The organism is Streptomyces hokutonensis, assembly GCF_042751305.1.
Lineage (GTDB): Bacteria > Actinomycetota > Actinomycetes > Streptomycetales > Streptomycetaceae > Streptomyces > Streptomyces hokutonensis_A.
Window position 1 is genome coordinate 828,212 of sequence record NZ_JBHYWD010000001.1, and the last position, 46,463, is coordinate 874,674.

The window sequence follows — 46,463 nt, forward strand, 5'->3', positions numbered from 1 at the left end:
GGACCGTGTTTGATGGTGTGGTCGCGGGCCCGGAGCACCTCCATTTGGTGTTCGAGTAGTTGTTGGGGGGGGGCGGGCCGCCGGGTTGGGGGGGGGGGCGGCACGTCTGTGCCTAGGCGAGCGCGATGGCGACCAGACCCGTCGCCGCGAACAGGGCGCACGCCAACAGACAACAGGCGAGGGCGCGTTGCCGCAGTCGGCGGTACGCGCCCTCGTACTCGTCCCGCAGCTGACGGCTCCGTGCGGCGGTGCGCTGCCACGACTTCCGGGTGAGCGCCAGGTACTCCGCCTCGAACTGCCGCGCCACCTCCGCCCGTTGGCCGTCGGTGAGCCATTCGAGCCGGGCAGTGAAGCGTGCGGCGGCGGCTCGACCCTCCGTGTGGGTGGCCGCGATCAGCAGGTGTCCCTCGATCTCGTTGAGGAACGACCCCGGGTCCAGGGAGTGTTCATCCATGGCGGTCACCGCGACGTCAACTCCCGTTCCAGGGCCGGGACATCGGGGTGGTGGAGATCGAACGCCGGGGATTCGCTGCGGATGCGGGGGAGGGTGAGGAAGTTGTGCCGCGGCGGCGGGCAGGATGTCGCCCACTCCAGTGAACGGCCGTAGCCCCACGGGTCGTCGACCTCGACCTTCTTGCCGTACTTGGCCGTCTTCCACACGTTGTAGAGGAACGGCAGGATCGACACGCCGAGCAGGAACGAGAAGATCGTCGACACCGTGTTGAGAAACGTCAGGCCCTCCACCGCGAGGTAGTCGGGAATCCGGCGCTGCATCCCGTTCACACCCAGCCAGTGCTGGACCAGGAAGGTGCCGTGGAAGCCGATGAACAGCGTCCAGAAGGTGATCTTGCCGAGGCGCTCGTCGAGCATCTTGCCGGTCATCTTCGGCCACCAGAAGTGGAAGCCGGAGAACATCGCGAAGACCACGGTGCCGAAGACGACGTAGTGGAAGTGCGCGACCACGAAATATGAGTCCGAGGTCGAGAAGTCGAGTGGCGGGGACGCGAGCATCACGCCGGTCAGGCCGCCGAACACGAACGTGATCAGGAAGCCGGTGGCCCAGAGCATCGGGGTCTCGAAACTCAGGGACCCCTTCCACATCGTTCCGATCCAGTTGAAGAACTTCACGCCGGTGGGTACGGCGATGAGGAACGTCATGAAGGAGAAGAACGGGAGGAGGACTCCGCCGGTGACGTACATGTGGTGGGCCCACACGGTCACGGAGAGGCCGGCGATGGAGATCGTGGCCGCGACCAGTCCCATGTAGCCGAACATCGGCTTGCGGGAGAAGACCGGGATGACCTCGGAGATGATGCCGAAGAACGGCAGCGCGATGATGTACACCTCTGGATGCCCGAAGAACCAGAAGAGGTGCTGCCACAGCAGCGCACCGCCGTTTGCGGCGTCGAAGACATGTGCCCCGAATTTCCGATCCGCCTCCAGCGCGAACAGCGCGGCGGCGAGGACCGGGAAGGCCAGCAGAACGAGGACGGCGGTCAGCAGCACGTTCCACACGAAGATCGGCATGCGGAACATCGTCATGCCCGGTGCGCGCATGCAGATGATCGTGGTGATGAAGTTGACCGCACCGAGGATCGTGCCGAAGCCGGAGAAGGCCAGACCCATGATCCACATGTCGGCGCCGATGCCCGGCGAGCGGACCGCGTCCGACAGCGGGGAGTAGGCGAACCAGCCGAAGTCGGCCGCGCCCTGCGGGGTGAGGAAGCCGCCCACCGCGATCGTCGAGCCGAACAGGTAGAGCCAGTAGGCGAACATGTTGAGGCGGGGGAAGGCGACATCCGGGGCGCCGATCTGGAGCGGCATGATCCAGTTGGCGAAGCCGGCGAACAGCGGCGTCGCGAACATCAGCAGCATGATCGTGCCGTGCATCGTGAACGCCTGGTTGAACTGCTCGTTGGACATGATCTGTAGCCCGGGTCTGGCGAGTTCGGCGCGCATCAGCAGCGCCATGACGCCGCCGATCAGGAAGAACCCGAACGCCGTGACGAGGTACAGCGTGCCGATCGTCTTGTGATCCGTGGTCGTCAGCCACTTGATGCTCTTGAGGTCTCTCACGCCCCGCCTGTGTCCGCGCCCCGCCCGCCCGTCACACTCGACGGGCGCGACGAGAATCACGAAATCGGGTGTGACGATCGCCCGGGTGCCGGACACGAACGGAACATGAGCAACGACGAGATCTTCGCCGCTGCCTATCGCGAGCACTACTGGGCGGTCAGCCGCTACGTTGCCCGGCGACTGGACGGGCGGAGCGGTGAGGTGGAGGAAGTGGTGGCGGAGGTCTTTACCGTCGCCTGGCGCCGCCGTGCGGATCTGCCGCCGGCGCCGCTGCCCTGGCTGTACGGCGTTGCCCGCAACTGCCTGGCCAACGCGGTGCGGGGGTATGGGCGCCGGCGCCGGCTCGTCGAGCGGGTGGGCAATGACGAGAGCGCGCATCGGCGGCAGGTTGCGGCGGGGCCGGACGCGGAGGCGCCCGGTTCCTGGGTGCACGAGGCGCTCGCGCGGTTGTCTTCGGCCGATCAGGAGGTGCTGCGGCTGACTGCGTGGGAGGAGCTGGGGGTGGAGGAGGTTGCCGTCGTTCTGGGGTGCGGGACGCGGGCTGCGGCTATGCGGTTGCATCGGGCGCGGCGGAGGTTGAGAGCGGAGATAGAACGGCTGAGCGTGGTGGCCGGAGGAGTGGCGTGATGTGTTGTCGATCGGCTGCTGCGCCGTCGTGGCTGGTCGCGCAGTTCCCCGCGCCCCTATGGGGCGCCCCAGCTGAGGCGCATTTCATGAACCGACCCTCTAAGGACCGTCGCCATGGCTGATGACCTTGAACTCCTGCGTGGCGCCAACCCGTTCACGGCCGATGGCCCCGTCTACGGCGACGGGCCCCTTGACCACCACGCCTCGCGTCGGCTCAACCGGCTGCTGCACGAACGGCGTCGTCGGCTGCACTTGAGTCTCGTGGCCGGAGTCGCCGTAGTGGCGACCGTGTTCACGCTGCTGCTGGGTGGACCGAGCGGCACTCCCGCCGTGGCGGCGCCCCGTCCCCTGGTCGTGCAGGCGCACTCCACGCCCGTGTCCCTGAAACAGCTCGCCGCACTCGCCGCGGCGGTCGCGGTCGACGGAACTCCCGTGCTGCGCAAGGGAACCCACGTGCAGACGTGGAGTCTCGGCATGTCCGACAACAAGCCACCGGTCACCATCCCGGAGGAACGCATCGTGCGCTGGAACGCGGACGACAGTCACACGGAGCGTGTCGTCGAGGACGGGCATGTCGTCAAGGAGACTACATATCCGCCGAGTTGGAGCGATGTCCCGCCCGAGGCCCGGCCCCCGCACGACGTGGCGGGACTGCGGGAGTATCTCCAGGAGACCGCGTACAGCAAGACGGCGTTGACCACCCCCGAACTCCTCGCCGCCGTGGGGGAGTTGCTGGACCACTGGACGCTCGGGGCGCGTGAGTCGGCCGCTTTGGCGCGGCTGCTCGCGGGCGCGGACGGGCTGCGGCCGGCGGGGGAGGTGACCGACCGACTCGGGCGGCGCGGGGAGGCCTATGTGTACCGGCAGTCGGACAGCCGTCTGATGCTGATCATGGATCCGGCCACCGGCGCCGTCCTCGGGACGGAGAGCACCTTCACGAAGGACCAGCCCGAGTACGGCGTCAAGGCCGGGGACGTCATGGACTACAGCGCGTGGACGCGCTGATCACACCCCGAGCTGCCGGGCCGCGGCCGTCACGGTCTGTTCCAGGAGCGTGGCGATGGTCATCGGGCCGACGCCGCCCGGTACCGGAGTGATCAGCGAGGCGCGCCCGGCGGCGGAGTCGAAGTCGACGTCACCGACGTTGCCCGCGTTGTAGCCGGCGTCGAGCACGACCGCGCCCGGCTTGATGTCCTCGCCGCGGATCAGCCGGGGGCGGCCCACGGCCGCGACCACGATGTCCGCCTCGCGGACCGCCGCCGACAGGTCGCGGGTGCGGGAGTGGCAGTAGGTGACCGTCGCGTCGCGGGCCAGGAGCAGCATGCCGGCCGGCTTGCCGAGGATCGCGCTGCGGCCCACGACTACCGCCCGCTTGCCGGACGGGTCGACGTCGTACTCGTCGAGCAGCCGCATGATGCCGCCGGGCGTGCAGGACACGAAGCCCGGCAGGCCGAAACTCATCGCCGCGAAGGACGCGAAGGTGACGCCGTCGACGTCCTTCTCCGGCGCGATCGCCTCGAACGCGGCCCGCTCGTCGATGTGTTCGCCCATCGGGTGCTGGAGCAGGATGCCGTGGACGGTGGGGTCGGCGGAGAGCGCGGTGAGGGCGGCGACCAGTTCGGCGGTGGTCGTGGCGGCGGGGAGTTCGACATGCCGGGACTCGATGCCGGCCTTGCGGCTGCGGTTCTGCTTCATCCGGACGTAGGTGACGGAGGCCGGGTCCGCGCCGACCAGGACCGTCGCCAGACAGGGCGCCGTACCGGTGCGTTCCGTGAGGTCGGCGGCCTGCTTCGCGGTGTCCTCGACGATACGCCGCGCGAGCGCCGTACCGTCCATGAGCCGTGCCTGAGACATGATCCACTCCTGAGCTGGTTGACCGATCGCCCAGGCGCACGGCATTCACTCCGCGTGGGCCGCTCCACGGTGGTGCTCCACCTCAGCGCCAGTCACGGCCCACGAACAGCCTAACCGAGAGAGTTCTACGGCCGTCAGGACCCGTTCTCCGCAGGCGGTGCCGTCGGGTCGACGCCGGTCAGGAAGTCCCGGGCCTGCGCGGCGAGGCGTGGCGCCCCGATGGCCTCCGCCCAGCGGGCGACCTCCGTCGCGAGCGCCCTGGCCCCGGCCTCGTCGCCGGAGTCCCGGGCCAGCACGGCGAGCAGCAACTGCTGGGAGAGCGTGCCGGGGACCGTGCCCGCACCTGCGCCCAGCGTGGTCGCCCGGCGCCAGCGCTCCAGGGCCAGGTCGTGGTCACCGGCGTCGTGGTCGTGATCGCCCAGGTGGCGCAGGGCCTCGCGGGCCAGCAATGGGTCGTCGCCCGATTCGGCGGCGCGCAGCGCGGACTCGTAGTGCGGGGGTGCTCCCGCCAGGTCGGCGAAGTGGTTGTCCGTGATCAGGCCGAGGTACATCTCCGCCCAGCCCCGCCGCCCCTCGTCCGGGGCGCCGTCCCGCAGCGCCTCCGCCTCGCGGAGCAGGGATGCGAGGGCTTCCGGTTCCTTCCCGGCCGGGCCCAGCCGGAGCCGGCCGTCGACGACGAGCAGCCGTCGATAGGTGTTCCGCAGCCGCGCGAACTCCACGTCCCAGTCGCCGTCCGGGAACTCCTTCCCGGCCGCCTCGATACGTGCCGTCGCGGTGTCCGTACCCGCGAACCAGTCCTGTTCCAGGGCGACTTGGGCGGCGGCGCGGGCGATCCGCGCCCGGAGGCCCGGTTCGTCGGTGGCGCATGCGTCCAGCAGACGGGAGGCGCGCTCCCATCGTCCTGTAACGCTCAACTCGTGGGCGGCGGCGATGAGTTCTTCGACGGGGACGACCGCGTTCGCTGTGGATGTCATGACGCGGAAGGTAGTTATGCGAAAAACTATCCACAAGAAAACCACTGCGGGAGGCAGGCATGGAGGACTCGGTCGACCGGCACGTGGCGCTCTGGGCGAAGGAACTCTCCTGGATGGACCCGGTGAAGGAGCAGATCTTCTTCCGGCTGGCGATCCTGGCCCGCCATGCCGGTCAGGCGCGGCGGGACGTGCTCGACGCCGACGGGCTCAAGCAGTGGCAGTTCAAGGTGCTGCTCATGCTGCGCAGGCTCGGGCCGCCGTACGAGACGAGCCCGTCACGGCTGGCGGAACTGCTGGGACTGACCCGTGGGGCGCTCTCCGCGCGGCTGGCGGCCGTCGAGGAGGCGGGGCTGATCGTCCGCACTCATGAGACGAGGGACCGCCGGCGGGTGCGGGTGCGGCTCACCGACGCCGGATACGCGGTCCTCGATGAGCACGTGGCGGCGGAGGAAGCGGGCGAGCTCGCGCTGCTCGCAGCGCTGAACCCAGCAGAGCGGCGGACGCTCGCAGACCTGCTGCGGAAACTGGTCCTCGCCGTCGAGTCCTAGCGGGGCCCGCGGGTACCGTACTGGCCGAGAAGGTCCAGGTCAGCCGGGTGTTGACCCGGACCTTCGGCACCAGTCTCGCTAGCCGTCCCATGCCTGGATCATGGTCTGCCGGGCGATCTTGCCGTCGTTCAGCACGAGCATCGACTCGGCCAGGACCCGGGTCCCGTCGGCGTACTGACAGGACTCGCTGTAGGCGACTCGGTCCCCCTGTACGACGCACTCCTCCAGTTTGTGCGTCATGTCGCGGCTGTAGACATCGGCGAGCATGGCGCCGATCTCGTCCCGGCCGTGCAGGACCTTGGGGTTGCTGGGCTGGGTCTGGTGGTCGACGACGTGGATCTCCGCGTCGTCGGCGTAGAGCGACAGAAGTGTCGCCGCTGTGTGATCTTCTATGCCCCGGCGCAGGGCTTCGGTGTCGAAGCCGGGGCGTGCCGCGGTGCCCATAGTGACCTCCTCCGAGGGCCGCGGCCCGAACAAGAGCGAGCCGCGCGGGCCTCTACTACGAGACTCCTCCGCCTCGCCGGGGTCGGCAAACCGAGCGGCGCGCTCCGCCTCACGGGTGAGTGGTGACCGGTGCCCGTGACCGTGCGGCTACCGTCCGCGTTGCTGGAAGCATGATCTCAACACGACGTATCGCCGCCGCCGTTGGTCTCGCCGTCGGGGTCACCGGCCTCGTCGCGCCGATGGCGAACGCCGCCGACGCGCCCGCCCTCAAGGACGGCAAGGTCAGCCCCGTCGCCCTGCTGGACTCCCTCGCGGTGAGCGAGATCCCCGCCGAGCACCAGGCGCAGATCCCGAAGGTCGCCGACCAGATGAAGGCGCTGAACCACCTCAACGACCTTCAGCAGCTGCACCAGGTCACCGACATGGCCGCGCCGGTCACGGGACTCCTTCCCGCCGTCGGGTAGCGAGGCCGCGCAGACCTTGAGGGCCGTCCGGAAACGGGCGGCCCTCAGTCGTGCGGCGGGATCAGCCCGCCGCCGCCAGGAACTGCGTGGCCGCCAGCTCCGCGTAGAGCGGATCCGCGCTCACCAGCTCCCGGTGCGTGCCCACCGCGCGGACCCGGCCCGCGTCCATGACGACGATCCGGTCGGCCATCGTCACCGTGGACAGCCGGTGCGCGACGACCAGGACCGTCGTCGTACGGGCCACATCGGCGACGGTGTCGCGCAGGGCGGCCTCGTTGACCGCGTCCAGCTGCGAGGTCGCCTCGTCCAGGAGCAGCAGGCGGGGGTGGCGCAGCAGGGCGCGGGCGATCGCCACACGCTGGCGTTCGCCGCCGGAGAGGCGGGTACCGCGGTGGCCGACCAGGGTGTCGAGGCCCTTGGGGAGCCGGGCGACCAGGCCGTCGAGACGGGTCGTCTTCAGGACGCGGGTTACGTCGTCCGCGCTCGCGTCCGGGTTGCCGAGCAGCAGGTTGTCGCGAAGGGAGCCCGACAGGACCGGGGCGTCCTGTTCCACGTAGCCGATGGCGGAGCGGAGTCCGGACAGCTCCCAGTCCGCGAGGTTCCGGCCGTCGAGGGTGATGGCGCCGGACTCGGGGTCGTAGAACCGCTCGATGAGGGAGAACACGGTGGTCTTGCCCGCGCCGGACGGGCCGACGAACGCCGTCATGCCCTGGGCCGGCACGGAGAAGGTCACGCCGTGGTGGACGTAGGGCAGGTCGTCGGCGTAGCGGAAGCGGACGTCGTCGAAGGCGAGGGCCGCGGGCTCGGCGCCGGGGGAGGGCAACTGGGCGGGCAGGGACGGGGGTTCGGCGGGGAGCTGGAGCGCTTCCTGGATGCGGGCCAGGGCCGCGGCGCCCGTCTGGTACTGCGTGATCGCGCCGACGACCTGCTGGATCGGCATCATGAGGTAGAAGACGTAGAGGAGGAAGGCGACCAGCGTGCCGACGTTTATCGCGCCCGTCGCCACGCGCGCCCCGCCCACCGCGAGGACGGTGATGAACGCGATCTGCATCGACAGACCGGCCGTATTGCCCGCCGCCGCTGCCCACTTGGCCGCGCGGATGCTCTGCCGCCACGACTCCTCGGCCGCCGCGTGCAGGGTGCGCTCCTCGCGGTCCTCGGCGCCGGACGCCTTCACGGTGCGCAGCGCGCCGAGGATCCGCTCCAGCGAGGCACCCATCACACCGATCGCGTCCTGCGCCTGCCGGCTGGCCCGGTTGATGCGCGGCACGATCACACTCAGCACGGTGCCCGCGCCCACGATCACGCCGAGGGTGACGGCAAGCAGTACGGGGTCGACCAGCCCCATCATCACCACCGTCGCGACGAGGATGAGCCCCTCGGTGCCGAGCCCGACCAGGGAGTCGGTGGTGACCTCGCGCAGCAGCGTGGTGTCGGAGGTGATGCGGGCCATCAGGTCGCCGGGCTCGCTGCGGTCCACCGCGCTGATCCGCAGCCGCAGCAGATACGACGACAGGGCGCGTCGCGCACCGAGCACCACCGACTCGGCGGTGCGCCGCAGCACGTACGAACCCAGCGCGCCCACCGCCGCGTTGGCGACCACCAGCGCCGACATCGCGAGCAACGCCTTGGTGATCGTCCGGTCGTGCGAGAGGTCGTCGATGAGTCCCCGCGCCACAAGTGGCAGCAGCAGCCCGGTGCCGCCGGTGACCAGCGAGAGCAGCGCGCCCGCCAACAGGGCCCAGCGGTGCGGCCGTACGTAGTCGAGGAGCAGCCGCCAGGCCGGCGGGTCGCTCCGAGTCCCTGCGATGCTCACGGCGCTCCCCGGGATGCGGTCGGAGCATTCAGGCTACGTCGGCCGCCGCCCATGGTGTCGAGCCTCCGTCGTGCCCTTACCGATCAGTCACGCGTAGGGTCTCAGGCAGGGACAACGATCGACGAAAGGGTTCAGGACCATGGCACAGGAAGTGCGCGGCGTGATCGCGCCGGGAAAGAACGAACCGGTCCGGGTCGAGACGATCGTCGTGCCCGATCCCGGACCCGGTGAGGCCGTGGTGAAGGTCCAGGCCTGCGGGGTCTGTCACACCGACCTGCACTACAAGCAGGGCGGCATCAGCGACGACTTCCCCTTCCTGCTGGGGCACGAGGCGGCGGGGATCGTGGAGTCGGTCGGCGAGGGCGTCACCGATGTCGCCCCCGGTGACTTCGTGATCCTCAACTGGCGTGCGGTGTGCGGGAATTGCCGGGCCTGTCTGCGCGGCCGGCCGCAGTACTGCTTCAACACCCACAACGCCGAGCAGAAGATGACCCTCGCCTCGACAGGGCAGGAACTCTCCCCGGCCCTCGGCATCGGCGCCTTCGCCGACAAGACGCTGGTCGCGGCCGGGCAGTGCACCAAGGTCGACCCGACCGTCTCCCCGGCCGTCGCCGGTCTCCTCGGCTGTGGCGTGATGGCCGGTATCGGCGCGGCGATCAACACCGGGAACGTCGGGCGCGGCGACACCGTCGCCGTCATCGGCTGCGGAGGGGTCGGCGACGCGGCGATCGCCGGGGCACGCCTCGCGGGCGCGGCACGGATCATCGCCGTAGACATCGACGACCGCAAACTGGAGAAGGCCCTCTCGATGGGCGCCACCCACACCGTCAACTCCAAGACGTCCGACGCCGTCGAGGCGATCCGCGAACTGACCGGCGGCTTCGGCGCCGACGTCGTCATCGAGGCGGTCGGCCGTCCCGAGACGTACAAGCAGGCCTTCTACGGCCGTGATCTCGCCGGCACGGTCGTCCTCGTCGGCGTTCCGACGCCCGAGATGAAGCTCGAACTCCCGCTCCTGGACGTCTTCGGGCGCGGCGGCTCGCTCAAGTCGTCCTGGTACGGCGACTGTCTGCCCTCCCGCGACTTCCCGATGCTGATCGACCTGCACCAGCAAGGCCGCCTGGATCTGGGCGCGTTCGTCACCGAGACGGTCCAACTCGACGAGGTGGAGAAGGCGTTCGAGCGGATGCACGGCGGCGACGTGCTGCGTTCGGTGGTGGTGCTCTGATGGCCACCCGCATCGAACACCTCGTCACCTCAGGGCAGTTCACGCTCGACGGCGGCACCTGGGACGTCGACAACAACGTGTGGATCGTCGGCGACGACCACGAGGTCGTCGTCATCGACGCCGCCCATGACGCCGACGCCATCCTCGAGGCGATCGGCGACCGCAGACTGACCGCCATCATCTGCACCCACGCCCACAACGACCACATCGACGCCGCCCCCGCCCTCGCGGACCGCACCGGCGCCACGATCTGGCTGCACCCCGACGACCTGCCCCTGTGGAAGCAGACCCACCCCGACCGCGACCCCGACGCCCATCTCGCCGACGGCCAGGTCATCGAGGCGGCGGGCGCCGACCTCAAGGTCCTGCACACACCCGGGCACGCGCCCGGCGCGGTCTGCCTCTACGACCCCGGGCTCGGCACGGTCTTCACCGGAGACACCCTCTTCCACGGCGGCCCGGGCGCCACGGGACGGTCGTACTCCCACTTCCCGACCATCATCGACTCCATCCGCGACCGCCTCCTGACCCTCCCGCCCGAGACGAAGGTGCTCACCGGACACGGCGACTCGACCACGGTCGGCGCCGAGGCCGCACACCTGGAGGAGTGGATCGCGCGGGGCCACTGACGCCTCGGCCGCAATCCCGACAGAAGATGTCCGGCTTCCCGTGCACGATCGACACGAGACACGTCGAACGAACACGGGAGGTCGGACATGCCGGGCCCACTGGAAGGCAAGGTCGCGCTGGTCGCCGGGGCGACACGCGGGGCGGGACGCGGGATCGCCGTGGAGCTGGGCGCGGCCGGCGCCACCGTCTACGTCACCGGCCGTACCACCCGCGCCCGGCGTTCCGAGTACGACCGGCCCGAGACGATCGAGGACACCGCCGACCTCGTCACGGCGGCCGGCGGCCGGGGCATCGCCGTACCCACCGACCACCTCGACTCCTCGGCCGTACGAACCCTCGTCGACCGCATCGACGACGAACAGGGCCGCCTCGACATCCTCGTCAACGACATCTGGGGCGGCGAACACCTCTTCGCCTGGGACACCCCCGTCTGGGAACACGACCTCGACAAAGGGCTCCACCTCCTCAGGCTCGCGGTCGAGACCCACGCGATCACCAGCCACCACGCCCTGCCCCTGCTGCTGCGCCGCCCCGGCGGCCTGGTCGTCGAAGTCACCGACGGCACCGCCGAGTACAACCGCGACACCTACCGCGTCTCCTTCTTCTACGACCTCGCCAAGTCGTCCGTCCTGCGCATGGCCTTCGCCCTCGGCCACGAACTCGGCCCGCGCGGTGCCACCGCCGTGGCGCTCACTCCGGGCTGGCTGCGCTCGGAGATCATGCTCGACCAGTTCGGCGTCCGCGAGGAGAACTGGCGCGACGCCCTCGACCGCGTCCCCCACTTCGCCATCTCGGAGACCCCGCGCTACGTCGGCCGCGCCGTCACCGCCCTTGCCGCCGATCCCCAAGTCGCCCGCTGGAACGGGCAGTCGCTGTCGAGCGGGGGGCTCGCTCCGGAGTACGGCTTCACGGACCTCGACGGGAGTCGGCCGGACGCGTGGCGGTATCTGGTGGAGGTGCAGGACGTGGGGAAGGCGGCGGATGTGAGTGGGTACCGGTAGCTCAGGCGGGGTGCACGGGCGGCAGTACCCAGGCGGCCGAGTGACCTGGTGGCAGGGCCAGATCGTCACGTACGGCCGCGTAGTAACCCTGACGGCCTTCCCGCTGTCGTTCCAGCAGGTCCTGCCAGGTCTCCGGATCGTGCCTGCCCTCGCGCAGGAACCGCTCCATCGCCAGCACCGAGGTGACCCATACCCGGGCCTTCGCCACCACCTCCGGGCTGCCCAACATGAGCAGAGTCTCCCCGGCCGGGTCGCGGGCCAGCGCGGCGTCGGCGATCATCGGTGCCGCCTCCTCGGGCGTAAGCGGGTGGGGATGCGGGTCGTTGCGGAAGTGGGACGCGACCCGATAGGTGAGCGTGACCGTCTGCTTCAGGACTCGTGCGTAGTCGGTGTACACCGCGAGCCGCCGCTCCTCCCAACGGGCCTCCCGCTCACGGTGGAACCTCACCCGCTCACCCCGCACGATCGCCACGTACGAACCGAGCGCGCCGATCACCACACCGATCAGCGCAGGCAGTTGCTGTACAAACGCGTTCATGTCCGCACGCTATCTGCCGAGTTGATCGTTCCGGCAGTAGGTTCGCGTCCATGACTGACACAACGCGCTTCGAGGGGTACGGAGTTCTCGTCACCGGTGCGGCCCGCGGCATCGGTGCGGCCGTCTCCCGGCGGCTCGGCGAGGAGGGCGCGCGGGTCCTGCTGACCGACACCGATCTGCCAGAGGCGGAGAAGACGGCGGCGAACCTGCGTGAACTCGGCCTGGCGGCACAGGGGTTGGGCTGCGACGTGGGGGACCAGGGGGCGGTCGATCGGGCCGTCGCGCACGCCGTCGACAGCTTCGGGTCGCTCGACGTCCTGGTCAACTGCGCCGCGCACTGCACGCCCGACGTCCCGCGCTTCGAGGACGAGCCGGACGACGAGTGGGCGCGTGACCTCGACATCACGCTGACGGGAACGTTCCGCTGCTGCCGCGCCGCACTCCCGCACCTGGTCGCCTCCGGACGCGGGGCGATCGTCAGCATCGGTTCCGTCAACGGGGCCCAGGACTTCGGCAACCACGCCTACAGCGCGGCCAAGGCCGGACTCGTTTCGCTCACCCGCACCCTCGCCGGACACGCCGCCCGGCGGGGTGTGCGGGTCAACCTGGTGGTGCCCGGCACGGTCCGCACCTCCGCGTGGGAGGGCCGGGACGACGACCTCGACGCGGTGAGCGGGCTGTATCCGCTCGGCCGGGTCGGCGAGCCCGAGGACATCGCCGCGGCCGTCGCGTTTCTCGCCTCGCGCGACGCCTCCTGGATCACCGGCACCACCCTCACGGTCGACGGAGGGGTCACCGCGGTCAACACCGGCTTCCGGCAGGCCCTTTCAGAGGGTCGCTGAAGCCAGCGCCGCCAGCACCCGGTCCGTATCCGCCCCGGACGTACGCCAGTTGCTGAACGCGGCCCGAAGCGCGGGCGTCCCGTCGTACACGGTCGGAGTCAGGAACGTCTCGCCGGTCGCGGCGACGGCCTCCGCCAGCGCGGCCACCCGTTCCCGCGTCGGGTTCTCGGCGAGCGTGAAGCAGACGACGTTCAGTCGGACCGGCGCCGACAGCCGCAGGCCCGGAAGCGCGGCGATGCCCTCGCCGAGGCGGTGCGCGAGGGCGACGTTGCGCTCGACGATCTCGCGGTGCCCGGCGCGGCCGTAGGCCAGGAGGGAGAACCAGGCCGGGAGGGCGCGCAGCCGCCGGGAGTTCTCCGGGGTGAGGTGGAGGAAGTCCGGGTCGCCGGTCGGCAGGCCGAGGTAGGGGGAGGAGTTGTGGAACACCCTGGTCTGGAGGTCGGGGCGGCGGGTGAACTGGACGGCCGCGTCATAGGGCACGTTGAGCCACTTGTGCAGGTCGACGCAGACCGAGTCCGCCGCGTCGAGTCCGTCGACGAGGTGGGCGTGGGCGGGGGAGAGCGCGGCGAAACCGCCGAACGCGGCGTCCACGTGCAGCCAGAAGTCGTGGCGCTCCTTGAGGGCCGCGATGGCCCGGAGGTCGTCGAAGTCGACGGTGTTCACGGTGCCGGCGTTCGCCACCACGATCGCCGGACGGCCGCCCGACTCGGCGAGGGCGGCGTCGAGTTGGGACACGTCGACGGCCTCGCGGTTTCCGGCGAGCACGGGCACCTGCCGCAGCCGGTCCCGCCCGATGCCCAGCACGGACAGCGCCTTGGTGACGCTGGAGTGCGGGCTGCCGGAGAGCACGTCGACCGGGCCGAGCGCGGAGACACCCTCCCGGGACACGTCCACTCCCAGCCGCTCGCCGAGCCATTCGCGGGCGACGGCGAGCCCCACGGTGTTCGACACGGTCGCGCCGGTCACGAAGGCCCCGGAGTGTGCCTCGCCCAACCCGAACAGCTCGCGCAGCCAGCCGACCGTCTCCCGCTCGAGCGCCGCCGCCCAGGAACCGGCCGCGCCCGAGACGTTCTGGTCGTACGCACTGGTCAACCAGTCCCCGGCGACTGACGCGGGCGTCGCACCGCCCGTGACGAAACCGAGGTAGCGCGGACCCGCCGACCCCGAGAAACCGGGCGCCCACCGCTCGGCGAACCGCGTGAGAGCCCCCTCGGCACCGGTCCCGTCGGCCGGAAGCGGGTCGTGATCGGGCGCCTTCCCGGGGTGAACGACCGGCCGCTCGGCCACACCGGCCAGCTCACGGGCGGCGAAGTCACGGGCGGACTGCAGGAGTTCGGGGAGCCGGGCGAGATCGGCGGCGAGAGTGCGGTGCATGGGCGGCAGCGTAGGGCGAGGGGGCGGACCGGGTATCGGTCCACTTCGGAGAAACTGGACCGGTGGGGCGGGATTCACCACAGTGGTCGGCGCCTCGAAATTTGTTGGGCGGCGTCGGGGCCGTGCTGGAGGATAGGGAGGTGCAACTCCCCTACGTCTACCGCGTCACCAAGTACGACCCCGCCGATCGTGACGAACACGGGCACTACACCGGCACTGAGGACGTTGCCAGCGATCACGGTGAGGTAGAGGCCGCCTATCTTCGGGCGGTCGAGGCGTTCGCCGCGGAAGTCGGTATCGATCGTCTGTCCGTCCGCGAGCCGCAGGTCGCGTCCCTCGCACACTTCGGCGTCGAGCCGCCCCTGGAGTGCTTCGGGCTCGCCGGAATCTTTCCGACGGGCCTCACCGGCTTCCATGACGGGGCAGAGGTGCCGCTCGAAGCCGGGCTGGAGCTGGTGCGGCTCATGCTGCGCGACAGCGGCGCCTGGTGCCGGCTGGAGGCGGAGGGCACACTCGCAGTGCACGTCGGTTGGGACCAGTACCTCTACGTCGGCAGCACCCGGCCCTGCGAGGAGACGCTGGCACGAACCCGCGCGCTCGGGCTGTTCCCGGAACGGATCGACGCCTCTCCGTACGAGGTGGAAACCAACAGCGAAAACATCCAGCGGCCGGGCGACGACGATTTCTGGGCCGATCTGCACCGGGCTGTCGCCACGGGCCGCGCCGGACTCCTGGAGGAGAGGTACATCGAGGGCGCCTCAAGATGGCACCGCCTCAGCGCCGACATCATCGACACGGTTCGTGCCGGGATCACTCCCCGCGCCCGGCTGGCCGTATGGCCCGACCTGTCCTCCGACATCGAAGCGGTCCTGGGCAACCTCCCTGCCTACGGCCTCGTCGAATGCGTCTGGCAGGACAAGGACGGCCGGATCCACAGTGTTATCGCTGACGAGGACGACTTTCCGGAGCTGGCCGCCCGGATATCCGGTGCCGACGCCGCAACGCTCCTGTCCATGTACGCCGATGAACGCGCGCCTCTGCTCACCGCTGTCATGCCCGACGGCGACGGAGTGGTACGAGCTCGCTGGTAGCGGTACCGGCTCCGGGAATGTCACCGGGTGGCTCGGAAAGTCACCGTTTCGTCGCAGCGTGCCCAGGACTACAACCCGCACCCCCAGGTACCGGTCTAGCTGGCAGAAATCACAGGGACCGTAGGGATTACGGCATACGGCAAGGGGAAAGGGCAGGCCATGGGGGACATACGCAGACGAGGTGCCGTAGTGCTCGGGCTCACCGGGCTGGTCGCGCCGCTCACGCTCGCGCTGGGCAGCATGCCGGCGCAGGCGGCGGCGAGTTGTACGACGCAGGCGGGGCCGTACCAGAAGCAGGTGGAGAAGTTCCTCGGGCGGCCGGTGGACGGTAAGCAGTCGGCCGCCGACTGCAAGGCCATCCGGGCCTTCCAGACCAAGCACGGCATCACGCCGAACATCGGCTACGCGGGCTCCGTCACCTGGGGTGTGATGGACCTGATGAACAAGCAGAAGGCCGTGGGCAACAAGCCCAACGCGGCCGGCAAGTGCCCGACCAACAAGGGCCGGATCGCCTGCGTCAACCTCACGCTCCAGATCAGCTGGATCCAGGACGGCAGCCGGCTGGTCTACGGCCCGGTCCCGGTGCGCACCGGGCGCAACGGCTACGAGACCCGCACCGGACTGAAGAAGATCTACTGGCGGGACATCGACCACGTCTCGGACATCTACAACGTGCCCATGCCGTACAGCCAGTTCTTCGACGGCGGCCAGGCCTTCCACTCGGTCAACCTCAGCATGTGGAACCCGCCGGGCTCGCACGGCTGCGTCAACATGACCCCGGCCACCGCGAAGAAGTACTGGTCGCTCCTGAAGAACGGCGACGACGTCTTCGTCTACGGCCGCAAGCCGGGCACCTGACAGTCAGTCACCCGGCTTGCGCACCAAGCCCGTTACTCGGGCGCGTCCCCGAAGTCCGGGATCTCCAGCCTCACCCCGCCCTGCCGTGCCGAGTCGTGCGCGACGATGCCCGGCAGGGTGTAGCGGGCCGCGACCCACGCGTTCACGGACGGCAGGGTGCGGGAGTTGACCGCGGTCACGAAGTCGTCCGCCAGGAAGTGGTGGCTGCCCTCGTGGCCGTTGTGCAGGTTGTCGAACTCCCGCGGCAGCCGCGACCGGTCGTGCACCGGGGCCGAACCGGAGGTGAAGGCGGCCCGGAGGTCCGGCGCGATGTGCTGGAGTGACGGATCGTCAGGAGACATGGTGGGCTTGGGTTCGAGTAGCTCACTGATGTCCTTCACTCCCTTCTTGTCCTGCCAGAAGGCCACCGTCGCGAGCTGCTCCATGCTCGCGTCCGTGCCGAAGAACCGGAAACGCGACTCCCGGATCTGCGAGGGATAGCCCACCCGCCGGAACTCGTTCGTACGGAACGAACCGCCGCCCGCCACCTCGAACAGCGCGGTCGCGTTGGAGAAGTCGTTGCCGAACTGGCTGACCTCCCGGTCGAAGACCCCGTCCCCACGCTCGTCGACCACCCCGATCGCGGACACGCTCACCGCGTGCGTCTGCCAGGCGCCGAGCACCCCGCCCACCGAGTGCGTCGGGTAGAGCAGCGGCGGATAGCTGGCGGTGGCCTTCCAGTTGTCGCCGCCGCTGTACTGGTACGCCTCGTAGAACCCCAGATCCATGTCGTGGACGTAGTCGCCCTCGGCGTAGAAGATCCGCCCGAAGGCGCCCTCCGCGATCTGGTTGCGGGCGTGCACGGTCGCCGGGTTGTACTGGCTCGTCTCGCCCATCATGTACGTCAACCCGGTCGCCTTGACCGCGTCGATGATCGCCGCGATCTCCTCGGCGCTGATCGCCATCGGGACCGCCGAGTACACGTGCTTGCCCGCGCCGAGCCCCTGGAGGACCAGCGGGCCGTGTGTCCAGCGCTGGGTGAAGATCGCGACGGCGTCGACGGCCTTCGACTCCAGCATGGCCTCGTAGGAGGGGAAGGTGCCCGCCAGCCCTTGTTCGGCGGCCAGTTGCTCCGCCCGCTCCGGCAGGAGGTCGGTCACATGGACCTCGCTCACGCCCGGGTGGGCCTGGAACAGTCTGGCGAACTGGCCCGAGAACTGGCCTGCTCCGACGATGCCGAGGGAGAACGTCATAGGTGCGTGTCCTTCTCTGACGAGGATGTCGCTGACGCGCCGGTCGTCGACCGATGCGTCACTGACCGAGGATGAAGTTGATCTGCTTGTTCGTCCTGCCCAGGCCGCTGACGGGTGTGTCGTTGGCGTAGACGTCCTGCATGGCGGGGTGCATCAACGCGTACACGTCCGCCGCGTAGTTGGTGATCGGATAGGAGAAGGTGGTGAAGTCCTTCTTGTCGGCGACCGACCTGGTGAAGGCCGTGACATCGATGCCTTTCTTCTTGTACGCGGCGACGGCGGTGTCCGTGCCGTCGGGGGTCGCAGGGAACACGATTCCGTAACCGCCGACCGTTTTCTGGCATTCGTCGGAGGAGAGGTACTTGACCCACTTCTCCGCGCCAGGTTTGTTGTGCGCCTTCTTCGTGATCGAGTCGGCGAGACCGTTCATCATGGTCGCCCGCTCACCGGTCGGACCGGCCGGCGTGAACGCCGTGCCGACCTTGACGCCCTTGGCCGCGTAGTACGTGGAGATCATCCACGCGCCGTCGAAGGAGGTGGCCGCCTTGCCCGAGGCGATCTGCGCGTTGGCCGGGTTGGCGCCGTCGCTGTAGTCCGTGTACGGCGCGAGATAGCCCTTCTTCGCCAGCCCGAAGTACCACTTGATCACGGACTGGAAGGTCTTGCTGTCGTACTGGTACTCGGTGCCCCAGCGCTTCTTGTCGGTGTAGTTCCAGCCCGCCGAGCCGGTGAAGGGGCTCCAGGTCGTCTGGCCGTCGGCGTCGCCCGCGCCGCCGCTGGCGAGGCCGTACGTCTTGACGTGCTTCTTGTCGAAGCCCGGTTCGTCGCCTCGCCTGCCGTTCTTGTCGACGGTCAGGTGGGCGATGGCCTTCTCGAAGGTGCCGCCGTCCGTCGGGTTCCAGGACAGGCTGTTCAACTGGTCGGCGCTGAGACCGGCCGACTTGGCCATCTTCTGGTTGTAGAAGAGGGCGACCGTGTCCCAGTCCTTCGGGGCGCCGTAGCGATGACCGTCCTGGCCCACCCAGTTGGCGGCGAGTCCCGGCTGGTAAGCGGAGTCGTCGAGACCGAGGTCGTCGAGCGGGGCCAGCACCTTCAGGTCGGCGAACTGGCCGAACTTCTGGATGTGGTCGGTGAACACGTCCGGCTGCGTGCCAGCGATGAAGCTCGCGGTGAGCTTGGTCCAGTAGTCGCCCCAGCCCAACTGCGTGATCTTCACCTTGAGTCCGGGGTTCCGCTGCTCGAAGCCCTTCGCGCAGGCCTGGTAGGCGGGGAGCTGGTTGGAGTCCCACAGCCAGTACGTCACCGTGTTCGAGGCCGACCCCACGGAGTCGCCCTTCGCGCAGCCCGCCGTCAGTGACAGCGCGAGCGCCCCGGTCAGTGCCATGACCGTACGAAATCGCATGCCCTGCCCCTTACTTGATTCCGGTGAAGCTGATGGAGCTGACGATGCGGCGCGCGAACACCGAGAACAGCACCAGCATCGGGAGTGCGGCGATGAGGGTCGCCGCCATCAGGCCCGACCAGTCGTAGCCGGTCTGCGGGGTCTGCGAGCGGAAGATGGCCAGCGCCACCGACAGCACGCGGGAACTGTCGCTGTACGACACCATCAACGGCCAGAAGTAGTCGTTCCAGGACGTGATGTACGTCAGCACGCCCAGCGTCAGGATCGGCGTGGACGCCATCGGCAGCAGGACCCGGAAGAAGACGCGGACCTTGCCCGCGCCGTCGAGCAGGGCGGCCTCCTCGACCTCGCGCGGGATGTTCATGAAGAACTGCTTGAGGAAGAAGACCGCGAACGGCGTCATGAACATCGTCGGCAGCGCGATCCCCAACAGGGTGTCCACTAGGCCGAGTTGCTTGATGAGCACGAAGTTCGGCAGCAGGGTGAAGATGGCCGGCACCATCAGTCCGGCCAGGAACAGCCCGAACATCCGGTCCCGGCCCCGCCAGCGCAGCCGGGCGAAGGCGTAGGCGGCCATCGCGGAGAAGAACACCTGGCAGACGGTGACCAGGGTCGAGACGATCACCGAGTTGAGCAGATAGCGCCAGAAGGTGAGTCCGCCGCCCGAACCGCCTTGCGCGATCGCCTCCTTGGTCGACTGGAGGCCCAGTGCCCGCTCGAAGCCGCCGGTGGTGAAGTCGACCGGGAGTGGATCCGAGGGGTGGGCGGCGAGCCCGGTGTTGGTGGAGAGCGCGGTGCGCAGGATCCAGAAGAAGGGCAGCAGGGTGATCAGCACGATCGCGGTCATCGCGGCCCAGGCGGCGACCTTGCCGACGGAGATCCGGTGCCGGGGCGGCCGTGCGATCGCCTGCTCGGTCGGCGTGGGTGTGCGGGGCGTGGTGGTCAGGGTGGCCATGTCGTCTCCTCCGGTCAGCCGAGGTCGGTCTGGCCGGCGCGGGTGAGCCGGTACTGGAGGAACGTGATGGCGCTCAGCACGATCAGCAGGGCCACGGACATCGCGGACGCGTAGCCGAACTGGAAGCGCCCGAAGGCGGAGCCGTAGATGTAGTACTGGAGGACGTTCGTCGCGTTCGCCGGGCCGCCCGCGGTCGTCACCGCGACCGTGTCGAACACCTGGAACGAACCGATCACCGTCATGATCAGCACGACCGCGAGGACCGGCCGCAGCAGCGGCATCGTGATCCGCCAGAACATCCGCCACTCGCTCGCGCCGTCCACCTTCGCCGCCTCGTACATGTCGTTCGGGATGGCCTGCAGCCCGGCGAACAGCAGCAGCGCGGTGTAGCCGACGTGCCGCCACACGTTGATCAGGGCGATCGTCGGGATCGCCCAGGTCTTGTCGGCGAGGAAGGGGATGCGGTCGAAACCGAGTCCCCCGATGATCTCGTTGCCGATGCCGAGCTGGGTGTCGAGGATCCACAGCCAGACGATGCCGGCGACGACGTTCGACATCAGGTACGGCGTCAGCACGATCCCGCGCAACAGGGCGGACTGGGTGAGCCGTTGGAGCAGGACGGCGATGGCGAGGGCCGCCACCGTCTGGACGCCGATGTTGATGAACACGTACTCGACGGTGACCTTCAACGACGACCAGAAGATGGGGTCGTGGACCATCCGGTCGTAGTTGTCGAGGCCCACCCACTTCGCCGGTGTCAGCAGGTTGAAGCGGGTGAAGCTCAGGTAGATGCCCCGCAGGGTCGGCCAGAGCAGGAAGACCAGGTAGCCCAGCAGGGCCGGGGCGATGAAGACCGCCGCCAGCCGTCCGTCGCCCCCGCCTTCACGGGCCCGCGGTGGGCGCAACGGGGGGCTGCTTGAGGCGGTGGTCATCTGGAGACTCCTTCGTCTGCGACGGCTCGTCCTCGGGTGACTTACTTTTGACGCGAAACAATCGTGGCGTCAATAGCTGTGCGAGCATCTCTTCCGCGCGGGATTTCGGTCGTAGGATGACTTAGTTAGTTCTAGAGCAAAAAATATCTTGCTTGTGGGAGTCTGACGCCCATGACCACACGTGCCGCCAGCTGGCAGCCGCTGAGCCCCGGCGAACGCTCCGTGGCGATCGAGGTGCTCGTCCACGGTCCGCTGTCGCGCACCGACATCGCGCGGCGCCTCGACCTCTCGGCGGGCAGCCTCACCCGCCTCACCAAACCGCTGATCGAATCCGGCCTGCTGGTCGAGGTCCCCGACGGCGGCGGCCCGGCCGAGGTCCGCCAGGGCCGCCCCTCCCAACCCCTCGACGTGGTCGCCGAGTCCCGCACCTTCCTCGGGTTCAAGGTCACCGAGGACATGGTCTACGGCGTCGTCACCACCCTCAGGAGCGAGATCGTCGCCCGCCTCGACCGACCGCTCACCACCCACGACCCCGCTGAAGTCGCGGACCTGCTCGCCGGGATGACCGGCGAACTCACCGCCCGGTTCCCCACCCTCACGGGCATAGGTATCGGTGTCGGCGGTCTCGTCCGGAACCGTGCCGTGGTGGGGGAGTCGGCCTTCCTGCGGTGGAGCGACGTTCCGCTGGCCGAACTGGTCGAGGAGCGCACCGGGTTGCCGGTCGTCGTGGAGAACGACGTGGCCGCGTTCGTCGAGGCCGAGACCTGGTTCGGTGCCGGGCGCGGCCTCGAGCGCTTCGTCGTCCTCACCATCGGCGCGGGCGTCGGCTACGGCCTGGTCCTCGGCGGCAGGCGGGTGCCTCACGCCGAGGAGGACCGCGGCTTCGGACGCCACTGGATCCTGGACCCCAACGGCCCGCTCACGCCCACCGGTGAACGCGGCAGTGCCGTCTCGCTGTTGACCATCCCCAGCATCCGCTACCAGGTCCAGGCCGCCACCGGTCGGGACCTCACGTACGAGGAGATCCTCGCCGGTGCCGCGGCCGGTGAGCCCATGTCCGCCCGGGTGATCGGCGAAGCGGCCCGCGCGCTGGGTGTGTTGGTGGCCCAGATCGCCAACTTCGTGCTGCCGCAGAAGATCCTGCTCGCCGGTGAGGGGGTCGGCCTGATGGACGTGGCCGGGCAGGCGGTGGAGGACACACTGCGCGCCCACCGGCACCCGCTGGCGGCACCGCTCGACGTGGAGACCAAGGTCTCCGACTTCCACGACTGGGCGCGCGGGGCCGCGGTGCTGGCGATCCAGGTGCTGGTGCTGGGTGTGGCGGAGGTGTGAAATGCGTTACGGGGCTTGACAGATGGACGTGATCAGTAACGCGGTCCGATATGTCCGATTGGCTCGTGATTACTCACATCGCCTTCACCTACGGCGACGTATGCTTCACACCATGTCCACCCGTGTTGAATCAGCCACCGAGCGATCGGCAGCCGAGGTCAACGAGGAGATCAGAGCCCTGTGGCTCCGATCGGGCGGGACACTGAGCGTCGAACAGCGCGAGGAGTACCGGCGGCTGGTGATGGAGTGGGCCACCGCGCCTCCTCAGCCGGCCACGGCGGCCTGAGAGCAGCCGTCCGGCCCGGTGCGCAGCTGTCGTTCGGATCCCGTCGCCCGGCCTTCCTCGTGACCCTCGGTCCAGCCGGTCGAGCCCCCGTCGACCCGACCCGACCCGACCCGATAACCCACGATCACCCGCGACGAACTCCCCGCGTGATCAGCCCCACATCGCCGAATAGTGCCGCTGGAAGGCCTTACGGTCCTGCTCCGCGCGGATCCAGCGCGTCGCCACCAGCGCGATCAGGCTGCCCGCGATCACCAGCAGGCCCGGGCCCACGTTCTTGGGGTCCGTGAGCCGGGACGCCAGAGTCGTCGTGCCCGCCGTGGTGTTCGTCGCCGGCGCCGACGTCCCGGGCGTGACCGAGCCGGTGCCCGCCGCGCTGCCTGCCGCCGAGGCGGACGGCGCGGGCGAGGCAGCCGTCTTCGGCGCCACCAGCAGCTTGACGTTGAGCGCGGCCAGCGCCTTGGTCAGCGGCTGGAAGAACGTCGTACCACCCGCCTTGCAGTCACCGCTGCCACCCGAGGTCACCCCGAGCGCGATGCCGTTGGAGAACAACGGGCCGCCGCTGTCGCCCGGTTCGGCGCACACCGTGGTCTGGATGAGACCGGTCACCGTGCCCTCGGGATAGTTCACCGTCGCGTCGAGCGCGGTCACCTCGCCGTCGTGCAGCCCGCTGGTGCTGCCGCTGCGGAACACCTTCTCGCCCACGGCCGCGTCGGCCAGGCCGGTGATCGTCACCCCGCTGCCGTTGCCGATCGCGACGACGTCCGCGCCCTCGCCCGCCGAACCGCTCGCGTACTGCACCAGGGAGAAGTCGCTGCCGGGGAAGTTGTCGGAGACCGTCTTGCCCAGCTGCTGGTCGCCCTGGTTGTCGGCGAACCAGATCGAGCCGACCGGGCCGCAGTGCCCGGCCGTGAGGATGAATTCGGTCTGGCCGTTGGTCACGTTGTAGCCCGCCGAGCAACGGCCGCCGGTCGACAGGATGGGCTGCGCCCCGTTGATCCGGGTGGTGAACTTCCCCTGCGTGCGCTGCATCTCCACCGAGGCGCCGATGCTCTTCGCGACCTTCGTCATCGCGGCCCAGCTGGTGGCGGAGACACTGCTGTCGGCCTCCACCAGCACCTTGTTGTTCCGGTAGTCCATCGCCCACGCGGTGCCCGGCACCTTGGGCGCCGAACTCAGCGTGCTCGCGGCCGACTTCAGCTGGTTCATGCTGTACGGCACGACCTTCGCCTCGGCGCCCGCCTTCGTCACCTCGGCCGCCGTCGCCTTGTCGGTCACCGCGACGACCGTACGGCCGCCGGAGTCGACCCAACTGCCCGCCGTGCGGGCCGAACCGAGCTTCGCCACCAGAGCGGAACCCTTGTCCGCGGGCGTCTCCGGCGCGCTGAGCGTGGCGGCGTCCCTGCCCGGGGTGTCACTCGCCATGGCCGCCTGGGTGACCATGGCACCTCCCAGCAGGAGTCCGCCGACGGCCGTCAACCGTGTCACTCGCCGGACGACCCGTCGTCGTGCGTGCCTCATGCCTGGCTCCCGAACCCCGAACGTGCGGTGCCGAACACCGCGAGGACCTCTGGTCGTTGAGGTGCCCTTCCTCCATACGTGGCCCGGCACCGTCCCGTTCACCCGATGGAAGATCGGCTTCGGCCGCCGGCCACAACAGGCTCTCCGGACCGCCGAGTTGGCCTCGGCGCGGCCCGTCGCCCACGGGCCGTGGTCCCCCTATCTTGAGCCCCATGACCAGGAACCCGCAGGCCGCGGCCGGTGAACCGAATCCCCTGCGCGCGCTCACCCTCGACCGCCTCCGACGCCGAACCAGCATGAAATGGCGCACCTACCCCGAGGACGTGCTGCCGGTGTGGGTGGCCGAGATGGACGTGCCGCTCGCCGACGCCGTGGTCAGCGCGGTCACGGACGCGCTCGCCCTCGGGGACACCGGCTATCCCGCCGGTACGGCCTACGCGGAGGCGCTCGCCGCGTTCGCGGAGAAGCGGTGGGGCTGGGACGGGCTCGCCGTGGAACGCACCCGGATCGTGCCGGACGTCATGCTGGGCGTCGTCGAGATGCTCCGGCTGGTCACCGGGGCGGGTGATCCGGTGGTGCTGAACCCGCCCGTGTATCCGCCGTTCTTCCAGTTCGTGACCCACCTGGACCGGCAGGTCGTGGAAGCGCCGCTGGGCGCGGACCTGCGCCTCGACCTCGGCGCCCTGGAGGACGCGTTCCGGCGCGCGGTCGAGGGAGGGCGGCGGGCCGCGTATCTGCTGTGCAGCCCGCACAACCCGACCGGCACCGTACACACCGCCGCCGAACTGGCCGCCGTCGCCGCCCTCGCCGAGCGGTACGGCGTGCGGGTCGTCGCCGACGAGATCCACGCACCGGTCCTCGCCGCGGGCGCCACCTTCGTGCCCTACCTGAGCGTCCCGGGCGCGGAGCGCGGGCTGTCGCTGATGTCGGCGTCGAAGGCCTGGAACCTCGCCGGCCTCAAGGCCGCCCTGGCCGTCGCGGGCCCCGCGTCCGCCGCCGACCTGGCCCGCCTGCCCGAGGAGGTCGGCCACGGCCCCAGTCACGTCGGCGTCATCGCCCACACCGCCGCCCTGCGCGACGGCACGGCCTGGCTGGACGCGCTGCTATCCGGCCTCGACGACAACCGCCGACTACTGACCGAGCTGCTCGCCGAGCATTTGCCCGCCGTGGGGTACCGACCGGGCGACGCCACCTACCTCGCTTGGCTGGACTGCCGTGAACTCGGCCTGGGCGGCGATCCGGCGGACGTCTTCCTGCGACGGGGCCGGGTCGCGCTGAGCCCGGGTGTCGACTTCGGCACGGGCGGCACGGGGCACGTACGGCTCAATCTGGCGACGTCCCCGGAGGTGATCACGGAAGCGGTACGGCGGATGGCGGCGGCGCTGGGGTGAGCAGACGGCCACGACGCTGAGGCGAGCCGGGCCGGGTCCTGTGGGAGAGCGGCTGGGCCATGTGGGATGGGGTCGCCGGGGCGTGGCCTGGGGTGGAGTCGCCGGGAGGCGCGGGGCAGAACCGCCGGGCCATGCCGGACGGAGTCGCCGGAGGTCCTGAGCAGTCGACCCCGCTGCCATGATGAGCCCATGCGCGTGCTGATGCCGGTTCCCGACCGCGACTTCGACGTCACCGAGGTCGCCGTGCCCTGGCGGCTGCTCACCGACGCCGGGCACGAGGTCGTGCTCGCCACCGAGCGGGCCGGGACGCGGCCCGCCGCCGACCCCCGGCTGCTGACCGGCGTCCTCTTCGGACAGCTCGGCGCCGAGGACGAACCGAAGCGGTTCTACCAACAGCTCACCGAGGCACCGGAGTTCGGCGCGACGGTCGCCTGGGCGGACGTGGACGTGACCGGGTTCGACGGACTGCTGCTGCCGGGCGGCCACGCGCCCGGTATGCGCCAGTACCTCGGCTCGGCCCAACTGCGGGCGAAAGTGGGGGAGTTCTGGTCCCTCGGCCGTCCGGTCGGCGCGATCTGCCACGGTGTCCTCGTGCTCGCCCGCACCCAGGACCCGGCCGCCGGGCGCAGCGTCCTCGCCGGACGCCGTACGACCTGCCTGCCCAAGTACATGGAACGCACCGCCTACTTGACCACCGCCTGGCGTCTCGGCCGCTACTACCGCACCTACCCGGCCTATGTGGAGGACGAGGTGCGGGCCGCCCTCGACGACCCGGGCACGCAGTTCGAACGCGGCCCCAGGGAGCTCACCCGGCGCGGCACGGCGAGCGACGACACGCACGCGTTCGTCGTGGAGGACGGCAGCTACCTGTCGGCGCGCTGGCCCGGAGACGCATACCTTTTCGCCCTCCGGTATCTCGAACTCCTGCGGGCACCCTCGGGTGCTTAGACTGCCGACCATGGACGAGACCCCGCTGGACCGGCTCGGCGCAAGCCAGTACCTGCTGATCACCAGTTACCGCAAGAACGGCTCCCCGGTCCCCACCCCGGTGTGGGTGGTGCGCGACGGCGACACCCTCGGGGTGTGGACGGTCGCCGACTCCTGGAAGGTCAAGCGCATCCGGGCCCGCGCCGATGTCCTCGTCGGCCCCTGCGACCTGCGCGGCAACCCGACCGGCGACCAGGTCCCCGCCACCGCCGAGCTCACCGACGCCGAGACCACCACCCACTACCGCGCCCTCATCAAGCGCAAGTACGGCCTCACCGGCCGTCTCACGCTTCTGGGCAGCCGGCTGCGCCGCGGGCTCGACGCCACCGTCGGCATCCGCGTCACCCTCAAGGCCTGAGAACGGACCCCGTGCACACCGAACCCAGGGAGCGCCCGTGGACCCCGCGCTGACCCCGGCCGAGCTGCGGCTGCGGCAGGAGCGGATCGTCTTCGCCCGGATGCGCAGCACCCAGGATCGGGTCGCCGACGCCATCACGGCCTTCGCCGGCACCATGCTCTTCGTCTATCTGCACGCCCTGTGGTTCGCCGTCTGGATCGCCCTCAACGAAGGGCTCCTCGGGCACGCCGGGATCTTCGACCCGTACCCGTTCGGACTGCTCACGATGATCGTCAGCCTGGAGGCGATCTTCCTGTCGACCTTCGTCATGGTGAGCCAGAACCGGCAGGCGACCCGCGAGAACGTCCGCGCCGACCTCGACTTCGAGACCAACCTCCGCTCAGAGGTGTGGTCGGCCCACATCGGAGCCGCCCTGGGCCTGGACCCGCGCGAGATCGAACAACGCGTGCAGCAACTCCTCACCGAGAACCGCGCCAAGATGAACGGCGGGACGAAACAGGGGAGTTGACCCACCGCACGGCGAAGGGGCCGCGGCCTTCGGGCTGCGGCCCCTTCGCTTCGTACGGCGTCCCGTCCGGCTACGACGCGTCGAGCACCGTGCCAGTCAGCACCGGGCCGTCGGGCAGCGGGTTGCCGTTGTCGTCCATGGCCCGGAAGAGCACGGACTCGGGCTGTTCGGTCACCTGGTCGGTGATGGTGGGCAGGCTGACCTCCGCGCTCGGCCGACCCGCTGGAACGGTCGTCCAGAGGGCCAGGTTCGGCACCGTGGACAGGGGCCGCTCCGGGGTGGGCTCCTCTCCGGAGTTCTCGCGGAGCCACTGCGCGTCGACGTCGAGGGTGGACAACTCCGGCCCCGTGGCGACCGGTTGGACGGCGAACACGGGGTTGAGCTCCACGTCGGCGGGCGTCGAGAGCGTCACCTTCCACTTCAGGGGCTGTCCCTCGGTGACCCGGTCGGCGACCGGGGTGACGGTGTACGTGGGCATCGGGTCGTCGTTCTCGGTGGTCACGCCACCGTGATGCGCGCCGACCACCACGCCGTGCACCGCCTTCACGAACAGGTCGTGCTGGGTGCCGTAGTCGAAGCGGGTGTTGCCCTTCACCTCGACCGATACGTCGAGGTCGTGGCCGCCGGGGCGCACCGTGACCAGACGGGATGTGTCCTGGCCGGTGGCCGGGTCGGACACGTAGACGCGCACCTGGCCGCTGCCCCGGCCGGACACCTGGACGGGGACGCGGTACGTCTTGACGCCCGAGTCGCCCTCCTTGACGGTGAGCCGGCCGATGTCGACGCGCGGGAGCGGGGCCGCGACGGCCGCCGGAGTGCCGGGGCGCCAGCCCCAGGCGTCCATCAGCCACGCCTGACCGGAGCGCGAACGCGGGGTCAGGGCAAGGGACTTGACGTGGCGCAGGTCGATTCCGGCGCGGGTGGCGGCGGTCAGCGGTACCCGGACCTCGCGCGCCCAGTACGAGGCGGTGCGCTCGGTGCCGGGCAGCCCGTCGACGCGGACCCGGCCGAGGGTCGAGCGGTGGCCCGACGTGTCGGTGAGGGAGACGTCGAACTGGGTGCCGGTGGTGTTGGGCGGCACGATCACCCGCAGGGCGAGGGACTTGGCGCCGCTCAGGGAGACCGGCTTGGCCGGACGTACCGTCGTCGGCGAACCGGCCGCGGACCAGCGCAGCGCGACGGCACGGCGGCCGATCTCCTTGCTGGTGTCCCACTGAGCGAAGTGCGGCGAGAGGCCCAGGCGGCTGTCGCTCAGGCAGGCGACCGCCGGAGAGGGGTCCACCGCTGAGCACAACTTGCCGCCGGACACGGTGACTTGACCGTCCGGCAGGAAGCCGGCGCCGCGGTTCGCGCCCACCGCGTGGGTGAGGACCCGCGCGGGGTCCGCCGAGGGCGCCCGGCGGCCCGAGCCGTCGAGCAGCTCGCGCGCCCGGTCGTCACCGGCGACGAACAGCCGGGCCGCGGTGGCGATGTAGGTGGAACCCGCCTTGTGCTGCTGGTCGGCCGTCAACCGGGTCGCGGTGCCCGGCGAGCACACCGCGTCCCGCTGGTCGGGATCGTTGTAGAAGTCGTCCTCGGCGGGCGCCTGGGCCTGGCCCGGCGTCCACTCGGTGTTGAAGAAGTTGTGGTCGGCGCCCTCGATGTACACCGCGCTGTGCAGCGCCGTGCCTCGGCTGACGCCGCGGGTTCCGTCGACGTACACCTCGCCCTGGAGGTCGGAGACGTCGCCGTCGCAGCCGGGCAGCAGGGTCACCGACGGCACATCGGCCACCGGGTTCTGGCCGAAGATCGTCGGGCCGATGAGGACGGTGCCGCGGATCTTCCAGCGCACCGGGCCGTGATAGCCGTCCTGCGCGGCCGGCGGCGGATAGAGGCTGTCCATCGCCGCCCGGTTGACGCCCTCGCCGCCTCGCGAGTGGCCGATCAGCAGGACGCGGGAGAGGTCGGCCGGCGGCACGTCGCGGACGACCGCCGGAGCGGTCCCCGGGTGGGCGGACCAGTCCGCCCAGTGCGCCAGGTGGAGCCGGATCAGCGACGAACGGGCCTGCGCTCCGGCGTCCTCGGCATCGGCGTCCTGGGCGTTGATGCCGTTCGCGGAGATCGACACCGTCACATAGCCCTGGGAGGCGAGGAGTTGCTGGTCGCGCAGGTAACCCCGGTAGCTCGGAACGGACTTGGTGCCGGTCGGACAGGGCCAGTCACCGGTGATGTCCTCGGTGCCCGGCTTGTAGCAGGTGTAGTGCCGGCCGTGCAGGAACAGCGCGAGCGGCCGCTTGCCGGTGGCGCCCTTCGGCGCGACCACGACGGCCTTCATCTCGATCGGCGCGGGATACCCGGGCAGCCGGACCGAGTCGAGCGTGTACTCGCCGGTCGTCGTACGGTACGCACCCGGCTTGCCGGGATCGACGGCGGCGGCCGGGAGTTGGGCCGCGGGGCGGGCGACGGCCCCCGAACGGCCCGTGTCGGAGCCGCTGTTGTCACCGGCGGCGTCCAATCTCCGTCCGCCGGCCACTACTTGAAGGTCCGTCAGTTTCCCGGGCACGGTGGCGTCGAGGCCGAGCCGGAAGGTCCGTCCGTCCTTCGCCGGACTCGGTACGCCGAGGAGCCGGCCACCGGCGTGGAACTCGACCCGGGCGTCCCCCATGGGCACCTGCCTGCCCGAGCGCCACACCAGCTGCTGCGCGGATCCCTTCCCGGTGATCCGCCAACCCGGGGGCAGAGTGCCGTCGTCGGCCGTCGCCGTGGTCGTGAACGGTCCGGTGTCCGAGGGCGGTACCGCCTGCGCGGACCCGGACACCCCACCCGCCACCGCGAGCACCGCCGCGGCCGTGACCCATATTCGCCGGGCACGGAACAATGTGTTCTCCTCCTCGAACCCCAGACGCGGGCGTCCCGTCGGTCCCGGGAGCCCCTCGCGCCCCGGAGGACGGGAAGCACAGCCTGTGGGTTGCCTGTGGAGGAGGAATCGGCCGATCTTCGAGGGCCGGCCCCGAACTCGGCCGCGCGGCACGGCCGTTCAGGAATCCGTTGCCGACCGGTGCCGGAGGTCAGTGCCAGGCGCGGTACGGCTCGTCGAGGAGCTGGAAGACCGGTTCGCCGCGCACCGGGTCCTTGGCCGTGGACAGCCGGACGCGGTCCCCGCTGTGGATGCCCATGGGGTGACCGATGACCCGGCCCCGCACCACGAAGCCCTCGGCCATCTCTATCAGCGACACATTGCGGGCGGCCGGGGTGTTGCGGTGCACGACCGTCGAGTGGCGCACCGTACCGGTGCCCTCGCTGCGCTCCGTGCGCAGGTCGCCGCCCTGGCAGACCGGGCACAGGAGCCGGTGGTACATCGAGGTGCCGCACCAGGTGCAGCGCTGGAAGAGGATGGTGTCCCCGTCCGGGCTGTGCGGTTCGAGTACGCCCGCCGGGGAGCCGACTGCCGGACGGGTCGCGAATCCTGAGTGGTGGTACACGCTGTCAACTCCCTGCGCTCGGCCGGAATCCCGCGTGCGCGGCCGAGCCGGGCACGCCTGTGCGCGGTTCACCGTGCCACCGTGCACGACCACAGCGTATGGCACTCAGTGCCAAGCGTAAAGATACTGCGTACCCTCGTATTTTCCGGTTCAGCCGCGACCGAGCGCGGACTCTATCTCCTGGACCACGCGCCACAGCGGTGCGTCACGCCGGGAGACGACCACCACGACGTCCTCGGGCCGCTGTTGCACCTGCACGGCCACGGCTGCCGGCGGATTCCCGAAGGCGGACTGCACATACCCCAGGGCGTGGTCCACCTCGGTGGCCGCGTCGCGCTGCCCGTCCGAACGCAGCCAGGAACGCAGCGCGTTGTTGTGCGCCGCGACCACGGCGGCGGCGATCACATCGGCCTGGAGGGTGCCGTCGGGGCGCCCGGCGAACCGCCCGCGCAGATAGTCGGCGAGGGCGCGTTCGTAGCGCCACACGACCGACAGTTCGTACGCGCGGAGGCCCGGCACCTTCTTGGTGAGGCGGTAGCGCTGGACCGAGAAGGTCGGGTTCTCGTTGTACATCCGCAGCACGAGCCGGGCCGCGTCGCAGACCCGCCGCACGGGTTCGTGCTCGTCGCCGCCGGACGCGAGGAACGCCGTCATGTCGGCGAGGCAGCGCTCGTGGTCGGGGAAGACGACGTCCTCCTTCGACGGGAAGTAGCGGAAGAAGGACCGCCGTCCGACCCCGGCCAGTGCCACGATGTCGTCGATGGTGGTCTGTTCGTAGCCCCGCTCCAGGAACAGCTGGAAGGCGGCCGCGACCAGGGCGTCCCGCATGGGCGGCTTGGAGCTCATGGACGGGAACGTAGCACCAGGCCGACACGGATGGCACTCAGTGCGCAGCCAGGAGGGAACTGAGTCCCCTGAATCTCATGACGGAGCGCGACCACCGATGCGGTCGAGACGATCGAGACGGTCGATACGGTCCGCGGCATAGAGTGACGGCGACCGGCAGTGCCATCAGGGGGACCCATGCGACTCCACGTCGACCAGCGCCACGAGCGGGTGCTCGAACTCGTCCGCGAGCGCGGCAGCCTGCGGGTCGCCGAACTCGCCGCGGAACTCGGCGTCTCCGCCGTCACCCTGCGGCGCGACGTGGAGGCACTGGCCGGCCAGGGCCGGGTACGGCGACTGCACGGCGCGGTGGTGTGGCCGGGCGAGAGCGTCGTGGAGCCGCCGGTGCGGCGGGAGCCCGCCGAGGGCCCGGTGATCGGAATGATCGTGCCGACCACCGCCTCGATCTTCGCCGACATCGTGCGCGGCGCCCGCGAGGCCGTCCGGGCCCGGGGCGGCCGGCTGGTGCTCGGGGTGTCCGGATACGTCGACACGGAGGACGCCGTACAGGCCGGGCATCTGCTCGCGGGCGGCGCGCAAGGACTGCTCGTCGCGCCCAGCTGGTCCGGCGGTGTGCCCGTCGGCGGCCAGGAGCGGTGGCTCGTGGACCGGGGCGTGCCCACCGTCCTGGTCGAACGCTCCGCCCCGCCCGGCAACCCGGCCGCCGCCCTCGACCGGGTGCGCACCGACCGGGCCCACGGCGCCGCGGTCGCCGTCGGCCACTTCGCCGCCCTCGGCCACCGCAGGATCACCGCGGTCCTCCAGGAGGGCCCGCACGCCGCGCAGATCACCGCGGGCTACGAGTCGGCCGTACGCTCCCTCGGCCTCGAAACCGCCCCGGGCGCCCCCTCGGTCCGCGAACACGGCGACTACGAGGCGAGCGTGGACTTCCTGGCCGACGCGGTACGCCGACGCGGGGTCACCGCCGCCCTCGTCCACGGCGACGAGGACGCGATCGTGCTCGTACCCCGGCTCCAGGCCCTCGGCATCCGCGTCCCCGACGACCTGGCACTCATCGCCTACGACGACGAGGTCGCCCCGCTCGCCGACGTCCCGCTGACCGCCGTGGCCCCGCCGAAGCGGTCGGTGGGGGAGCTGGCCGCGAAGCTGCTGCTCGGCCGGCTCGCCGAGCGCGGGAACGGAGCACGGCCGGCTCCTCGTCAACACGTGGAACTCCTCCCCGAGTTGAGGATCCGTGCCTCCTGCGGAGGCGGGCCGCCCACCCGGTGAATCCGGCACGACCGTTTTGATCATTACGCGCGAACGCTCTCCCCACCTCAGCCAACTCGACACCTTCAGCCAAGGAGAACCGACATGCCCTCCCCGCCTCCGGCCCGCCCCCGCATCCTGTACGTCACCGACCTGGCGTACCAGGCCCGCGGGCGCCGCTACTGTGACGAGGACATCGACCTGACCTCCCGGCTGCGCGAGGACTTCGACCTGGCGCTGTGTCATCCGCTCGACGCGGCCGGACTGATGGACGCGTTCGACGCGGTCGTGGTCCGCAACAGCGGTCCCGTCCTCGGGTACCAGAAGGAGTACGACGCGTTCCGCGAGCGCGCGACCGAGGCCGGAGCCCGCGTCTACAACCAACTCTCGGGCCGGGCGGACATGGCCGGGAAGCAGTATCTCCTCGACCTCAGCGCCGCCGGATTCCCCGTCATCCCGACCGTCGACCGGATCGAGGACCTGGACCGGCTCCCGCGCTCGGACCGGTACGTGGTCAAGCCGAAGCTCGGCGCCGACTCGATCGGCCTGCAGATCGTCACGGCGGACCGCCTCCCGGCCCTCGCCGACGGGAGTGTCCTGGTCCAGCCGTGCGTCGACTTCTCGTACGAGGTGTCCTTCTACTTCGTCGACCACGACTTCCAGTACGCCCTGTACGCGCCGGACACCAAGCAGCGCTGGCGGCTCGAAACGTACGAACCCACCGCCGCCGACCTGGAGTTCGCGCAGCGGTTCGTCGACTGGAACACCATCGACCACGGCATCCAGCGCGTCGACGCCTGCCGTGCCCCCGAGGGCGGACTGCTGCTGGTCGAGCTGGAGGACCTGAACCCCTACCTCTCCCTGGAGGCCCTCGACGACACGCGCCGGGACGCGTTCGTCGCCGCGCTGAAGGCGTCCCTGCGCCGGTTCGTCGGAGCGTGACCTGAACTCCTGAGGCCGTGCGCGCGTATCTCTCCAGGGGATCGGCGGAGATCCGTGCGCGCGGAACGGAAGGAGAGCAGTGTGTCTACACCGCCCGAACCGGGGGCCTCGTCCGGCGGCCCGGTCCTGGAACCCGCACGCGTGCTGCGCCGCCGCCGCTCCGACAACCTCGCGGAGTTGATGCGGGACACCCGCCGGGACTCCTCCGTCTTCGAGTCGGTCCTGCTGCCCCGGTCGTTCTCCGGCTCGGACGACGAGACACAGGAACTGCCGCCCGTACGGGGTGACTTCCGCCCGGTACCGAGCGACAGCCCCTTCGGCCCCGGTCTCCGCCGGGCCGCCATCACCATCGGCGTCAGCGCCGCGGCCCTGGTCGGCTTCGCCTGCGCCCTGCTGCTGCCCGGCAGAGGCGAGGCCAGCACCGTGCAGCCGGTCACCACGCCCACCCCGGTGACCTCCGCGACCGCCACGAGCACTGCCGACCCCGACGGCGCCGGCACCCTCCGCGAGGGAGACAGCGGCCCCCAGGTGACCGAGCTCGAACAGCGGCTGCTGCGCATACCCAACGTCTACGAGAACGGCTCCACCAGCGGCCAGTACGACGCGACCCTCAAGGAGGCGGTCGCCCGCTTCCAGCTCTGGTACGGCATCCGCGGCGACGAGAACGGCGTCTACGGCGACGACACCCGCAAGGACCTGGAGTCCCGCACGACACTCGACGGCCAGTAGGCCTGCGGCGCGGACGGGCCGCTCAGTCGTCGTCGCGGTGTCGCCAGTACCAGAACGCGCCCACGACGAGGGCCAGCAGAAACACTCCGGGCAGTACGAGGCCCGGAATACGGGAGCCGCTCATCGGCATGGCCTTCGGTTCGCAGGGGGCGCGACGCCGTCGTCCAACGACGCCGCGCCGTCCATGGTGAACGCCCGCGCTTTCGAGGCGCCGGTCAGCGTCCCGTGCTGTGTCCGACCAGTGCCTCGGTCACCGCGCGGACGCTGCGCGCGATGTGCTGCAGTTGGAGGAGCTCGGCGGCGTACAGCTTGATGGTGTGCTCGATGACCGACTCCGGCAGGCCGAGGCCGGGCAGGTCGGCGCGTGCGGTCTGCAGGGCGGTGCGGGCCACGCGGATCTCGTGCTGGACCTGGATCTGGGCGTGGCGGGCGAGCAGCACGGGGTGTCGGATGAACGCGGGGTAGCCGGCGTAGCGGGCCGGCACCAGCTCGCGCAGCCACTTGGCGGCCGAGCGCTCCCAGTCGTAGCTGCCGGGTGTCTTGACCTGGCAGGGCCAGTCCTGGCTGATGCGGGTGGTGGTGAGTTGCATGTCTTCGCTTCCCGGGGTGCGGCGTCGCGGGGGGTGGTTCGACGGTGTGGGGCGGCCCCGGTCTAGGGGATGACCGGGGCCGCCCTGGGCGCTCGCGCAGGCGATGCCCGACCGAACACCCCTGGCGCCGACGCGGGTAGGAGACGGCGGCTGGGGGTGTCCGTGCAGGAGCCCCGGAGGGACGGGTGTCGCCGGCGCGGCAGGTGGAGCGGCGTGCGCATGGGCGGACCGGTGCTTTCTCGGGGCGGGTGCGAGCGCTGGGCTCACGGGTGCGGAACGGGTCAGGAGTGGGCCGGACGCGATCCGTGAGCAGTATTTATATATGCCGTCCGCTTTGCAAGACGTATGAAAACATTCATGCGTGAAATAAGTAGAACTGTCCCCATTTGAAATGATCTAAGGGGGGAGTGGCGGGTCAGTCCCGCATGAAGAACTGGTGCTGCTCGGCGATCTGCTCGTAGTCCTCCAGGCGGGCCTGGGTGCGCTCGGGATCGGCGTCCGTCATGGCCTGGAGCAGCGCCGAGGCCATCACGCCGGGTGCCGCGTACGAGTCGAAGACCAGGCGGGAGCCGGTGCCGGTGGCGAAGGTGACGTCGGCCTCGTCGGCCAGCGCGCCGAGCGCCAGATCGGTCACGAGGGCCACCTTGAGCCCGGCGCTGCGCGCCACCCGGATCGCGGTCAGCGTCTCGTGCGCGTGCCGCGGCATGTCGAAGGCCAGCAGCCAGGTGCCGCCCGCCTCCCGGGACTGCAGGATCGCGTCGTAGGCGACGCTGCCGCCCCGGGTCACCAGCCGTACGTCGGGGTGGATACGGCGTGCGGCGTACGCGAAGTACTCGGCCAGCGAGACGGAGATGCGCAGGCCGAGGACGGTCAGCGGGGTGGACGCCGACAGTTCGCGGCCGACGTCGATCAGCCGGTCGGGGTCGGCGAAGTCCCGGCGCAGGTTCTCCAGGTTCTCGATCTCGGCGTCGACCGCGGCCTGGAGTTCGTTGCTGCGGTTGACCTCGGCCGCCGCCGGGCCGCCCGCGAGGGTGCTCAGGGCGATCGCCTGGAGCCGTTCCCGTAGCGCCGGGTAACCGCTGAAGCCGACCGCCGCGGCGAACCGGGTCACCGAGGGCTGGCTGACGCCGACGCGTTCCGCGAGGTCGGTGATGGACAGGAACGCGGCCTCGGTGATGTGCTCGATCAGGTACTGGGCGATGCGCCGCTGACCCGGTGACAGCCGTGGCCCGTCGAAGAGTTCGCGGAGCTGGGAAGTCGGCGCCGCCCCGACTTCCGGGTCGGTCTTTCCCGAGGTGATCGCGGATGCCTGGGCGCGTGCCTGCTGCGGCGATGGCACGGATCCGCCTCCTTTGTCTCCCACGGTCACTCAACATAGCTCACAGAGCGTTGTGACCAGCGGGCGATCAGCGCCGGTAAATGGTGATCGAATGACCGACCTGATCGATCGGGCGACTGCTGTCGATCAACTCGGCCAGTTTCCCCTGAGCTTTGTCGATCGAGGTGTCCGAAACGACCAGCAGACCGTGCACCTCGCGCACGCCCACCTTGCGCGGATCGGACGACTGGATGCCGTAGTACGACGGCACCCCGCTGCCCTTGTAGACCAGCCAGATCCGCTCGCCCTGGTAGCGCTCATGGAGCCGGTCGGCGAGCCGGCCGAGGTCCTGGCCCCAGTCCACGTTGGAGTCGTGCAGCCGCAGATAGGTCTTCGCCGGTCCGCCGAACGCCTCGTTGGAGTACGGCAGATAGTAGGGGAACGTCCGCAGCGAACTGACCGCGACGAACGCCACCAGCACCGCCGTGGACAACGCGGCCCACCGCCACCGCAGCAACGGCACACAGGCCGCCGCGACCGCCAGGAACATCGGCACGAAGATCGCGTACCGCGTACCGAAGTCCCGCGAGCCGTCCATAGCAGCGGCCAGCAGTACGGCCGTAGGGACGAGCAGATAGGGCGCCGCCGGCCGCAGCCGCCGTACCGCCACGACCGTGACGGCACCCGCCGCCCACAGGGCGAGCATGCCGAGCGGGGTCTTCACCAGGAGCGCGGCGGGCAGGTAGTACCAGTGGGACCCGGTGTAGAGGTGCCCGAACAGGAAGCCCTGCCACGGGTAGTCCTCCAGGCCGAACTGGATGCGCATCCCGTCGAGGAACGCCCGCGGGAACGGCAGCAGCTCGACCACCCGCCCCCGCAGCCCGTGCACGGCGGGCACCGCTTCCGTGGACGCGAACCGCAGATGCGGGTCGACCACGAGGTACGACGCCCAGACGACGGCGACCGTCACCACCGCGACGACCACCGCGCCCGCAGCGCCGAGGAGCAGCGTCCGCCGCCGGGCGTCACGGTCGGCCGGACAGCGGCCGGACCACACCGACGCCACTGCAAGGAGCATCAGCACGGGTACGGCGGGCAGGGCACTCATCTTGGTCGCCACGGCCGCACCGAGCGCGGCGCCCGCGAGCGGGACGTACAGCCGGGGCCGCCGCCGGGCCCGCCACAGCAGCCACACCGACGTCAGCAGGAAGCCGGCCTCCGGCACGTCGAGGGTGGCGAGCGAGCCGTGTGCGATCACGTCGGGGGAGAACACGTAGAGGGCGAGTGCCGCCAACCCCCGTGCCGCGCCCACGAGTTCACGGGCGAAGGCGAACACGACCAGCCCGAACAGCAGCGTCAGCACGATCACCGGCAGCCGGGCCCAGAACATCAGCCGCCAGGGGTCGTTCCCCGACTCGTACAGCAGATGGCGGCCCAACTCGCCCTGGTCGCCCTTGTAGGAGGCGTCGAAGTGCGGGTCGGCGAGGGCGATCCCGGCGGCGATCACCAGCTTCCCGAGGGGCGGGTGCTCGGGGTTGTAGTCGAGGCTGTGCTCGCGCAGATAGACGGTGGCGGTGGCCACGTACACCGGCTCGTCGATGGTCGGTGTCTGCTGGACGGCGGTCGTGACCATCACGGCGGCCATCTGCGCGAGGAGCAGCGCCACCATCAGCGGCAGCAGCCACCGCCGGTGGCGCCGCAGCCCGGTGCGGAGGCGGGCCGGCCGGCTCTCCGTCGCGCGCGGCAGCGGAGGACCGCCGTCGTCGAGCGTGCCGGGGTCGAGGACCGAGTGCTGTTCGCGCGCCATCATCCGCCCTGCGGTGAGGACGGCCGCTCGGTGGCGGGAGCGATGCGGGGCCGGGTCATGGCCCTACTGTCGCATCGCTCCCGCCACCAGGGGCGTCACCGCTTCAGGAGTCGTACCGACAGACCTTCCGCCGTATACACGGGTACGGCCCGCAGCTTGTCCGAGTTCAGCGTGATGCTGTCGAACTGGCCGCGCAGCGCCGAGGCGCCCAGGACACGCACCGTGGAACCGGCGGCCGGCGGGTGCTCGGCGTCGAGCCGCAGGGACAGCGCGCTGCCCTTGCCGAGCGTCGCGCGCCGGGTGACCTCGACGGCGGGCTGGTGGCCCGAGCGCAGCGTGACCTCCAGCGTGGCGGACTGCTGCGCGTAGGTCCCGTGGATCTGCACGGACTCGGAGACCCGCAGCGAACCGCCGAGCACGCTCACGTCGCCGTGGCCGAGCGCGTGCGCCGAACCGGCCACCAGCGCACCGGACTTGAGGACGGTCCCGCCGGTGTACGCGTTGTGCCCGGTCAGTGTGAGCGTCCCGGTGCCCTGCTTGGTCAGGCCGCCGCAGCCGTCGATGTCGTTGCGCCAGGCGTCGGCCGCGCCGAAGCCCCCGGCCGCCGCGTCGAGCGCGACGACGACATCGGATTCGAAGGAGCCGTAACCGTCCGCCGCCGCGAAGAGGTTGAGGCGCCCCCACTGCTCGAAGCCGTCGAGCAGGACGTAACCGGAGGGCAGCGCGGTGGTGCGCAGTACCTCGCGCCGCTGGGCCGCGTCGAGGTACGGCAGCCGGGTCTCCAGCAGGACCTCCGCGCCCTTGGGCACGGTCAGTGCCGTGTCACGGCCGCTGCGGGTCAGGACGTAGGTGAACTTGGGCTCCACCAGACGGGAGTTGGCGGTCCGGTCCGCGTACGGGTCGGTCGCGGTGGTCGCCGAGTGCGCGTAGGCGTACAGGGTGTCCGCGGTCGTGCCGGTCTGCGCCTCGAAGTAGGCGAGGGCCTGGGCGCGGGCCGCTGCCTTGAGTTCGGCGTTGGCCGGGTCGGCGAGGGTGGCGGCGGCCAGCGCGGTGGCCATGATGCGACCGCCGATGACGTCGACCGTGGAGTGCATGCCGGCCATGATCCGGGTGTGGCTCAACTCCAGGGTGCGGGTGACCAGTTCCTGGAAGCGTTCCGGTACGGCGTAGGCGTAGGCGAGGCCCGCCAGGTGGAAGGCGTTGGTGTGGCCGCTGGGGAAACCGGCGTCGTCGGTCGGTGACGTGCTGCGCTGGCGCAGGAGTTGGGGCGCGACGATCACCTTGGAGTCGTAGACCGGGTAGCCGAGCGCGTCGACCGTGCCGGTGTCGACGACCTCGCTCTTCTCGTTCATGCGCCACGGGCGCGGGTACTGGTAGGCGTACTTGCCCGGGTTGCCCGACGCGTAGTTGCCGCGCAGGGTGTCGACGAGTTCGGCGACCTTGCCGAGCGCGGAGTCGTGCGAGCCGGCGCCGAGCGCGGAACCGGCGGGGGCGCCGGCCGGGACGGCGTCGCTGATCGTGGTGGCCGGGGTGGAGTCCGGGGCGCTGGTGATCGAAGTGACCGCCAGGGCGCCCGACTTGTAGAGGTCGGCCAGCGGACCCAGGCCCGCGATCATCGCGTAGCTCTGGTGCTGCCGGTCGTAGAGGAACGCCTCCTTGGCCTGCGCCTGGGTGCGGCGGGCGGTCAGGTCGATGGAGTACCGCATGTTGGCGCGCAGGATCTCGGGCCGCAGCGGGGTGCCGGTGTTCCAGGCGGCACCCGTCTTCCATATCCGGGCCATGCCGCCGAGGATCCGGACCACGGCGTTGGTCTCGGGGGTGAGGTTCGTGATGACGTTCGTCTTGTAGTCGTCCACGAACGCGAGCGGAGCCGTGGCGGCCTTGGCGTCCGCCGCTGCCAGCCAGCCGACCAGCGTCGGCGCGGCGACCACACCGGCCGAGGCGCCGAGCGAGGTCTTGAGGAATCCACGTCTGTTCACGGCGAGACGACCGGCGTCCGTGCGGTGCCCGGCGGGTGACGGCATGGGTGTGTGCCTCTCTTGAGTTCTACGGCCCGTGGGGCCGGTGGGGTCGTGCGATCTGCTGTGGTTCGGGGTGCGCGTGTGACGTATGAAAGCGCATACGTCTACTGACGCGTATGTGCGAAGGCTTACGGCGAGCCGTGTCCCTGCGGAGGGGGTTCGGCGTCCGTCACATGACCCCCGGGTGAACGGGAGTTGCGCGGTTCACAGGATCGAACGGGCCAGCGCCACCGCGCCCTCGACGGGCGGTACCCGGATGGGCTGCGGCCGCGCCCCCGGTACCCGCTCGGAGAGTGCCGTGGTGAAGGCGTCGTACAGGCGGGGCTGGGCGAGGACGGTGCCGCCCGCGACCACCACGTCGTCGACGGGGACGCCGCGTTCGGCGAGCCGTACGACGAGTTCGGCGAGCGACCGACCCGCCTCCGCTATCACCTCGCGCGCGAGGAGCGAGCCGGTGTCGGCGGCGGTGAAGACCGCGCGGGCGTGGCGGCCCCAGTCGGCGGAGACGTCGGAAGCGCTTTCCAACGCGGCGCCGAGCGCGGGCACTTCGGCCACGGCGAACGCCTCGACGAGTCCCAGGGCGAGGGGGTCCGGGGCCTCGCCCCGGTCGTGCGCGGCCCACGCGGCGCGGGCCGCCTCGCGGACGAGACCGGCGGCTCCGCCCTCGTCGCCGAGTACGGCGCCCCAGCCGCCCACTTGGAGCCGGCTGCCGTCGGTGAGCAGGCCCACCGCGACGGAACCGGTGCCGGCCACCAGGCCGACGCCCTTGTCCAACCCGGCCGCGGGGACGAGCAGTTCGGCGTCCCCCACGACGAGCGCGGGAATCCCGAGACGCTTCTCCAGCGCGTCCCGGATCTCGGCGCACTGGCGGGGCGTCTCGCACGCGTGCCCGCCCACGGCGACCGCGGACGGGCGCGCGTGTGCGGGCAGGGCGTCATGGACGAGTGCGGTGAGCCAGTCGGCGGCAGTCGCGATGTCGTGCGGCCGCCAGCCGCTGCTGGCGCGGATGTGGTCGGCGACGACATCCGGGCCCGCGCAGGCGCGCAGATGTGTCTTGGTGCCACCCACGTCGATGCCGACCACGAGGGGCGTGGAGTCCTGCACGGAACCTCTTTCGTCGTTGCGCTGTGCTGCGACGGTGGGCGAACCGTGTCCGGGGGGACGGAAGTTGAAGCGCTAGGGAAGCCCCGGGACGGGCTTCTGACGGACCACGGCAGGCGAGTACCGTGACGTTCGTTAGGAAGTTAACTAACGAAGTACAGTGCGTCAAGAGGCATCGCGTATCAGGCAACGGGAACCACAGTCCGGGCCCGCGTGACGCCAGGACATCCCATCGCCGCGGCCCATGGAAATCCTCCGGGCGCGCGGCCTGTGAACTGGGGGAAGTGTGGAACACGTCGTGGCGCCGGCGGCTCGGCTCACCGAGAGCGCGAGCGCGGTGTTCGAGGTGCTGGCCAGAGCCGGCAGCGCGACCCGCCCGCAGCTCGCGAGCCTGGCCGGCCTGTCCAAGCCGACGGTGTCCTCCGCCGTCGTGGAACTGGAGAGCGTCAACCTCGCCGCCCACTCCGGCACCGCCTCCGGCGGCACCGGCCGCAACGCTGCCGTCTACCGGCTCGGCCCGGCCGCCGGCGCCGTACTCGCCGTCGACCTCGGCCCCGCCCTCACCCGGGTGCGCGGCTGCGCCCTCGACGGCACCCTGCTGGCCGAGGCCACCGAGTCCCGCGAGGACGCCGCCGACGCCGTGCGCGAGGCCCTCGACGCGCTGCCCGCCGGCACCCCGCTGCGCACGGTCGTCGTCGCCGTCGGTGACGTCGCCGCGCGGAACCGGGCCGGCGCCGGGATGCGCCCCGCGACCGCCAAGGCGGGCCCGGTGTTCGACGCCATGACGGTCGCCCTGCCGCCCGGTGTGCCCGTCCACCTGGAGAACAACGTCAACTGCGCCGCGCTCGCCGAACTGCACGAGGGCGCCGCGCGGGGCCGCGACACCTTCGGCTATCTGCGGATCGGCGTCGGTATCGGTCTCGGCATCGTCGTCGGCGGCCATGTGCTGCGCGGCGCGAACGGCGCGGCCGGTGAGCTGGCCCGGCTGCCCTACCCCTGGGACGACGCCGTGGAGCCCCGCAGAGAGGCCCTGGAGGAGTACGTCGGCGCCCGCTCGCTGCTGCGCCGGGCCGCGGCGGCCTGGCAGGCCGACAAGAACGCGGACGGGCCCTGCCCCGACACCGCCGACCAACTGTTCGCGCTGGCCGCGCGGGGACAGCGCACGGCGTCCGAACTGATCGGCCGGCACGCCGCCGACGTGGGCAGACTCGCCGCCGCCGTCGCCGCCGTACTGGACCCCGGACTGATCGTCCTCGGCGGCAGCACGGGCACGGACCCGCAGCTGCTGCCCGGGGTGCGGGCCGAGCTGGGGCGACTGAGCTGGCCCACCGAGGTGGTGAGCAGCACGGTCGGTGATCTCGGCACCGTGGTGGGGGCCGCGCGGCTCGCGGTCGCCAGAGGAGTCCAAACCGTGACCGATGCCGCGGGGGTGAAGGATTGACGGCCTCGGACTCGGTCTGCCAATGTCCGGACAAGCGCTTTCTAAGTCGGCCGGGACGTCGACTCGGAGTGAGCCTCCCGCCCGTACGAGACGTACGGCAACCGCACCAGGGTGTGCTTGTGCGGCAGCGGCCGAGAGGGCCGGGGATGCCACCCATCAGAACGGCGGGGCCGGGCGAGGCCACGCCCCCGGAAAGCGAACCTTTCTGCAGAATGCACCTGTGCCGCCTCGGATGGCGCCGTGCTTCCTCCGCTACGAAGAAAAGGGATCGAAGATGACCAGAGTGAGTGCGCGGCGCTCCAGCCGACTCGTCCACGGCGGCGTGCGCCGCATGGTTCCTCTCGCTGCCGCGGCCACGGCAGGAGCCCTGCTCCTCTCCGCCTGCGGGTCGGGCTCCAGCTCCGGCGGCACCTCCAAGTCGCTGACCTTCTGGATCTCCACGGTCCCGGGCCAGGACGCGGGCTGGAAGAAGCTGGTGGCGCAGTACAAGAAGGAAGAGGGCGTCAGCGTCAAGCTCGTCAACATCCCCTACGACGGGTACCCGACGAAGCTGCACAACGCCGCGCAGGCGAACTCGCTGCCGGATGTCGCCGACGTGCCCGCCCTCGACCCGATCTGGTCGAGCAAGCTGATCGACCTCAGCTCGATCACCGGCAACAAGGCCAACAACATCAACTCCAACTTCCTCGCCAAGGACTCGTCCGGCAAGGTGCTGGCCATCCCCTCGGACGTCACCGCGTCCGGCCTCTTCATCAACAAGTCGCTGTTCGAGAAGGCCGGCGTCGCCGTCCCGTCCTCGCCCACGAACACCTGGACCTGGACCGAGTTCATCGCGGCGGCCAACAAGGTCCGCGAGAAGACCGGCGCCAAGTACTCCCTGACCTTCGACCAGTCGCCGTCCCGGCTGCGCGCCATGGTGTACGAGATGGGCGGCAAGTACGTCCACGCGGACTCCTCCGGCAAGTTCTCGGTGGACGACGCGACCAAGAAGGCCGTGAAGTACTTCGTCGGTCTGAACGACGACAAGACCATGCCGAAGTCGGTGTGGACGAGCGGCGCCGACCCGTCCGCCATGTTCCAGAGCGGTGACGTCGTCGCCTACTGGTCCGGTGTCTGGCAGGTCGCCTCCTTCGCGGACAGCATCAAGAAGTTCGACTGGGCGAGTGTCCCGACCCCGGCCCAGCCGGTGCAGGCCAGTGACGTCAACAGCGGCGGCATGATGGTGGGCTTCAATAACAACGGCGCCGCGTCCGCCGCGGCCAAGAAGTTCCTGTCCTGGGTGTACGAGCCCAAGCAGTACACCGAGCTGGTCGAGACCTCCGGCTTCCTCCCGGTCGAGAGCGGACTGAGCCCGAAGTACCCCTTCAAGTCGGCTGCGGCGCAGGCGGCGTTCAAGCTCTACAACGAGGAGATCCCGCTGTACGCGCCGATCTCGGGCTACTTCAACAACGCGCAGACGAACTGGGTGCTGAAGGGCAAGAGCCTCGCCACCGACCCGACCAAGACGGAGCTCGGCAAGGCGATCAACGGCCAGCAGTCGGTCGACAAGGCCCTGCAGAACATCGTGGACGGCTACAACACGGCGGTCGGCGGCTGATCGCAGGCCCAGGGGCCCGGGCGGCGGGATCGAGACACCGCCGCCCGGCCCTGGCCGCCCACGTGATGCCGGGCTCACGGTGTGGGCCCACAGCAATCCATCCACCAGCACGGAAGTCAGGAAGATGACAAAAAGCGCCGCGGACGTGTCCGTGAGGCCGCCCAGGAAACGACGCAGCACCTACACCCTCGCGCCGCTCGTCCTCATCGCGGCCAACGTCGTGCTCTTCGCGCTGTTCTTCGTGTGGCCGGCGGTGATCGGGCTCGTCTACTCCTTCACGAACTACACCGGTGTGGGGGCCTTCCAGTTCATCGGACTGGACAACTACCACAACCTGTTCGGCGACTCCACCTTCTACGACGCGCTGACCCGGACGCTGCTGTACGCCGTCCTCTTCGTGCCGCTGAACTTCGCGCTCTCACTGCTCGCCGCCAACCTGGTGGTGAGCAAGAACGCTAAGGGCGCGTCCGTCGCCCGGGTCATCTTCTTCATCCCGTGGCTGCTGTCGCCCATCGTCGTGGGCGTCCTGTGGCGGTGGCTGTTCGGCGAGAACTTCGGTCTGGTCAACTACGTCATCGAGAAGTTCGGCGGTTCGGCCGTTCCGTGGCAGTCGAACGCGGACCTCTCGCTGATCGTGGTGGTGTTCGCGGCGTCCTGGGCCTGGACGGGCTTCTCGATGCTGCTGTTCATCGCCGCGATCAAGAACGTGCCGGTGTCCTACTACGAGGCCGCCTCGCTCGACGGAGCCGGTCCCTGGCGCCAGTTCATCAGCATCACGCTGCCGAGCATCGCGCCCACCTCGTTCATCGTGATCCTGCTCAACACGATCAACGCGATGAAGGAGTACCCGGTGTTCGTCTCCCTCAACAACGGCGGACCCGGGACCTCGAACAACCTGCTGGTCCAGTACATCTATCAGACCGGCTTCCAACGGGGCCAGATCGGCTACGCGAGCGCCGCGTCGTTCGTGCTCATGCTCATCCTGATGGCCGTCGCGATCATCCAGCTGATCGTCAACCGGCGGGTGGAGAACCGATGACAACCACAGACATGCCGCGCAAGGTCGACGCCGGTTCCGGACGAGCCGTTTCCAAGAAGCGACCCCGCGGTGCGAACAGTGGTGGTCTCCGACGGGCCGTACCCGCGACGACACTGCTGTGGATCCTGGCCTGCCTCTACGGGCTGCCGGTGCTGTGGTTCATCCTCAGCTCCCTGAAGCCGGCCAGCGACCTGTTCTCGTATCCGCTGACCTTCATTCCGCACAACCCCACCTTCTCGGGTTACTCCGCGGCGTGGCGCAGCGCCAACTTCTCGCAGTACTTCATCAACACGGCCATCGTGTGCGTCATCACGACGATCCTCACGGTGGGCGTCAGCTGCTGCACCGGTTACGCGCTGGCGAAGTACGACAACAAATGGCTCAAGGCGTTCTTCATCTGCATCCTGGCCACCACGATGCTGCCCGGCGAGGTCATGCTCGCCCCCGAGTTCCTGGTCGTCCGCAACCTCGGCCTCTACAACTCGTTCGCCGGCATCATCCTCCCGGCCGTGCTCACCGCGACCGGCTGCTTCATGTTCCGCCAGTTCTTCATCACGGTCCCCGACGAACTGGTGGAAGCCGCCCGCATCGACGGCGCCCGCGAACTGTCGATCTTCCTGCGGATCATGGTGCCGATCTCCCGGCCCATCATGCTGACCCTCGCCATCCTGTCCTTCCAGTGGCGGTGGAACGACTACATCTGGCCGCTGCTGATGCTGAACGACCCGAACAAGTTCACCGTGCAGATCGGCATCCAGAGCATCGTCGGCGCGCAGAACATCAACTGGTCGGTCCTGCTGGGCGCTTCGGTCATCTCGATGATCCCGCTGATCGTCATCTTCCTGGTCTTCCAGCGCTACGTCATGGGCGCCGACATCAACGCCGGCCTGAAGGACTGACCTTGTCCACCCCGCTCGACCACGAGTTCGTCCGCGCGGTGGCCGCTGCCGCCGACCGGGGGGGGGGGGCCCCCCCGCGCCCCCCCCCCCCCGCCCCCCCGCGGGGGGGGCCCCCGCCCCCCGCGCCCCCCCGGCGGCTAGGGGGCGGGCGGCCCCCC

The 46,463-nt window shown here is 70.2% G+C and carries 44 protein-coding genes and 1 riboswitch; of the genes, 23 read left to right on the plus strand and 21 right to left on the minus strand.

Translation table 11 applies throughout. The features are described from left to right. Nucleotides 1-112: 112 nt before the first annotated feature. Entirely contained in the window at nucleotides 113-454 is a 342-nt protein-coding gene (locus tag ACFXC1_RS03825) for a hypothetical protein (protein WP_381238310.1), read from the minus strand. Between the two features lie 5 nt (nucleotides 455-459). Then, on the minus strand, nucleotides 460-2,076 hold the full coding sequence (ctaD, locus tag ACFXC1_RS03830) for an aa3-type cytochrome oxidase subunit I (RefSeq protein WP_381238313.1): 1,617 nt from the start codon (nucleotides 2,074-2,076) through the stop codon (nucleotides 460-462). 105 nt (nucleotides 2,077-2,181) lie between these two features. Here ctaD and ACFXC1_RS03835 point away from each other — a divergent pair, with 105 nt between their 5' ends. Then, complete coding sequence (locus ACFXC1_RS03835; protein ID WP_381238316.1) at nucleotides 2,182-2,703, plus strand: RNA polymerase sigma factor; 522 nt, start codon at nucleotides 2,182-2,184, stop codon at nucleotides 2,701-2,703. A 114-nt stretch (nucleotides 2,704-2,817) separates the two neighbouring features. Further along, complete coding sequence (locus ACFXC1_RS03840; protein ID WP_381238319.1) at nucleotides 2,818-3,708, plus strand: CU044_5270 family protein; 891 nt, start codon at nucleotides 2,818-2,820, stop codon at nucleotides 3,706-3,708. Here ACFXC1_RS03840 and ACFXC1_RS03845 read toward each other — a convergent pair whose 3' ends face one another. Together ACFXC1_RS03845 and ACFXC1_RS03850 are read right to left on the minus strand one after the other, a co-directional pair. After that, a complete protein-coding gene (locus ACFXC1_RS03845; RefSeq protein WP_381238321.1) occupies nucleotides 3,709-4,557 on the minus strand; it encodes a bifunctional 5,10-methylenetetrahydrofolate dehydrogenase/5,10-methenyltetrahydrofolate cyclohydrolase in 849 nt (282 codons plus the stop codon). Nucleotides 4,558-4,578: 21 nt separating this feature from the next. Next, a riboswitch (ZMP/ZTP riboswitch) is annotated at nucleotides 4,579-4,663 on the minus strand. 28 nt (nucleotides 4,664-4,691) lie between these two features. After that, nucleotides 4,692-5,531, minus strand: a complete 840-nt coding sequence (locus ACFXC1_RS03850) for a hypothetical protein (protein ID WP_381238323.1) — start codon at nucleotides 5,529-5,531, stop codon at nucleotides 4,692-4,694. A 59-nt stretch (nucleotides 5,532-5,590) separates the two neighbouring features. Between ACFXC1_RS03850 and ACFXC1_RS03855 the strand changes: the two genes are divergently transcribed. Further along, nucleotides 5,591-6,079 (plus strand): MarR family winged helix-turn-helix transcriptional regulator, encoded by a 489-nt coding sequence (locus ACFXC1_RS03855; RefSeq protein WP_381238325.1) that lies wholly within the window; start codon nucleotides 5,591-5,593, stop codon nucleotides 6,077-6,079. Nucleotides 6,080-6,157: 78 nt separating this feature from the next. Here the strand turns inward: ACFXC1_RS03855 and ACFXC1_RS03860 are convergent, their stop codons facing one another. Continuing rightward, nucleotides 6,158-6,523 (minus strand): nuclear transport factor 2 family protein, encoded by a 366-nt coding sequence (locus tag ACFXC1_RS03860; RefSeq protein WP_381238327.1) that lies wholly within the window; start codon nucleotides 6,521-6,523, stop codon nucleotides 6,158-6,160. Between the two features lie 170 nt (nucleotides 6,524-6,693). Here ACFXC1_RS03860 and ACFXC1_RS03865 point away from each other — a divergent pair, with 170 nt between their 5' ends. Beyond that, complete coding sequence (locus tag ACFXC1_RS03865; RefSeq protein ID WP_381238329.1) at nucleotides 6,694-6,987, plus strand: hypothetical protein; 294 nt, start codon at nucleotides 6,694-6,696, stop codon at nucleotides 6,985-6,987. Between the two features lie 61 nt (nucleotides 6,988-7,048). On the opposite strand, the gene ACFXC1_RS03870 is transcribed toward ACFXC1_RS03865, so the two are convergent. Next, nucleotides 7,049-8,803 carry an ABC transporter ATP-binding protein gene (locus ACFXC1_RS03870; RefSeq protein WP_381238331.1) on the minus strand — a complete coding sequence of 585 codons (1,755 nt, stop codon included), beginning with the start codon at nucleotides 8,801-8,803 and terminating at the stop codon, nucleotides 7,049-7,051. Nucleotides 8,804-8,942: 139 nt separating this feature from the next. Between ACFXC1_RS03870 and ACFXC1_RS03875 the strand changes: the two genes are divergently transcribed. From ACFXC1_RS03875 to ACFXC1_RS03885, 3 genes are all read left to right on the plus strand, one after another. Then, nucleotides 8,943-10,031: an S-(hydroxymethyl)mycothiol dehydrogenase gene (locus ACFXC1_RS03875; RefSeq protein WP_381238334.1), complete on the plus strand. Its 1,089-nt coding sequence runs from the start codon at nucleotides 8,943-8,945 to the stop codon at nucleotides 10,029-10,031. Continuing rightward, a complete protein-coding gene (locus ACFXC1_RS03880) occupies nucleotides 10,031-10,660 on the plus strand; it encodes an MBL fold metallo-hydrolase (protein WP_381238337.1) in 630 nt (209 codons plus the stop codon). The genes ACFXC1_RS03875 and ACFXC1_RS03880 overlap by 1 nt, the downstream gene beginning before the upstream one ends. 87 nt (nucleotides 10,661-10,747) lie before the next feature. Continuing rightward, on the plus strand, nucleotides 10,748-11,662 hold the full coding sequence (locus tag ACFXC1_RS03885; RefSeq protein ID WP_381238340.1) for an SDR family oxidoreductase: 915 nt from the start codon (nucleotides 10,748-10,750) through the stop codon (nucleotides 11,660-11,662). Nucleotide 11,663: 1 nt separating this feature from the next. Here ACFXC1_RS03885 and ACFXC1_RS03890 read toward each other — a convergent pair whose 3' ends face one another. Continuing rightward, nucleotides 11,664-12,200, minus strand: coding sequence for a hypothetical protein (locus ACFXC1_RS03890; RefSeq protein WP_381238342.1), 537 nt, complete (start codon nucleotides 12,198-12,200; stop codon nucleotides 11,664-11,666). Between the two features lie 50 nt (nucleotides 12,201-12,250). Here ACFXC1_RS03890 and ACFXC1_RS03895 point away from each other — a divergent pair, with 50 nt between their 5' ends. Next, nucleotides 12,251-13,042: an SDR family NAD(P)-dependent oxidoreductase gene (locus tag ACFXC1_RS03895; RefSeq protein WP_381238344.1), complete on the plus strand. Its 792-nt coding sequence runs from the start codon at nucleotides 12,251-12,253 to the stop codon at nucleotides 13,040-13,042. Here the strand turns inward: ACFXC1_RS03895 and ACFXC1_RS03900 are convergent. Beyond that, nucleotides 13,028-14,416: a pyridoxal phosphate-dependent decarboxylase family protein gene (locus ACFXC1_RS03900; RefSeq protein ID WP_381238347.1), complete on the minus strand. Its 1,389-nt coding sequence runs from the start codon at nucleotides 14,414-14,416 to the stop codon at nucleotides 13,028-13,030. The two genes, ACFXC1_RS03895 and ACFXC1_RS03900, sit on opposite strands and share 15 nt — an antisense overlap. 140 nt (nucleotides 14,417-14,556) lie before the next feature. Between ACFXC1_RS03900 and ACFXC1_RS03905 the strand changes: the two genes are divergently transcribed. Together ACFXC1_RS03905 and ACFXC1_RS03910 are read left to right on the plus strand one after the other, a co-directional pair. Further along, on the plus strand, nucleotides 14,557-15,507 hold the full coding sequence (locus ACFXC1_RS03905) for an RNA-binding protein (RefSeq protein WP_381238349.1): 951 nt from the start codon (nucleotides 14,557-14,559) through the stop codon (nucleotides 15,505-15,507). 159 nt (nucleotides 15,508-15,666) lie between these two features. Next, entirely contained in the window at nucleotides 15,667-16,365 is a 699-nt protein-coding gene (locus tag ACFXC1_RS03910) for a L,D-transpeptidase family protein (RefSeq protein WP_381238351.1), read from the plus strand. A gap of 32 nt (nucleotides 16,366-16,397) precedes the next feature. Here the strand turns inward: ACFXC1_RS03910 and ACFXC1_RS03915 are convergent, their stop codons facing one another. Genes ACFXC1_RS03915 through ACFXC1_RS03930 form a run of 4 tightly spaced genes read right to left on the minus strand, consistent with a single transcriptional unit; the run spans nucleotide 16,398 to nucleotide 20,886 of the window. After that, entirely contained in the window at nucleotides 16,398-17,597 is a 1,200-nt protein-coding gene (locus ACFXC1_RS03915) for a Gfo/Idh/MocA family protein (protein ID WP_381238354.1), read from the minus strand. Between the two features lie 58 nt (nucleotides 17,598-17,655). Next, nucleotides 17,656-18,999 (minus strand): ABC transporter substrate-binding protein, encoded by a 1,344-nt coding sequence (locus ACFXC1_RS03920; protein WP_381238357.1) that lies wholly within the window; start codon nucleotides 18,997-18,999, stop codon nucleotides 17,656-17,658. Nucleotides 19,000-19,009: 10 nt separating this feature from the next. Further along, entirely contained in the window at nucleotides 19,010-19,954 is a 945-nt protein-coding gene (locus ACFXC1_RS03925) for a carbohydrate ABC transporter permease (protein WP_381238359.1), read from the minus strand. A 14-nt stretch (nucleotides 19,955-19,968) separates the two neighbouring features. Further along, complete coding sequence (locus ACFXC1_RS03930) at nucleotides 19,969-20,886, minus strand: carbohydrate ABC transporter permease (protein ID WP_381238361.1); 918 nt, start codon at nucleotides 20,884-20,886, stop codon at nucleotides 19,969-19,971. Nucleotides 20,887-21,057: 171 nt separating this feature from the next. Here ACFXC1_RS03930 and ACFXC1_RS03935 point away from each other — a divergent pair, with 171 nt between their 5' ends. Further along, nucleotides 21,058-22,218 (plus strand): ROK family transcriptional regulator, encoded by a 1,161-nt coding sequence (locus ACFXC1_RS03935; protein ID WP_381238364.1) that lies wholly within the window; start codon nucleotides 21,058-21,060, stop codon nucleotides 22,216-22,218. A 100-nt stretch (nucleotides 22,219-22,318) separates the two neighbouring features. Further along, entirely contained in the window at nucleotides 22,319-22,504 is a 186-nt protein-coding gene (locus tag ACFXC1_RS03940; RefSeq protein WP_381238366.1) for a hypothetical protein, read from the plus strand. 150 nt (nucleotides 22,505-22,654) lie between these two features. Here ACFXC1_RS03940 and ACFXC1_RS03945 read toward each other — a convergent pair whose 3' ends face one another. After that, nucleotides 22,655-24,022 (minus strand): S1 family peptidase, encoded by a 1,368-nt coding sequence (locus tag ACFXC1_RS03945; protein WP_381238368.1) that lies wholly within the window; start codon nucleotides 24,020-24,022, stop codon nucleotides 22,655-22,657. A gap of 212 nt (nucleotides 24,023-24,234) precedes the next feature. Between ACFXC1_RS03945 and ACFXC1_RS03950 the strand changes: the two genes are divergently transcribed. The 4 genes from ACFXC1_RS03950 to ACFXC1_RS03965 all read left to right on the plus strand — a co-directional run bounded on the left by ACFXC1_RS03950 (nucleotide 24,235) and on the right by ACFXC1_RS03965 (nucleotide 27,266). Then, nucleotides 24,235-25,413: a MalY/PatB family protein gene (locus tag ACFXC1_RS03950; RefSeq protein ID WP_381238370.1), complete on the plus strand. Its 1,179-nt coding sequence runs from the start codon at nucleotides 24,235-24,237 to the stop codon at nucleotides 25,411-25,413. A 189-nt stretch (nucleotides 25,414-25,602) separates the two neighbouring features. Continuing rightward, on the plus strand, nucleotides 25,603-26,361 hold the full coding sequence (locus ACFXC1_RS03955) for a type 1 glutamine amidotransferase domain-containing protein (protein WP_381238373.1): 759 nt from the start codon (nucleotides 25,603-25,605) through the stop codon (nucleotides 26,359-26,361). Nucleotides 26,362-26,371: 10 nt separating this feature from the next. After that, nucleotides 26,372-26,758, plus strand: coding sequence for a PPOX class F420-dependent oxidoreductase (locus tag ACFXC1_RS03960; protein ID WP_381238375.1), 387 nt, complete (start codon nucleotides 26,372-26,374; stop codon nucleotides 26,756-26,758). Between the two features lie 37 nt (nucleotides 26,759-26,795). Beyond that, a complete protein-coding gene (locus ACFXC1_RS03965; RefSeq protein WP_381238376.1) occupies nucleotides 26,796-27,266 on the plus strand; it encodes a DUF1003 domain-containing protein in 471 nt (156 codons plus the stop codon). Nucleotides 27,267-27,336: 70 nt separating this feature from the next. On the opposite strand, the gene ACFXC1_RS03970 is transcribed toward ACFXC1_RS03965, so the two are convergent. The 3 genes from ACFXC1_RS03970 to ACFXC1_RS03980 form a co-directional block, all read right to left on the minus strand. Beyond that, nucleotides 27,337-30,123 (minus strand): alpha/beta hydrolase, encoded by a 2,787-nt coding sequence (locus ACFXC1_RS03970; protein WP_381238378.1) that lies wholly within the window; start codon nucleotides 30,121-30,123, stop codon nucleotides 27,337-27,339. A 190-nt stretch (nucleotides 30,124-30,313) separates the two neighbouring features. Next, on the minus strand, nucleotides 30,314-30,727 hold the full coding sequence (locus ACFXC1_RS03975; RefSeq protein WP_200710276.1) for a Zn-ribbon domain-containing OB-fold protein: 414 nt from the start codon (nucleotides 30,725-30,727) through the stop codon (nucleotides 30,314-30,316). Between the two features lie 150 nt (nucleotides 30,728-30,877). After that, nucleotides 30,878-31,555: a TetR family transcriptional regulator gene (locus tag ACFXC1_RS03980; protein WP_381239434.1), complete on the minus strand. Its 678-nt coding sequence runs from the start codon at nucleotides 31,553-31,555 to the stop codon at nucleotides 30,878-30,880. Nucleotides 31,556-31,750: 195 nt separating this feature from the next. On the opposite strand from ACFXC1_RS03980, the gene ACFXC1_RS03985 reads away from it, so the two are divergent. The 3 genes from ACFXC1_RS03985 to ACFXC1_RS03995 all read left to right on the plus strand — a co-directional run bounded on the left by ACFXC1_RS03985 (nucleotide 31,751) and on the right by ACFXC1_RS03995 (nucleotide 34,492). After that, nucleotides 31,751-32,842: a substrate-binding domain-containing protein gene (locus ACFXC1_RS03985; RefSeq protein WP_381238381.1), complete on the plus strand. Its 1,092-nt coding sequence runs from the start codon at nucleotides 31,751-31,753 to the stop codon at nucleotides 32,840-32,842. Between the two features lie 84 nt (nucleotides 32,843-32,926). Then, the gene (locus tag ACFXC1_RS03990) at nucleotides 32,927-33,763 is read left to right on the plus strand and encodes an ATP-grasp domain-containing protein (RefSeq protein WP_381238384.1); all 837 of its coding nucleotides are present in this window, start codon (nucleotides 32,927-32,929) and stop codon (nucleotides 33,761-33,763) included. Nucleotides 33,764-33,844: 81 nt separating this feature from the next. Continuing rightward, on the plus strand, nucleotides 33,845-34,492 hold the full coding sequence (locus ACFXC1_RS03995; RefSeq protein ID WP_381238386.1) for a peptidoglycan-binding protein: 648 nt from the start codon (nucleotides 33,845-33,847) through the stop codon (nucleotides 34,490-34,492). 215 nt (nucleotides 34,493-34,707) lie between these two features. Here the strand turns inward: ACFXC1_RS03995 and ACFXC1_RS04000 are convergent, their stop codons facing one another. The 5 genes from ACFXC1_RS04000 to ACFXC1_RS04020 form a co-directional block, all read right to left on the minus strand. Beyond that, nucleotides 34,708-35,082 carry a hypothetical protein gene (locus ACFXC1_RS04000; protein ID WP_381238389.1) on the minus strand — a complete coding sequence of 125 codons (375 nt, stop codon included), beginning with the start codon at nucleotides 35,080-35,082 and terminating at the stop codon, nucleotides 34,708-34,710. 415 nt (nucleotides 35,083-35,497) lie between these two features. Beyond that, nucleotides 35,498-36,421, minus strand: a complete 924-nt coding sequence (locus tag ACFXC1_RS04005; RefSeq protein ID WP_381238392.1) for a MurR/RpiR family transcriptional regulator — start codon at nucleotides 36,419-36,421, stop codon at nucleotides 35,498-35,500. A gap of 67 nt (nucleotides 36,422-36,488) precedes the next feature. Next, complete coding sequence (locus tag ACFXC1_RS04010) at nucleotides 36,489-38,210, minus strand: ArnT family glycosyltransferase (RefSeq protein WP_381238394.1); 1,722 nt, start codon at nucleotides 38,208-38,210, stop codon at nucleotides 36,489-36,491. A 92-nt stretch (nucleotides 38,211-38,302) separates the two neighbouring features. Next, complete coding sequence (locus ACFXC1_RS04015; protein WP_381238397.1) at nucleotides 38,303-40,231, minus strand: phosphatase PAP2 family protein; 1,929 nt, start codon at nucleotides 40,229-40,231, stop codon at nucleotides 38,303-38,305. Nucleotides 40,232-40,432: 201 nt separating this feature from the next. Continuing rightward, nucleotides 40,433-41,332: an N-acetylglucosamine kinase gene (locus ACFXC1_RS04020; RefSeq protein ID WP_381238398.1), complete on the minus strand. Its 900-nt coding sequence runs from the start codon at nucleotides 41,330-41,332 to the stop codon at nucleotides 40,433-40,435. A gap of 295 nt (nucleotides 41,333-41,627) precedes the next feature. On the opposite strand from ACFXC1_RS04020, the gene ACFXC1_RS04025 reads away from it, so the two are divergent. From ACFXC1_RS04025 to ACFXC1_RS04040, 4 genes are all read left to right on the plus strand, one after another. Then, a complete protein-coding gene (locus ACFXC1_RS04025) occupies nucleotides 41,628-42,770 on the plus strand; it encodes an ROK family protein (protein WP_381238401.1) in 1,143 nt (380 codons plus the stop codon). A gap of 274 nt (nucleotides 42,771-43,044) precedes the next feature. Continuing rightward, nucleotides 43,045-44,367, plus strand: coding sequence for an extracellular solute-binding protein (locus tag ACFXC1_RS04030; protein WP_381238403.1), 1,323 nt, complete (start codon nucleotides 43,045-43,047; stop codon nucleotides 44,365-44,367). Between the two features lie 124 nt (nucleotides 44,368-44,491). Continuing rightward, nucleotides 44,492-45,406 carry a carbohydrate ABC transporter permease gene (locus tag ACFXC1_RS04035; protein ID WP_043662342.1) on the plus strand — a complete coding sequence of 305 codons (915 nt, stop codon included), beginning with the start codon at nucleotides 44,492-44,494 and terminating at the stop codon, nucleotides 45,404-45,406. Continuing rightward, a complete protein-coding gene (locus ACFXC1_RS04040; RefSeq protein ID WP_381238405.1) occupies nucleotides 45,403-46,305 on the plus strand; it encodes a carbohydrate ABC transporter permease in 903 nt (300 codons plus the stop codon). Before ACFXC1_RS04035 ends, ACFXC1_RS04040 begins: the two co-directional genes overlap by 4 nt. The last annotated feature ends 158 nt before the right edge of the window (nucleotides 46,306-46,463 follow it).

What these genes read in the sequence shown, in the direction of transcription:
- ACFXC1_RS03925 (WP_381238359.1), bottom strand. Translation starts at nt 19,954, where the DNA reads ATGGCCACCCTGACCACCACGCCCCGCACACCCACGCCGACCGAGCAG.
- ACFXC1_RS03960 (WP_381238375.1), top strand. Translation starts at nt 26,372, where the DNA reads ATGGACGAGACCCCGCTGGACCGGCTCGGCGCAAGCCAGTACCTGCTG.
- ACFXC1_RS03850 (WP_381238323.1), bottom strand. Translation starts at nt 5,531, where the DNA reads ATGACATCCACAGCGAACGCGGTCGTCCCCGTCGAAGAACTCATCGCC.
- ACFXC1_RS03935 (WP_381238364.1), top strand. Translation starts at nt 21,058, where the DNA reads ATGACCACACGTGCCGCCAGCTGGCAGCCGCTGAGCCCCGGCGAACGC.
- ACFXC1_RS04030 (WP_381238403.1), top strand. Translation starts at nt 43,045, where the DNA reads ATGACCAGAGTGAGTGCGCGGCGCTCCAGCCGACTCGTCCACGGCGGC.
- ACFXC1_RS03860 (WP_381238327.1), bottom strand. Translation starts at nt 6,523, where the DNA reads ATGGGCACCGCGGCACGCCCCGGCTTCGACACCGAAGCCCTGCGCCGG.
- ACFXC1_RS03945 (WP_381238368.1), bottom strand. Translation starts at nt 24,022, where the DNA reads ATGAGGCACGCACGACGACGGGTCGTCCGGCGAGTGACACGGTTGACG.
- ACFXC1_RS04015 (WP_381238397.1), bottom strand. Translation starts at nt 40,231, where the DNA reads ATGCCGTCACCCGCCGGGCACCGCACGGACGCCGGTCGTCTCGCCGTG.
- ACFXC1_RS03825 (WP_381238310.1), bottom strand. Translation starts at nt 454, where the DNA reads ATGGATGAACACTCCCTGGACCCGGGGTCGTTCCTCAACGAGATCGAG.
- ACFXC1_RS03990 (WP_381238384.1), top strand. Translation starts at nt 32,927, where the DNA reads ATGCCCTCCCCGCCTCCGGCCCGCCCCCGCATCCTGTACGTCACCGAC.
- ACFXC1_RS03920 (WP_381238357.1), bottom strand. Translation starts at nt 18,999, where the DNA reads ATGCGATTTCGTACGGTCATGGCACTGACCGGGGCGCTCGCGCTGTCA.
- ACFXC1_RS03950 (WP_381238370.1), top strand. Translation starts at nt 24,235, where the DNA reads ATGACCAGGAACCCGCAGGCCGCGGCCGGTGAACCGAATCCCCTGCGC.
- ACFXC1_RS03900 (WP_381238347.1), bottom strand. Translation starts at nt 14,416, where the DNA reads ATGCACCGCACTCTCGCCGCCGATCTCGCCCGGCTCCCCGAACTCCTG.
- ACFXC1_RS03865 (WP_381238329.1), top strand. Translation starts at nt 6,694, where the DNA reads ATGATCTCAACACGACGTATCGCCGCCGCCGTTGGTCTCGCCGTCGGG.
- ACFXC1_RS03835 (WP_381238316.1), top strand. Translation starts at nt 2,182, where the DNA reads ATGAGCAACGACGAGATCTTCGCCGCTGCCTATCGCGAGCACTACTGG.
- ACFXC1_RS04000 (WP_381238389.1), bottom strand. Translation starts at nt 35,082, where the DNA reads ATGCAACTCACCACCACCCGCATCAGCCAGGACTGGCCCTGCCAGGTC.
- ACFXC1_RS03845 (WP_381238321.1), bottom strand. Translation starts at nt 4,557, where the DNA reads ATGTCTCAGGCACGGCTCATGGACGGTACGGCGCTCGCGCGGCGTATC.
- ACFXC1_RS03840 (WP_381238319.1), top strand. Translation starts at nt 2,818, where the DNA reads ATGGCTGATGACCTTGAACTCCTGCGTGGCGCCAACCCGTTCACGGCC.
- ACFXC1_RS03910 (WP_381238351.1), top strand. Translation starts at nt 15,667, where the DNA reads ATGGGGGACATACGCAGACGAGGTGCCGTAGTGCTCGGGCTCACCGGG.
- ACFXC1_RS04035 (WP_043662342.1), top strand. Translation starts at nt 44,492, where the DNA reads ATGACAAAAAGCGCCGCGGACGTGTCCGTGAGGCCGCCCAGGAAACGA.
- ACFXC1_RS03890 (WP_381238342.1), bottom strand. Translation starts at nt 12,200, where the DNA reads ATGAACGCGTTTGTACAGCAACTGCCTGCGCTGATCGGTGTGGTGATC.
- ACFXC1_RS03955 (WP_381238373.1), top strand. Translation starts at nt 25,603, where the DNA reads ATGCGCGTGCTGATGCCGGTTCCCGACCGCGACTTCGACGTCACCGAG.
- ACFXC1_RS03875 (WP_381238334.1), top strand. Translation starts at nt 8,943, where the DNA reads ATGGCACAGGAAGTGCGCGGCGTGATCGCGCCGGGAAAGAACGAACCG.
- ACFXC1_RS03930 (WP_381238361.1), bottom strand. Translation starts at nt 20,886, where the DNA reads ATGACCACCGCCTCAAGCAGCCCCCCGTTGCGCCCACCGCGGGCCCGT.
- ACFXC1_RS03915 (WP_381238354.1), bottom strand. Translation starts at nt 17,597, where the DNA reads ATGACGTTCTCCCTCGGCATCGTCGGAGCAGGCCAGTTCTCGGGCCAG.
- ACFXC1_RS03985 (WP_381238381.1), top strand. Translation starts at nt 31,751, where the DNA reads ATGCGACTCCACGTCGACCAGCGCCACGAGCGGGTGCTCGAACTCGTC.
- ACFXC1_RS04010 (WP_381238394.1), bottom strand. Translation starts at nt 38,210, where the DNA reads ATGATGGCGCGCGAACAGCACTCGGTCCTCGACCCCGGCACGCTCGAC.
- ACFXC1_RS04040 (WP_381238405.1), top strand. Translation starts at nt 45,403, where the DNA reads ATGACAACCACAGACATGCCGCGCAAGGTCGACGCCGGTTCCGGACGA.
- ACFXC1_RS03855 (WP_381238325.1), top strand. Translation starts at nt 5,591, where the DNA reads ATGGAGGACTCGGTCGACCGGCACGTGGCGCTCTGGGCGAAGGAACTC.
- ACFXC1_RS03885 (WP_381238340.1), top strand. Translation starts at nt 10,748, where the DNA reads ATGCCGGGCCCACTGGAAGGCAAGGTCGCGCTGGTCGCCGGGGCGACA.
- ACFXC1_RS03940 (WP_381238366.1), top strand. Translation starts at nt 22,319, where the DNA reads ATGCTTCACACCATGTCCACCCGTGTTGAATCAGCCACCGAGCGATCG.
- ACFXC1_RS03895 (WP_381238344.1), top strand. Translation starts at nt 12,251, where the DNA reads ATGACTGACACAACGCGCTTCGAGGGGTACGGAGTTCTCGTCACCGGT.
- ACFXC1_RS03980 (WP_381239434.1), bottom strand. Translation starts at nt 31,555, where the DNA reads ATGCGGGACGCCCTGGTCGCGGCCGCCTTCCAGCTGTTCCTGGAGCGG.
- ACFXC1_RS03880 (WP_381238337.1), top strand. Translation starts at nt 10,031, where the DNA reads ATGGCCACCCGCATCGAACACCTCGTCACCTCAGGGCAGTTCACGCTC.